This is a genomic window from Streptomyces krungchingensis, assembly GCF_054729265.1.
In genome coordinates this window covers 7,423,718-7,480,742 of record NZ_JBPUKY010000001.1, presented here as the reverse complement: position 1 = coordinate 7,480,742, position 57,025 = coordinate 7,423,718, and the positions used below count along the sequence as shown (strand labels likewise).

Genomic DNA, 57,025 nt, shown 5'->3' with positions numbered 1-57,025 from the left:
CTTCGAGGAGCGGCAGCCCCTGCTCCTCGGCGGCGTCGACGAGTGCCTTCGGGATCTCCTCGTAGTTGACGCCGACGGCGAAGCCGAGTCCGACGACCCCCGCCCCCGCCAGACGCTTCACATAGCGCCGCATGGCCTCCGGGTCCTCCGCGTCCAGCTTGAGCGCGGTGATCAGGAGCAGTTCCCCGCCCTCCATGTACGGCACGGGGTCGGCGAGCTCGCTGACGTGCGCCCAGCGGACGGGCACGTCCAGGCGGTCCTCGCCCGCGCGCACGGTCAGCTTGAGCGCGGAGTGGTGGACGAGCGAGGCGAGCGTGGGGGGCATGGGGCCTTCAGGTCTGTGTGATCTCTGTGATCTTTTGGCCGCGGCGTATGAACGACCTGTGTCGATTCTGCCTCACCGTACGGTCGCCGTGTGACCCGATGCCCCTTCGTCCTGCTCAGCCGCGCAGATCCACCAGGAGGGGCGGCGCGTGCTCCCCCTTCACATTGGTCAGCGACAGCACCGCGTGCCCCGGTGGCACCGCGTGGGCCAGTTCGGACGCGGACCAGCGCTCCCGCTCGACCTGGCGCACGGTGACGGCGCGGGCGGTGGGCGCGTGCCCCGTGATCACCCTGCGCACCATGTGCAGGGCCTTGCCCGCCGGGGTCTCGGCGATGATCTGGCGGTCGGTGACGTCACGGGCCTCGATCCACTCCTTGCCCCAGACCTCGGCGAAGTCCTGCCCGTCCCAAGGGGTGAGCCCCGACAGCGCCATGCGGCAGCCGATGGCACCGAGCAGGGGGCCGCGCAGCGGCCGGGCGACGTCGTCCAGGGTGCGGAGCGTCAGGACGGCCCCGGCGTTGCCGGACCGCAGCCGCTGGACGCCGCGTACGGCTTCCGGGGTCACGACGCCGGTGGCATCGTCGAGCACCAGGCAGGCGAACAGCGACCGGTCCTCCCGGATCGCCACGCTCGCCGTGAACTGGGCGAGCACCAGCCGCGCGAGGATCCGCGAGGCGTCGGCGTGGCCGCGCGCGGGCAGGTCGATCCGCACCCGTACGGGGTGGTCGAGGGCGCGCAGCGAGAAGGGCCGCGACTGCCCGGAGGTGTCGAAGAACCCGGCGAAGGCGGGCCGGTCGAGCAGGGCGACCCGGTCGGCGAGGACGACCCCCACGTCGCCGGGGTGTCCGAGCTGCCGCTCCCGTGCGTCCAGCTCCCGCAGCAGCGACTCCTGTCCGGTGTCCTGGAGCCCCTTGCGCAGGGCGGCGAGGGGGCCCGGGGTGCCGTCGAGGAGCTGGCGCAGTTCCGGCACGGACGGGAAGCGGCCGTGGACGGCCTGGAAGGGCCCGAGCAGCTGGGCGAGCACGGTGGTCGACCGGCGGCTGTCGCTCCCCGGGTGCGGGTCGGCGAGGTCGCCGACGAGTGCCTCGGCGAGGACGGCGGCGGCCTCGTCGGGGTCGGTGGTGCCGCCGTACAGGTCGAGGTCGTACACGGACTCGGGTTTCCCGATCCGTACGACGACGTCGTAGGCATCGGCGGGTCCGAGCCCGGCGCCCGCGGCGCCCACGACGACGACCGCCGCCCGCCCGGCGAGCGCGTGCAGGCACAGCGACTCGGCGAGCGGCCAGACGACGTCACCGGTCTTGCCGGACCCGGCGGGCCCGACGGCGAGGAGTGAGGTGCCGAGCAGCTCGGGGCCGAGGCCGAGTCCGGTGCCCCGGTAGGCGTACGGGTTGCGCGGGTCGTCGGCGGTCGTGCCGAGCCGCACCTGTCCGGTGACGAGGTCGTGCCGGGCGAGCCGTCCGGGCAGGTCACGCTCCCCGGAGGGGTGCAGGCAGGCGGCGGCGCCGTCCTTGAGGACCGCACCGGTGAAGGTGGCGAGGCTGTGCCGTCCGCTGCGTACGCCCTGCCAGGCCCGGGCGATCCGGGCATGGTCGACGTCGCGCATCAGCCCGGCGCCGGCCTCGGTGGCGAGCCGGTCGGCGGCCTCGCCGGCCCCGGCCGCGCGCAGCTGGTTCCACTGGGCGGGGTCCTCCTCGGGGGCCGGCGGGCGCTCGCTCACGGGTGCGGCGCGCTGCCAGGCCGGCAGTCCGTAGCGCCGCCACACCTCACCCCATCGGCCCAGGCGTCCCACGGCGATCATGATGACGAGGGCGATCAGCGTGTAGTAGCCGTACCAGAGGAAGGCGTTGCCGACGCGGTCGTCGCTGTGCCGCCAGGAGTCGGGGGTGAACAGTTCCAGCGGCAGCACCCACCAGCCGCCCAGGTAGCCGTTCCACAGCAGCGACCAGACCAGCCATCCGACCAGGAAGGCGATCACGGCGCCGCTCAGCAGCTGACGGGCCGGGATCTGCTCGGGTTCCTGCTCGGGCCGGGGACGGTGTCCGAAGCGCCAGACTCCCGGTGCGGCCTCCGGGCGCGGCGCCCGCAGCCAGGCCAGGAAGGCGGATCCGTCCGGCGGTGGCGGCATGCCGGGTGCCCGGGCGGGCCGGGGCGGCATCGCGGGCACCTCGGGCGGCCGTGCCGGACGCGGCACGGAATCGGCATGCGTGCCCCGCGCGTCCTGCGTCCCGTCGCTGTTCATCGCCCTTGCCCCCTGACCAGCCGTTCCGTCCACCATCAGCGAGTCAATCTAACGCCCCCGCAAGGGGAGTTCACCGCATACGCGGCCGGGCTCGCGGGGATGCACGGTTGCTCCGCTATGTCCACCGCGGACAAGCGTCCTCCCGGACAACGCCCACATGGAGCATGCCCAGTCCGCACCTACCGTCCTAGCCTGCGAGAAAAGAAGGCAAGCGTCCGAAACACCCCCACGCAAGATCATCAGGGAGCCCCTCATGACCGCACTTCCGCAGGAGCGCCGCGTCGTCACCGCCATCCCCGGCCCGAAGTCGCAGGAGCTTCAGGCCCGCCGTACCGCCGCGGTCGCGGCCGGTGTGGGCTCCGTGCTCCCCGTGTTCACCACGCGCGCGGGCGGCGGCATCATCGAGGACGTCGACGGCAACCGGCTGATCGACTTCGGCTCCGGCATCGCCGTGACCAGCGTCGGCGCCAGCGCGGAGGCCGTCGTACGCCGGGCCTCCGCCCAGCTCCAGGACTTCACCCACACCTGTTTCATGGTCACGCCGTACGAGGGCTACGTCGCCGTCGCCGAGGCGCTGGCCGAGCTGACCCCGGGTGACCACGCCAAGAAGAGCGCCCTGTTCAACTCGGGCGCCGAGGCCGTCGAGAACGCCGTCAAGATCGCCCGCGCGTACACCAAGCGCCAGGCCGTCGTCGTCTTCGACCACGGTTACCACGGCCGCACCAACCTCACGATGGCGCTGACCGCGAAGAACATGCCGTACAAGCACGGCTTCGGTCCCTTCGCGCCCGAGGTCTACCGCGTGCCGGTGGCGTACGGCTACCGCTGGCTGACCGGCCCGGAGAACGCCGGCGCCGAGGCGTCCGCCCAGGCCATCGACATGATCAACAAGCAGATCGGGGCCGAGAACGTCGCCGCGATCATCATCGAGCCGGTCCTCGGCGAGGGCGGCTTCATCGAGCCCGCCAAGGGCTTCCTCCCGGCCGTCAGCAAGTTCGCCAAGGACAACGGCATCGTCTTCGTCGCGGACGAGATCCAGTCCGGCTTCTGCCGCACCGGCCAGTGGTTCGCCTGCGAGGACGAGGGCATCGTCCCGGACCTGATCACCACCGCCAAGGGCATCGCGGGCGGCCTGCCGCTCGCCGCCGTCACCGGCCGCGCCGAGATCATGGACGCCGCGCACGCGGGCGGCCTCGGCGGCACCTACGGCGGCAACCCGGTGGCCTGCGCGGGTGCGCTCGGCGCGATCGAGACGATGAAGGAGCTCGACCTCAACGCCAAGGCGAAGGCGATCGAGGCGACGATGAAGGCGCGCCTGTCCGCCATGCAGGAGAAGTTCGACATCATCGGCGACATCCGCGGCCGTGGCGCCATGATCGCCATCGAGCTGGTCAAGGACCCGTCGACCAAGGAGCCGAACCCCGAGGCGACCGCCGCGCTGGCCAAGGCCTGCCACCAGGAGGGCCTGCTGGTCCTGACCTGTGGCACCTACGGCAACGTCCTCCGCTTCCTGCCCCCGCTGGTCATCGGCGAGGACCTCCTGAACGAGGGCCTCGACATCATCGAGCAGGCCTTCGCCCGCATCTGACGCCCCACCCGCCCCGGCACCGGAACACGGTCCACCGGCCCCGCCGGGATCCGGCCGGTTCCGGTGCCGGGGCACTCGGCGTGAGGGCGTGTGAAGAACGTGTGCGAGGTGCATGACGGGACGCGATTCCGTCTGTCGGAGCCGCACCCCCTGTCGTAGGTTCTACCCAGATGAGAGATACACCCCGCCCACAGGGGACTGTGGGTGACACCGGGTCGGGGCATCCCCAGCTTCCGCCTGGTCGTGCCCTCGCGCACACACCCGGGGCTTCCGGCTCCGGATCTCCTCACCGATCGGACAGTCGCCCGCCCCAAACCCCCCGGGGCGCGCGGCAATCCGATCAGGACGGCCGCCCCGGAACCACCCCCCCTGTTCCGGGGCGGCCGACCTTCCTCCTCGGACTTCCGGTTCTCCTCCTCGCGCTGATCACCTGGCAGGTGGCCGCCCATGGCGCGCTCGCCCGGGCGGACGAGCGCCTCAGCGGCCGGCTGGTCCGTCCGGGCCGCACGGCCGAGCTCCTCGCCGACCTCGGCAACATCGCCGTCGCCGTCCCGGTCCTGGCCGTCGTCCTCGTCGGTGTGGCCGGCCACGCCCGCCGTGCGGGCGCGGACCGCTGGTGGCTCGCACCCACCGCCGCGGCGGTGCTGATGGCGGCCGTACCGGCGCTGATCGTCCCGCTGAAGGAGCTCGTCGCCCGTCCGGGACCCCCGGTCATGGGTCCCGGCACGGGCTTCTTCCCCTCCGGCCACACGGCCACGGCCGCCATCGCCTACGGCGCCGCCACCCTGCTCCTCCTCCCTCGTCTGCGCACCCCGGGCGCCCGTGGCGCCCTGGTCGCCGTCTGTCTCGTCCTCAACGCCCTGGTCGCCTGCGGCCTGGTCCGCCGCGGCTATCACTGGCCGCTGGACGTGGTGGCGAGCTGGTGCCTGTGCACGGCGCTGCTGACGGGGCTGTGGATGTTCCTCAGCCGAAGTAGCGGTCGAAGTTCGTCGAGAACTCCCAGCTCCCGAACCGGTCCCAGTTGACCGACCAGGTCATCAGGCCGCGCAGCCCCGGCCAGGTGCCGTGGGTGGCGTACGAGCCGCAGTTCGTCTTCTTGGTGAGGCAGTCGAGGGCCTTGGTCACCTCCGCCGGGGCGACGTAGCCGTTGCCCGCGTTGGTGGAGGCGGGCATGCCGATGGCGATCTGGTCGGGGCGCAGCGGCGGGAAGACGTTGTTCGCGTCGCCCGCGACCGGGAAGCCGGTGAGGAGCATGTCGGTCATGGCGATGTGGAAGTCCGCGCCGCCCATGGAGTGGTACTGGTTGTCGAGGCCCATGATCGGGCCGGAGTTGTAGTCCTGGACGTGCAGCAGGGTCAGGTCGTCGCGCAGCGCGTGGATGACCGGGAGGTACGCGCCGGCGCGCGGGTCCTGGCCGCCCCACTTGCCCGTGCCGTAGTACTGGTAGCCGAGCTGCACGAAGAAGGTCTCGGGGGCCATGCTCAGGACGAATTTCGAGCCGTACTTGGCCTTCAGGGTCTTCAGCGCCGAGATGAGGTTGACGACCACCGGTGTGGTCGGGTGCTTGAAGTCGGTGTCGCTCGCGTCGAGGGAGAGCGAGTGGCCCTCGAAGTCGATGTCGAGGCCGTCCAGGCCGTAGGTGTCGATGATCTTCGAGACCGAGGAGACGAAGGTGTCGCGGGCGGCCGTGGTGGTGAGCTGGACCTGGCCGTTCTGACCGCCGATCGAGATCAGCACCTTCTTGCCCGCGGCCTGCTTCGCCTTGATCGCCGCCTTGAAGTCGGCGTCGCTCTCGACGGTGGGGCACTCGGTGGCCGGGCAGCGGTTGAAGCGGATGTCTCCGGAGGTGACGGAGGTCGGTTCGCCGAAGGCGAGATCGATGACGTCCCAGCTGTCGGGCACGTCGGCCATGCGGGTGTAGCCGGCGCCGTTGGCGAAGCTGGCGTGCAGGTAGCCGACGAGGGCGTGCGGGGGGAGGTCCGAGGAGCCGCCGCCGGAGCCCGCCGAGGTGGTGGCGGTGACCGTCGAGGACTTGGCGGACTCGCCGGCGTCGTTCGTCGCGGCGACCTGGAAGGAGTACGCGGTGGACGGCGTCAGTCCGCTCACGGTGGCCGAAGTGCCGCCGGCGGTCTGGACCTTGACGCCGTCGCGGTAGACGGCGTACCCGGTCGCGCCGGCCGCCGCGGACCAGGACAGGGCGACGGACGAGGAGGTGACGGTGCCGACGGTCAGGCCGGCGGGCGCGGCGGGCGGCTGCCCCGCGTCGACGCCGGGGCCGACCAGGGAGACGTCGTCGGCGTAGTAGGTGCCGGTGCCGTACCAGCCGTGCGTGTAGATCGTGACCTTGGTGGTGGACGGGCCGGTGCGGAAGGTCGTGGCCAGCTTCTGCCAGTCGGCGGCCGACTGGGTCCAGGTGGAGACGTCGGTGGTGCCGGTGCCGGTGGCGCCGAGGTAGACGTAACTGCCCCGGACGTAGCCGGAGAGGGTGTACTGCGCGTCGGGTTTGACGGTCACGGTCTGCGAGCACTGCGCGTAGTCGCTGCCGGCCGGGGTCGCCTTCAGCGCCGAACTGCCGCTCCTGACGGGTGAGGTGACGGTGCTGCCCGCCGTGCAGGTCCAGCCGTCCAGGCCCGACTCGAACCCGCCGTTGCGGGCGAGGTCGGCGTCGGCCGCACGGGCGGCCGACGAGAGTGCGGCAAGGCCGGGCACGGCCAGGGCGGTCGCCGTGCACACGGCGATGAGTCTGCGACGCGAGAACGGTCCGGCGCGTCCGGTGCGATCCACAACTGCCTCCGGGCATGGGGGAAATGGGAGGGTGGAGCGCGCCCAACTTGGTCCAGACCAATTCGGTTGTCAAGACCTCTGACAGGCGCCGGACCCGCCGGCGCGCCTCCAGGGGGTTTCGTTCGGATCAGGCCGGATCGGGCCGCGGCGTCCGGTGCGGTGCATCGCAAGGCGGAGGATCACCCGCGTACCGGGCGTACTCGGGTGGTCCGACAACGCGGCGAGGTGCCGTGCCGGGGGTCGCGGACCCGGGCTGATCCGAACGAAACCCCCTAGCGACCCTCGTTCCCGGCCGGCCCCGCCGCCGCCTCGTGCATGGCCAGTTCGAGCAGTGCCGGATCGGTGAGCGTGCCCGAGCCGTCCGGCGGGACCAGCCAGCGGACCCCGCCGGTCGACCGGCCCGGGTACGGCACCACGATCCACGTACCGCTGCCCGCCGTGCGCACCCCGGTGCCGAGCCACCGCGCCGCGGTGCCCGCGGGCACGAAGAACCCCATCCGGGCGTCACCGAAGTCGACGAGCACGGGCCCCGGCTGGTCGATCACCCGGGTGAGCACGTCGAGCGTCGGATAGCCGAGTTCGCCCGGCAGGATGAGCACGTCCCAGGCCCGGCCCGCGGGCAGCAGCGCGACCCCCATCGGATTGCGCTCCCACTCCCACCGGCAGGCCTCGGGGTCCGGTGCCACCGACGTCAGCCACTCGACCGCCGCCTTCACCCCTGTCATGACGGAACCTCCCTCTCTGCTGCGACGCCGGTCGCGTCACAGGGGAGAGGGAGGTTCGGGCCGGGCATTACGCGGGTTCCGGCTCCTCGTGGGCAGTGAACCGGGTCACACCGTGCGAGCAGGGCGTACGCCGATGGATCAGGAACGCGTCCACACGCCCCGCCGGTCGGCTCGCCCCGCCCGCCGGTCAGCTGTCGAAGCCGAGCCCCAGCCTGTCCATCGTCCGCAGCCACAGATTGCGCCGGCCGCCGTGCGCGTCCGCCCGCGCCAGCGACCACTTGGTCAGGGCGATCCCGGTCCAGGCGAAGGGCTCGGGCGGGAAGGGCAGCGGCTTCCTGCGGACCATGTCCAGTTCGGTGCGCTCCGTGCGCTCCCCCGCCAGCAGGTCGAGCATCACGTCCGCACCGAACCGCGTCGCCCCCACGCCGAGGCCCGTGTACCCAGCCGCGTATGCGACCTTGCCCTGGTGGGCGGTGCCGAAGAAGGCCGAGAAGCGCGAGCAGGTGTCGATGGCGCCGCCCCAGGCGTGCGTGAAGCGGACGCCCTCCAACTGCGGGAAGCAGGTGAAGAAGTGCTCCGCGAGCTTCGCGTACGTCTCCGGGCGGTCGTCGTACTCGGCGCGCACCCGGCCGCCGTACGGGTAGATCGCGTCGTAGCCGCCCCACAGGATCCGGTTGTCGGCCGACAGCCGGAAGTAGTGGAACTGGTTGGCCGAGTCGCCGAGGCCCTGGCGGTTCTTCCACCCGACGGACGCCAGCTGGTCCGCCGTCAGCGGCTCGGTCATCAGGGCGTAGTCGTAGACCGGGACGGTGTAGGAGCGGACGCGCTTGACCAGGTTCGGGAAGATGTTGGTGCCGAGGGCGACCCGGCGGGCGCGGACCGAGCCGTACGGGGTGCGGACGGCCATCCCCGCGCCGTACGCCTTCAGCTGGAGCGCGGGCGTGTGCTCGTACACCCGCACGCCGAGCCGGAGGCACGCCTCCTTCAGGCCCCAGGCCAGCTTGGCCGGGTGGAGCATGGCGACGCCCCGACGGTCGTACAGACCGGCCAGGAAGGTCGGTGAGTCGACCTGTTCCCGCACCGCGTCGGTGTCCAGGAACTCGACGCCGTCGGCGAGGCCGGCCCGCTCCAGTTTCTCGTGCCAGTCGCGCAGCTCGGACGCCTGGTGCGGCTCGGTGGCGACGTCGATCTCGCCGGTGCGCTCGAAGTCGCAGTCGAGGGAGTAGCGGGCGACCGTCGCCTCGATCTCGTCGAGGTTGCGGGCGCCCAGCTCCTCCAGTGTGCCGATCTCGTCCGGCCAGCGGGTGAGACCGTTGGCCAGGCCGTGCGTGAGGGAAGCGGCGCAGAAGCCGCCGTTGCGGCCGGAGGCGGCCCAGCCCACCTCACGGCCCTCGACGAGGACCACCTCGCGCCCGGGATCGCGCTCCTTGGCGAGCAGCGCGGTCCACAGTCCGCTGTAGCCGCCGCCGACGACGAGCAGATCACACGTCTCGGCGCCGGTGAGCGCGGGCTCGGGGTGGGGCTTGCCGGGGTCGTCCAGCCAGTACGAGACCGGCTGGACGTCGGAAAGAGACTTCGTCCACTGATTACCACGGGTCATGGCGCTAGGGGCCATGATTTCAACTCCCTACGAGCGTTATGCCTTTTGCTTGTTCCGGCGATTTCCTACGACCATGCCGGCCAGGACGAACAGTACGGCGACGAGGAACATGGCCGTACCGATGACATTGATCTGAACGGGTGTTCCGCGCTGCGCCGATCCCCACACGAACATGGGGAAGGTGACAGTCGAACCCGCGTTGAAATTGGTGATGATGAAGTCGTCGAAGGAGAGCGCGAAGGACAGCAGCGCGCCCGCCGCGATACCGGGTGCCGCGATGGGCAGGGTGACCCGGAGGAAGGTCTGCACGGGACCGGCGTACAGGTCCTGCGCCGCCTGTTCCAGGCGCGGGTCCATCGACATCACTCGTGCCTTGACCGCGGTGACGACGAAGCTGAGGCAGAACATGATGTGGGCGATCAGGATCGTCCAGAAGCCCAGCTGGGCACCGAGGTTGAGGAAGAGCGTGAGCAGCGAGGCCGCCATGACGACCTCGGGCATCGCCATCGGCAGGAAGATCAGCGAGTTGATCGCGCCACGCGCGCGGAAGCGGTAGCGGACCAGCGCGAAGGCGATCATCGTGCCGAGGACGGTCGCTCCGACCGTCGCCCACAGGGCGATCTGGAGGCTGATCGAGAGCGAGCCGCACATGTCGGCGACGCCGCACGGATCCTTCCAGGCGTCGGTGGAGAACTGCTGCCATTCGTAGTTGAAGCGCCCCTTCGGTTTGTTGAAGGAGAACACCGTGACGATGACGTTCGGCAGGAGCAGGTATCCGAGTGTCACCAGTCCCGCTATGACGACGAGATGGCGCTTGAGCCAGTTGACGAAGGCCATTTAAACCAGATCCTCCGTCCCGGACCTGCGGATGTAGAGGGTGACCATGAGGAGAATCGCCGCCATGAGGATGAATGAGAGCGCGGCGGCCGTCGGATAGTCGAGCACACGCAGGAACTGCGTCTGGATGACGTTTCCGATCATGCGGGTGTCGGTGGAGCCGAGGAGTTCGGCGTTCACGTAGTCGCCGGAGGCCGGAATGAACGTGAGCAGCGTGCCGGAGACGACACCGGGCATCGACAGCGGGAAGGTGACCTTCCGGAAGGTCGTGAACGGCTTGGCGTACAGGTCGCCCGCCGCCTCGTGCAGCCGGCCGTCGATGCGCTCCAGCGAGGTGTAGAGCGGCAGGATCATGAACGGCAGGAAGTTGTACGTCAGACCGCAGACCACCGCGAGGGGCGTGGCCAGGACGCGGTCCCCCGACGTCATGCCGAGCCAGCTGGTGACGTCCAGGAGGTGCAGCGAGTTGAGGGCGCCGACGACCGGGCCGCCGTCCGCGAGGATGGTCTTCCAGGCCAGCGTGCGGATCAGGAAGCTGGTGAAGAACGGCGCGATCACCAGGATCATGATCAGGTTGCGCCAGCGGCCCGCGCGGAACGCGATGAGATACGCCAGCGGGTACCCCAGCAGCAGGCACAGGATCGTCGCGGAGCCCGCGTAGAGCACCGAGCGCACGAACTGCGGCCAGTACTCGGACAGGGCGTCCCAGTAGGTCGCGAGGTGCCAGGTGACCTTGTAGCCGTCCTCCAGGGAGCCCGTCTGCACGGACGTGGAGGCCTGGTAGATCATCGGCAGCGCGAAGAAGACCAGCAGCCACAGGATGCCGGGCAGGAGCAGCCAGTACGGCGTGAAGCGGCCCCTCTTGCGCGGGGGCTTGCTCTGCGGGGTCTTCGTGACGGTGGGGTCGAGAGGCGGCGGCGCCTCCGTGAGCGTCGACATCAGGCGGCCTCCTCCTCGACGCCCGCGTCGATGTCCTGAGCGGCGTCCAGGCCGAAGGTGTGGGCCGGGTTCCAGTGCAGGACGACTTCGGCGCCGGGCACGAGCCGGGAGTCGCGGTCGATGTTCTGGGCGTAGACCTCGAACTCGGGGCAGACCGGGCTGTCGATCACGTACTGCGTGGACACGCCGATGAAGCTGGAGTCGGCGATGCGGCCCGTGATGCGGTTGCGGCCGGCCGGGATCTCACCGGCGTCCTCGGCGTGCGTGAGGGAGATCTTCTCCGGGCGCACCCCGACCAGCACCTTGCCGCCGGTGGTCGCCGGGGCGGAACATCGCGCCTGAGGCAGGGTGAGCTTGCCGCCGCCCGCCTTGAGGACTATCTCGTCGCCGCTGCGGGAGTCGACCTCGGCCTCGATGAGGTTGGAGGTGCCGAGGAAGTTGGCGACGAAGGTGGTCTGCGGGTTCTCGTACAGGTCGGTGGGCGCGCCGAGCTGCTCGACGCGGCCCGCGTTCATCACGGCGACCGTGTCGGCCATCGTCATGGCCTCCTCCTGGTCGTGCGTGACATGGACGAAGGTGATGCCGACCTCGGTCTGGATCCGCTTGAGCTCAAGCTGCATCTGACGGCGCAGCTTGAGGTCGAGGGCGCCGAGGGGCTCGTCGAGGAGCAGCACCTTGGGGTGGTTGATCAGCGCGCGGGCCACGGCCACGCGCTGCTGCTGGCCACCGGAGAGCTGGTGCGGCTTCTTGCGTGCCTGCTCGCCCAGCTGCACCAGGTCGAGCATCTCCTCCACCTGCTTCTTCACCGACTTGATGCCGCGCCGGCGCAGACCGAAGGCGACGTTCTCGAAGATGTCGAGGTGCGGGAAGAGGGCGTAGGACTGGAACACCGTGTTCACCGGGCGCTTGTACGGCGGCAGGTGGGTGACCTCCTGGTCGCCGAGGAAGACGGTGCCCGAGGTCGGGTCCTCCAGGCCGGCGATCATGCGCAGGGTGGTGGTCTTGCCGCAGCCGGAGGCGCCGAGCAGGGCGAAGAACGAGCCCTGCGGCACGGTCAGATCGAGCGGGTGCACGGCCGTGAAGGAGCCGTACGTCTTGCTGATCCCGGAGAGGCGGACGTCGCCGCTGTTGTCTGTCGTCATCTTCGTCACGCCCCTGTGAGCTTCGCGAACTTCGCTTCGTAGGCCGTCTCTTCCTTCGGCGACAGTGCGCGGAAGGAATGCGATTTCGCGGCCATGACCTTGTCGGGAATGATCAGCGGATTGTCCGCCGCGGATTTGTCGATCTTCGCGAGGTAGGGCTTCACTCCGTCGACGGGCGACACGTAGTTGATGTACGCGGCGAGCCGGGCGGCCGGCTCGGGCTCGTAGTAGTAGTCGATGAGCCGCTCGGCGTTCGTCTTGTGGCGCGCCTTGTTCGGGATCAGCATGTTGTCGGTCGACGTCATGTATCCGCTGTCCGGAATGATGAAGTCGACGTCCGGGCTGTCCGCCTTGAGCTGGACGATGTCACCGCCCCAGGCCACGCAGGCCGCCAGGTCGCCCTTGGTGAGGTCGGACGTGTAGTCGTTGCCCGTGAAGCGCCGGATCTGGCCCTTGTCGACGCCCTTCTGGATGCGGGCGATCGCCGCGTCGTAGTCGTCGGCGGTGAACTTCTCCGGGTCCTTGCCCATGTCGAGCAGCGTCATGCCGATGCTGTCGCGCATCTCCGACAGGAAGCCGACGCGCCCCTTGAGCTTGGGGTTGTCGAGCAGGTCGGAGACCGACTTCACCTCGATGCCGTCGAGCGCCTTCCTGTTGAAGGCGATGACGGTGGAGATGCCCTGCCACGGGTACGAGTAGGCGCGGCCCGGGTCCCAGTCGGGGTTGCGGAACTGCGCCGACAGGTTGGTGTAGGCGTGCGGCAGGTTGGCCGGGTCCAGTTTCTGGACCCAGCCCAGGCGGATCAGGCGGGCCGCCAGCCAGTCGGTGAGGACGATGATGTCGCGTCCGGTGTCCTGGCCCGCGGAGAGCTGTGGCTTGATCTTCCCGAAGAACTCGTTGTTGTCGTTGATGTCCTCGGTGTACTTGACCTTGATGCCGGTACGCCGGGCGAACGCGTCGAGCGTGGGGTGGTGCTTCTCGCTGTCGTCCACGTCCATGTACTCGGTCCAGTTGGAGAAGTTGACGGTCTTCTCCTTGGCCGAGTGGTCCTCGGCGGACGTGCCGCCCTGCGTCTTGCCCGCCGCGGGGATCCCGCAGCCGCTCAATGCCCCGAGACCGCCCACGGCGAGGGCTCCGCCCGCGGAGGCGCGCAGCAGCGAACGGCGGGTGAGGGAGGCCCTGCCGTTCCGGAAGCTGCGCCGTATCGCGGCCAGTTGAACCGGGGACAGGCGTTCGGGCTCGTGGTGCTCCATGCTCTGATGCCCTTTCGGAAGGATCGCGGCCGTGGTCGCGGCCTGGTCTGCCGCTCGGCCGTGGCCGAACGTCGCACCGGCTAGGGCCGGTCCCCGAAGATGGTGCGGTGCCAGTCCTTCTCGGCCACCGCGGTGTTGTCGAACATGACGTGCTTGACCTGTGTGTACTCCTCGAAGGAGTACGCGGACATGTCCTTGCCGAAGCCGGACGCCTTGTAGCCGCCGTGCGGCATCTCACTGATGATCGGAATGTGGTCGTTGACCCAGACGCAGCCCGCCTTGATCTCGCGGGTCGCGCGGTTCGCCCGGTAGACGTCGCGGCTCCAGGCGGAGGCGGCGAGCCCGTACGGGGTGTCGTTGGCGAGGGCGATGCCCTCGTCGTCGCTGTCGAAGGGCAGCACGACGAGCACCGGGCCGAAGATCTCCGCCTGCACGATCTCGCTGTCCTGGGCGGCGTCGGCAACGAGCGTGGGCGCGTAGTACGCACCCCTCTTGAGGTCGCCCTCGGGGACGACCCCGCCGGTCACCACGCGCGCGTAGCCGCGGGCCCGGTCGACGAAACCGGCGACGCGGTCGCGCTGGGCGTGCGAGATCAGCGGGCCGAGGTCGGTGCCGGGGGCGAACGGGTCGCCCAGCCGCACGCTCTCCATCAGGGCGGCGGTCCGGCGCACGAACTCGTCGTGGAGGGGCCGCTGTACGTACGCGCGCGTGGCGGCCGTGCAGTCCTGGCCCGTGTTGATGAGCGACCCGGCGACCGCGCCGTGCACGGCGGCGTCCAGGTCGGCGTCGTCGAAGACCACGAAGGGGGCCTTGCCGCCCAGTTCCAGGTGCAGCCGCTTGACGGTCGAGGTGGCGATCTCGGCGACCCGCTTGCCGACGGCGGTGGACCCGGTGAAGGACGTCATGGCGACGTCGGGGTGCCCGACGAGGTGTTCGCCGGCCTCCTTTCCCAGGCCCGTGACGATGTTGACGACACCGTCCGGGATCCCCGCCTGCGTGGCCGCCTCGGCGAACAGGAGCGAGGTGAGCGGGGTCAGTTCGGCCGGCTTCAGGACGATCGTGTTGCCCGCGGCGATGGCCGGGAGGATCTTCCAGGCGGCCATCTGGAGCGGGTAGTTCCACGGCGCGATGGAGCCGACGACGCCGATCGCCTCACGGCGGACGTACGACGTGTGGTCGCCGGAGTACTCCCCTGCGGACTGGCCCTGGAGGTGCCGGGCCGCGCCCGCGAAGAACGCGGCGTTGTCGATGGTGCCCGGCACGTCGAACTCGCGCGTCAGCTTGAGCGGTTTGCCGCACTGGAGGGACTCGGCCTGGGCGAACTCCTCCGCGCGCTCGGCGAGCACGGCGGCGAAGCGGTGCAGCGCGTCGGAGCGCTCGCCCGGGGTGGCGCCCGACCAGCCGGGGAACGCCTCGCGCGCGGCGGCGACGGCCGCGTCGACGTCGGCGGTGCCCGCCAGTTCGTACGTGTAGACCTCGTCGCCGGTGGCGGGGTCGACGACCGCGTGCGTGCGGCCGGAAGTGCCCTTGGTCAGTCGGCCCGCGATGTACTGCGCGCCGTCCGCGAAGCGGTCCTGCGCCTGGAAGCGATGGCCCGGATTGTGCATGTCGCTCTCCTCCGCCGTCCTCCCCGTCTCCGCGAGGGGTCGGCGTAGCTCCAGCTCGATTTGAGTGCCGATCCTGACAGAGCTAGGGGACGCCAACAAGTGATTCCGTTGTTGCCTTTTGGTTACGCGACGGAATCTGTCGACCAGGTGTCGAGTCCCGCTGATAAAGGCGGGACGGAATGTCAGTGGTGCGTGCCACAGTGGCGTGCATGGGGAAGATCGATTCTTGGGAAGCGCTGGTCAGCGAGGTCGAATCGGGGACGAGGGTCAAGTACCTGCACTTCTGGGGTCACCGTCCACGACCGGACGGGAGGGTGGGCACGAGCTGTCTGAGCCAGTGGTGGCCGTCACCGTTCATGGCCGAAGGCGTCGAATACGCGACGGCGGAGCACTGGATGATGGCCTCGAAGGCGCGGCTGTTCGGTGACGCGGAGGCGGAGCGCCTGGCGCTGGACGCCGCGAACCCCGCGCTCGCCAAGAAGGCCGGACGTCTGGTGCGCGACTTCGACGACGTCATATGGGAGCGCGAGCGGTTCGGGATCGTGGTCGAGGGCAGCGTCCACAAGTTCCGTGCCCACGCCGATCTGCGGGAGTTCCTGCTGGGCACCGGCGAGCGGGTGCTCGTCGAAGCGAGCCCGCTCGACCGGGTGTGGGGCATCGGACTGGCGGCGGACGACGAGCGGGCCGCCGATCCCGCCCGCTGGCGGGGACCCAATCTGCTCGGGTTCGCGCTGATGGAGGCCCGGGACCGGCTCCGCTAGCGCGCCACCCCGCGCCGCACCCGACACGGACGAATCCCTCGTCGCCCTCAAGGACCGACGCGACGCAGCGGTCTTCGTGCGGGGTCCTACCGGGACCACTCGGTCACGAGCGAGGTGGAGAAGCCGCCGTCACCGCCCGGGTCGCCGTCGCCGTCGTCGTCGGGGGTCACGATGAAGAGGACGAGCATCGCGATCCCCAGAGCGATGCCGACGGCTCCGCAGATGATCCCGGCCAGGGCCTGCCCCGGGTTCGTGGCCTCGCCCCGGCGCGCCTTGCGCCGCCCGATCGCTCCGAAGACCACCCCGAGCACGCCGAGGACGATGGCGAGCGGCCACAGACAGAACACGGCCGCCGCGATGATGCCGAGCACCAGACCGGCGGTGCCCATGCCATTGCTCGGCGCGGGTGTCCCCGGCCATCCGTAGCCGGGGAAGCCCTGATAGGGGCCCTGCGGCGGGGCGGGGGCGTAGTACGTGTGGTCGTAGGGGAACCGGCCGGGGCCGTCGGGGGCCATGGGCGGCGGCGGGACCGGCTCGCCCGGGTCGGGCCGGGGGTACGGAGTGTGGGCCGCGGGGGGCGCGAAGGGGTTGCCCGGCGCTCCCGGCACCGGGCCGCCCGGAAAGGCCGACTGCGACGGCGGGGCGAAGGGGTTGTCCCAGACGCCGGGCGTCCCGGGCCCCGGCGCGCCGGGCACGGAGGTGACCGTGGGCCCGTCGTGCACGGGGTGCGGCGCCGGCGCGGAGCCCCACCCGGAGGGCACCGTGTCCGTGGGCTCCGCGGGCGGAGTCCACGGATCGAACGCCTGCGGCGGGGTGCGGTCCGGCTTGCCGAGCGACACCGGGTCCGCTCCCGCACGCTCCGGCCCGGGGCCCGGCTCCCACCCGCGGGGCTCGGTCGACGCGGTGGGCTCCCCTGGCGTGGCGGGCCGGTCCGAGGGGTGGTCCTGTCCCGGCTCGGAAGCCTGAACCGACCCACGGGCGTCCCCCGGTACGGGGTGCTCCCCCGGCGCGGCGGGCCGGTCCGAAGTGACGTGTTGTCCCGGCTCGGGGGCCTGGTCCGGCTCAAAGGCCTGGACCGACGTGTCGTCGTGCCCCGGCTCGAAGGCCTGGCCCGGCGCAGGGGGGCCGTCCGACGTGTGGGGCTGTTCCGGAGAGCGGGTCTCCTGCGGTACCGGCGGCCAATCTTGTCCGGATATAGGGGACTCTTCCGAATCGGCAGCTTCGTCCGCCATGGGGGACCGTTCCGACGCGGGCGGCGCGCTGTCCGGGGACGGGCCGCCCGGTGAGGCCCAGGCGGCGGCGTCGCGGGGCGCTTCCGGCGTCCGGGCGTCGTCGGGCATGCGCGAGTCCCCTCAGTCGTACGTTCCGTCATGCTAAGGCCCGGGACCGGGGCCGGGCCGCTCGGGCGTCCGCCTACGATGATCCCCGAGTCACCGATCAGCCGATCACCCGCGTCCCGCCGACCACGGTCGGGGGACGCCGTTCCGGGGAGGAACCTTGACCGACCACCACATCGCACGCGACGGCGCCCGCGATCTGCACGCCTTCATCGCCGGACTGCCCAAGGCCGAACTGCACGTGCACCACGTCGGCTCCGCCTCCCCGCGCATCGTGTCCGCCCTGGCCGCCCGGCACCCCGACTCCAAGGTGCCCACCGACCCCGAGGCCCTCGCGGACTACTTCACGTTCACGGACTTCGCCCACTTCATCCAGGTGTACCTGTCCGTCGTCGACCTGATCCGCACCCCGGAGGACGTGCGGCTGCTGACGTTCGAGGTCGCGCGGGACATGGCCCGGCAGCAGGTCCGCTACGCCGAGCTGACGATCACTCCCTGGTCCTCCACGCGCCGCGGCATAGACGAGCGGGCCTTCATGGACGCGATCGAGGACGCCCGCAAGGCGGCCGAGGCCGAGCTCGGCGTGGTCCTGCGCTGGTGCTTCGACATCCCGGGCGAGGCCGGGCTGGAGGCCGCGGAGGAGACGGTGCGGCTGGCCACCGACGACCGGCTGCGCCCGGAGGGACTGGTCTCCTTCGGACTCGGCGGCCCCGAGATCGGAGTGCCGCGGCCGCAGTTCAAGCCGTACTTCGACCGGGCCATCGCCGCCGGACTGCGTTCCGTGCCGCACGCCGGCGAGACGACCGGTCCCGAGACGGTCTGGGACGCGCTGAACGACCTGCGCGCGGAGCGCATCGGGCACGGTACGAGCTCCGCCCGGGACCCGAAGCTGCTCGCCCACCTCGCCGAGCACCGCATCGCGCTGGAGGTCTGCCCGACCTCCAACATCGCCACCCGTGCGGTCCGCACCCTCGACGAGCACCCGCTCAGGGAGTTCGTGGAGGCCGGGGTGCCCGTCACCATCAACTCCGACGACCCGCCGATGTTCGGCACCGACCTCAACAACGAGTACGCGGTCGCCGCACGCCTCCTCGCCCTCGACGAGCAGGGTCTCGCCGCCCTCGCCAAGAACGCGGTCGAGGCCTCGTTCCTGGACGCGGGCGGCAAGTCCCGCCTCTCCGCCGAGATCGACACCTACGCCTCGACCTGGCTCACTCCCTGACCCGACACAATGGGCCCATGCGCACCGTGACTGCCGTGGCCCATCGCGGCGCCCCCTACCGCGTCCGCGAGAACACGCTCGACTCCCTGCGTTCCGCGCTCCGACTGGGCGCGGACGCGGTCGAGATCGACGTACGACTCACCCGCGACGACGTACCCGTCCTGCTGCACGACGCGACGCTGAAGCGGCTGTGGGAGCAGGACCGGCCGCTGCGTTCGCTCTCCTGTGACGAGGTGCGCGGGCTCACCGGGGGCGGCGTGCCGACGTTCGCCGACGCCCTGGCCGCGACCGGGGACACCCGGATCATGGTCGATCTGCCCGGCCCGGTCGACGTGAGGGCGGCGCGCACGGTCGTCGACGTGGTCCGGGCGTGCGGCGCGGAGGAGCGGGTGTACTACTGCGCGGGCGCCGAGGCGATGCTCGCGGTGCGGGCCGCCGATCCCGGCGCGGAGATCGCGCTGACCTGGACGACGCTCGCGCCGCCGCGGCCCGGCCTCCTCGCCGCCGTGCGTCCGCGCTGGCTCAACTACCGTTTCGGGCTGGTGACCCGGGAACTCACCGCCCGCGTCCACCGCGGCGGCCACCTGCTCTCCGTGTGGACGCCGGACACCCGCCGCTCCATGCGGCGGCTGCTCGACGTGGGGGTCGACTCCATCACGACGAACCGCATCGACGCGCTCTGCTCCCTGCGCAGGGACTGAACCGGCCTGGGTCCGTGCGGCGACCGGCCGGCCCGCCACCGGAGTTCACGGGCACCATGCAGCACGCGACCCAAGCCGCCCCACGGACCGTGACGGGAGCCGTCTCCCGGACCGCGACCAGCCGTCTCCCGGACCGTGACCGGATCCGTTTCCCGGACCGTGCCCGAGGCAGTCGCACGGTCCGGCGGCCGTCGCGCCGGAAGGCCCCGGCGCGCCCCGGCGTCAGCGCTCGCCCGCGAACTCCCGCGGCGGGGCGATGGCCTGGGCGTCCGCCCCCTCCCCCACCCACAGTCCGATCAGCAGGGCCGCCGTCGCCTCCAGCAGGCCGGCCCTGGCCGTCCCGCCCGCGTCCAGCGGCTCGCACCCCAGGTCCCGCACGAGTCGGCGGACGACGTCGAGCGCCTGCGCGTCGTCGCCGCACAGCGGGACCGCGAGCGGGCGCCCGGAGAACACCGGCGGTGTCAGCCGCCAGACGTCCTCGTGGCAGAGGTTGAACGCCTTGACCACGCGGGCGCCGGGCGCGGCGGCGGCGACGCGTTCCGCGGCCGACGGCCCGCCCGCGGTCCGCAGGACGAATCCCGGTCCCACCGGATTGACGCAGTCGATCAGCACCCTGCCGCGCAGCGGCTCTTCGAGACCCGCGACGACCTCGGTGACGGCCGCGTAGGGCAGCGCGAGCAGCACCGCGCCGGTGCCGAACTCGGCCGCCTCGCGCAGATCTCCGGCGCGCCCGCCGATCCGCCGGGCCAGCCGGGCCGCCCGGCCCGGATCCCGCGCGCCCACGCACACGTCGTGCCCGGCGCGCGCCCACTGCGTGGCGAGCGCGTCCGCCATGTTGCCCGCGCCGAGCGTCCCGATCCTCATCCGCCTCGTGTCCCTTCCGTCGTCGCGCACCGCGCCCGTGCGCGGTCGTCGCCGTCCCGGCATCCGCGCGGCCGCCGGATCCGTGGCTCGGGAACGACAGTAGGAAGCCGCTCGGGCACCATTCGGTAAGTGACCACCGACGCGTTCCTCGCCGACTGCCGGGCCCGGCTCGCCTTCGACCTGCTGGGCAACACCTGGAACTCCGTGGTGCTGTGGGCACTGCGGCACGGGCCGCGGCGCCCGGGGGAACTGCGCGCCGTGATCGGCGGGATCAGCGCGAAGGTGCTGACGCAGACGCTGCGCAGGCTGGAGTTCAACGGCCTGGTGACCCGGTGCGCGTACGGCGGTTCGCCGCCCAGGGTGGAGTACGGCCTCACGCCGCTGGGACGGACGTTGCTCGACCCGATCGAGGCGTTCGGGGCGTGGGCCCATGTCCATGGTGACGAGGTGATGGCCGCGCAGGAGCGCGCCGAGGGGACCGGGGAGTGACGGCACGAGGGTTCTGAGGGATGGGTCGGGTGGGCGGGCGAGCGGGCTGGCTGGCTGGCTGGCTGGCTGGCTGGCTGGCTGGCTGGCTGGCGCGAACGGCCGCTGGAGGAAGGGGTCTTGCGGACGGCGCCGGACACGGCCCTTAGGGGCGACCCTCGGACGGGCGCCAGGGACCGCCCCCTCCCTGGTGAGGATCCGGCGGGCAGCAGACGGCCGGAGGATGAGCGGCATCGACCTCGACCGTCCCACCACCCGCAGGAGTGCCGATGCCCCACCGCCGCACCGCAGTTGTCGTCGCCGCCGCCGTCTGTGTCGGCCTCGCCGCCGGACCGCTGAGCACGCCCGCCTTCGGCTCCCCCACCGCCCGGGGCCCCGTGGCGAGCGCGCAGCGGACGGGCGGACCCGACGCCGGGGCGCTGCGTGCCGCGCTGGCCGGCCTCCCGGACGGGGACGCGACCGCGGCTCTCGTGCGCGTCGGCGGCACCGACGGCGTCTGGCGCGGCAGTGCGGGCGTGCACGATCTGCGGAGCGGGCGGGCGGCCGACCCGGACGCCCGGTTCCGGGCGGGCTCCACCACGAAGGTCGTCACCGCGGCGGTCGTCCTCCAGCTGGCGGCCGAGGGCCGGATCGACCTGGAGGCTCCCGTGCAGCGCTATCTCCCCGGGCTGCTGACGTCCGCCTTCGAGCCCGTCTCCGTACGCCAGTTGCTGAACCACACGAGCGGCATCCAGGCGGGCGACGGTTTCGGCGACTCCTTCGAGGACGTGTACGCGCACCGCTTCGACACGCTCACGCCGCGACAGGTGGTGGCCTCGGCGGTGGCCAAGGGGCCGGAGTTCCGGCCGGGGAGCCGGCAGGACTACCTGAACATCAACTACACCGTCCTCGGCATGCTGATCGAGAAGGTGACCGGCCGCTCGTACGCGCACGAGGCGGAGCGGCGGATCCTGCGGCCCGCCGGGATGCGCCACACGTACTTCCCCGGCACGGATCCGCGTATCCGCGGGCCGCACAACCACGGGTACCAGGCCGTGCGGAAGGCGGACGGCACCACGGAGTTCGTCGATGTCACCGACTGGAACCAGGCGGACCGGTGGGCGGCCGGCGACATGATCTCGACGACCGCCGACCTGGAACGGCTGATCACCCGTCTCTTCCGCGGAGACCTCGTTCCCGGACCGCAGCTGGAGGAGATGTTCACCGTGCCGGCGGGCATCGAGGGCGCCGACATGAGCGCGGGGCTCCAGCGCTTCGAGTACGGCGGCACGGTCTACTGGCTCAAGTCGGGTGCCCGGTACGGCTACAGCACGGCCGTCGCGGCCACCCGGGACCTGTCGCGCACCCTCGTCTACTCGGTGAACTCCACCGACGCGAAAGGCGAGTCCATGAACCCGGTGGCCCAGCGAATCGCGATGGCCGCGCTCAGGCAGCCGGAGCCGGCGGGACGTGCGGACCGGGAGCCGGTGAAGGAGCGGGGTTCGCGGTGAGCGCCTCCAGCCGCTTGATCCTCTTGCGGACGATGTGGAGCGGGATCACGCCGAGCACACCGAAGGACATGTCGATCACGCTCCACCAGAAGGGAATTCCGCGGATCGGTCCGCAGATCAGAGCGAGGGGGACGATGCCAGCGCAGGCGATCATGCCGAACTCGACGACCCAGATGTTGCGGACCGGATCGCGGTAGGGCCCCCAGAACGCGGTGGCGATCACCAGGTGGGCGAAGGCCAGCCAGTCCGTGCCGTAGAGCAGGAAGGGGTAGTCGGAGTCGGCGGTGTCCAGACCCTGCCGCACCCGCTCGATCCAGTCCGTCAGGGCGGGCAGGTGCTCCGGCACGGACAGGGACCTCAACAGGTCCTCGGTCCAGCGCAGTTCGTGCACCAGGGGGAAGGCCGTGGCGCCGCTGAGCACCAGGCAGACGACAAAGAAGACCAGCCATGCGCGGATGCCCTTGAGGAGGGCGGCTCTGTCGCTCATGGCTGCAGCGTACGCCCATTCTTGAACGTGTTCAAAACCGCCCCCGGCCGAGCGACGGACCGGCCGCGCCGGGAACGACGGAGGCCCGGACCGTCATGGTCCGGGCCTCGCGTGCTTCAGCCGAAGTCCTAGGCGCCGCTCGCCTTGAGCATGTCCTCACGCTCGACGATCTTCACGCGGTCGCGGCCCTGCGGTTCGCCCAGCGCCTTCTCCGCGGCGTCGAGCCGGTACCAGCCGTCCCACGTGGTGAAGCGCACCTCCCGCTCCGCGAGGAACGCGTCCACGGCCTCCGGCTCCGGCGACACCGGAGTCTGCAGCCGGCCGTTCGCGTGGTCGTCCAGCAGGCTGGCGACCGTCTCGTTGGCGTCGCCCTTGGTGTGACCGATCAGACCCACCGGACCGCGCCGGATCCAGCCGGTGACGTACGTCGACCGGAGGTGCTCCCCGCTGTCCTCGATCACACGGCCGGCCTCGTCGGGGACCGTGCCCGAGTCGACGTCCCAGGGCAGCTTGGGCAGGCTGTCGGAGAGGTAACCGACGGCGCGGTAGACGGCGGTGACGTCCCAGTCCTTGAACTCGCCGGTGCCCTTCACGTTGCCGGTGCCGTCGAGGGCGGTGCGCTCGGTGCGTAGTCCGGCGACCTTGCCGTCCTCCCCGAGGATCTCGGAGGGGGACTCGAAGAAGTGCAGGAAGAGCTTGTGCGGGCGGTCCCCGGTGTCGCGGATGGCCCAGTTCTCCAGGGTCTTGGCGACCATGTCGGCCTGCTTGTTGCCGCGCCGGGTGGCGATGGAGCCCTCGTCGTAGTCGATGTCCTCGGGGTCGACGACGACCTCGATGTTCGGCGAGTGGTCGAGCTCCCGCAGCTCCATCGGGCTGAACTTCGCCTGGGCGGGGCCACGACGGCCGAAGACGTGGACCTCCAGGGCCTGGTTGGCCTTGAGGCCCTCGTAGACGTTCGGGGGGATCTCGGTCGGCAGCAGTTCGTCCGCGGTCTTGGCCAGCACGCGTGCCACGTCGAGCGCCACGTTGCCGACGCCGAGGACGGCGACCTTGCGCGCTTCGAGGGGCCAGGTCCGCGGCACGTCCGGGTGCCCGTCGTACCAGGAGACGAAGTCCGCCGCGCCGTACGAGCCGTCGAGGCCGATGCCGGGTATGTCGAGCGCCCGGTCGGCGGTGGCGCCCGTGGAGAAGATCACCGCGTCGTAGAACGCGCGCAGGTCGTCCAGGTTGAGGTCCCGCGGGTAGTCGACGTTGCCGAAGAGCCTGATCTGCGGCTTGTCGAGCACCTGATGCAGGGCCGTCACGATGCCCTTGATGCGGGGGTGGTCGGGCGCGACGCCGTAACGGATCAGACCGAACGGGGCCGGCATCCGCTCGAAGAGGTCGATGGACACTCCGGGCTCGGCGGCCACTGCGGATTTCAGCAGCGCATCGGCGGCATAGATCCCGGCCGGGCCGGCTCCGACAATGGCTACCCGCAGAGGGCGAGGCATGATCAGGTTCCCTTCGAGCAGGGGCAGGCGGACTCGACGGGAAGCCTAAGCTAAGGCAAGCCTAAGTCAGTAGTCGGGTCCGGGCTATGACCTCATAAGGCGGCCTTATGGGGTGTGGCCCCGCTCCAGGGCGGCTCCCCTGCGGCCCCGGCGGACCCGTGCCCCGCACATGGCCTGTCCGACCGCTCCCGCCCGCCCGGCGACGCCCCGCACGCACGCTCGACGCACCGGACGCGGTCCCGAGTACATCACCCGGCACGCCGGGTGCACGCCCCGGACGCCGCCGGGCCGTCCATCGGGCGACGCCGGACAGGGTGCCGGGCCACCCGTCGGGCACCGTTCCGACAGGTCCTAGGATGAACCCGATGAAGAGCCGCGAGCAGGCCCCCGCTCCCCGGCCGCCCGTGCGGCGGTGGCGGACGCTGCTCGTCCTCGGCCTGCTCGCCGGACTGCTGGGCATGCACGCGCTCGCCCCCGGCGGCGGCGTCCCGGAGCACCATCACGCCCGGCCCATGGCGGCCACCGCCGCCCCGCACGACGACTGCCCCGACGGCCACTGCGGCGGAAGCCACGTCCGGCACGCCGATTCGACCTGCGCGTCGGGGGCCGTCGGCGGCGGACCGGTGCTGCCCGCGCTCGCGCCCGACCCGGTGGCCGTGCCCGCCCGCGCCGACGCCGCGTGCCCGTCCACGGCCGATGCGCCCGACGGCGCCCGCGCGCCACCCTCACTCGCCGAACTCCAACTCCTGCGGATCTAGAGGCACCCGGCACCGCGCCGACACCGGCGCGGCGCTCACGCACGCCCGGATCAGTACGTCACCTTTCCCTTGCAGGAGTTCACGCATGTCCGACAAGTCCACCCGCGCACGCCGCGCCGTTCTCGTCGCGGTCACCGCGACCGCCGCGCTCGTCCTCACCGCCTGCGGCGGCGACGGCGGTCACTCGGATCACTCCGCGGCGTCCCCGTCCGCGAGCGCCGACCCGGCCGCCGGCCCCCACAACGCGCAGGACGTCTCCTTCGCGCAGGGCATGATCCCGCATCACCGGCAGGCGGTGGAGATGGCGGCGCTCGCCTCCCGGCGGGCCGCCTCCGCCGAGGTCGAGGACCTCGCCGCGCGTATAGAGAAGGCCCAGGACCCGGAGATCACGACCATGACCGGCTGGCTGAGGTCCTGGGGCGCGAAGGTGCCGGCCGCGGGTTCTGCGGCCTCCATGCCCGGCATGGACCACTCCGGCCACTCCGGCATGTCCGGAATGATGTCCACGAAGGACATGGCCGCGCTGAAGGCCGCCTCCGGCAAGGAGTTCGACACCATGTTCCTGACCATGATGGTCGAGCACCACAAGGGCGCGGTCGAGATGGCCGGCACCGAGAAGGCCAAGGGCAGGTCAGGACCTGCCACGTCGATGGCCGACGACATCATCACGGCCCAGAACGCCGAGATCACCGAGATGAACGAGCTCCTCGGCCAGGGCTGACGCCTTCAGGACTCCGCTTCAGGGGGCCGGTGCAGGCGCCGGCCCCCTGTCGTCCCGAAGCGCTCCGGATCCGCCGGTGGCGTCCGGAACGCTCCCGGTCCACCGGCGGCGCCCGGCACCCTCCGCGTACGCGTCCGCCGTGTCCCGTGGGGCGGTGGGGAACCGCGAGGCGTCGCATGTTCACGGTTCGACCATGTTTTGGGCAACGTGCGCCGATATCGCTGTGCGACGGCGGAATACGGGCGACACTGAGCGGCGGAGGGGGGACAGGCGCGACGAGAGCTCTGCGGACGCGCCATCCCGACGTGTCGCGCCGCCTTGGGGAAGGCTGCGCGGGGACCAGCGGGGGGAATGCATGACGCAGTCGCTTCCTGAGCAACGCCCTGCCCGGGAGCGGGCGTTCGCGGGGAGTGGACCGCCTCCGGTCGTCGTGATCGGGGCCGGCCCGTACGGACTGTCGGTGGCGGCGCACCTGCGGGCCACCGGCGTTCCGGTGCTCGTCTTCGGTGTGACGCTGGGCAGTTGGCGGCACGCCATGGCCACCGGGATGTTCCTGAAGTCGACACCGGACGCCGTCGATCTGTCCGCCCCGGTGCCCGGTGCCCGGCTGGCGGACTTCCGCCGCGCACACGGCGAGCCGGAACTGACCGAGCTCACGCCGATCCCGTGCGACGTCTTCGTGCGCTACGGGCAGTGGTTCCAGAAGCAGCACGTCGGCGAGGTGGACCCCGGCCGGGTCGTGAGCGTCGACCGGGCCGCGACGGACTCCGGGTTCACGGTCCGGCTGGACGACGGCCGGGAACTCGTCGCCGCTGCCGTCGTCGTGGCCACCGGCCTGAACGGACTCGCCCATGTTCCCGCGGAGTTGATGCACCTGTGCCCCGACGGAGCGGGGCGCGGGGCTCTGGTGTCCCACACGAGTCATCACACCGACCTGTCGCCGTACGCCGGCCGGCGCGTCGCCGTGATCGGCGGCGGCCAGTCCGCGCTGGAGAGCGCCGCGCTGCTGCACGAGGCAGGCGCCGAGGTGCAGGTACTGGTCCGCGAGGACCATGTGCTGTGGGGCAGGACGCCGGGCCCGGCGCGCGCCCGGTGGCGACGGATGGCCCGGCCCTATTCGCCGCTGGGCACGGGCTGGATCCTGGCGGCGGTGTGCAGGGCTCCGGGCGCGGTGCGGCGGCTGCCCGCCACGGTCCGGATGCTGCTGTTCCGGCGGGCGCTCGGGCCGTCGGGCGGCTGGTGGCTGCGGGACCGCGTGGAGGGCGTCTTCCGGGTGCGTACCTCGTGCCGTGTCACCCGGGCCGAGGCCGACCGGTCCGGGGTGCGCCTGGAGGTCGCCGGGCCACGCGGTGCGTCCGAGGCCCTCACCGTCGACCATGTCCTCGCGGCCACGGGCTACCGGCTCGACCTTGACGCGGTGCCCTTCCTGTCCCCCACGGTGCGCGGTGCCCTGGCGTGCGTCCCGGGTTCGAAGGCACCTCGTCTGAAGGCGGGCTTCGAATCCTCCGTCCCCGGCCTGTACTTCGCCGGCTCGCTCGCCGCCCCGACGTACGGGCCGATGATGCGGTTCGTGGCCGGTACGGAGTACGTCGCCACGCGCATCGCCGCGCACGCCGCCCGACGGGTCACCGCGCCCTGACCGCGGCCCGGCTGCCGCCGGCGGCTACCGCCGGGGGCCGCTCTCGGGTGTGCTCGCCCCGCTCCGGGCCGCCGACGGCGCGACGGTCGGCGTCGCCGAGGCGGCGGGGGTGGGCACGACCCGGCCGTCCGGGGTGCGGGACTCCTCGGTGTGTCGGCTCCGGGTGGGACGGGACGTGACCGAGCCGGTGGGCCGCGAGGGGACGGGGGACGCGGACGGCGTGGGGGTCGGCGACGGGGCGGGAGGCACCGTACGGCCGTCGGCGGGCGGCGGTGCCAGGGGGACCGCCGGGGAGGCGGGGGCCGAGGGCGCCGCCAGGTGGAGGGGCAGCGCGACGAGGGCGGCGACCGCGCAGGACACGCCGAGCCCGGCCGCGGCACGCAGCAGTCTGCGGCGGGCCGCGGCACGGCGGACCGCCTCGTAACGGCCGGCGGGCGGTCCGAGGAATTCGGCGGGCGGCCGCAGGACGACCGCGAGGGGGTCGTCGGGTCCGGGCTCCGGGCCGTCGTCAAAGCGTGTGGTCAAGGCTTCTCCTCAGGTGGACACGGAGCAGTTCCCGGGCCGCGTGGAGGTCGGCCTTGACGGTTCCTTCCTTGCGCCCGGTCAGTTCGGACACCTCCCGGATCGGCATGTCAGCGTAGTAGTGCAGCAGGATCGGGACGCGCAGCCGTTCGGGCAGCGACTGCACCAGCAACCGCACCGACGGATCGGCCTGTTCGGTGTGGGGGCGGACGGCCGCCTCGGTGGTGGCACGGCGTACGGCCCTGCGCTCGCGCTCCAGCTTGCGCCAGTGGTCCCGGACGAGGTTGGCCGCGGTGACGTAGAGGAAACCGCGCGGCTCCTCGACGGACGTCCAGCGGGCCCACAGCCGGGTGAACGCCTCCGAGGCGATCTCGTGGGCCGTCTCGTCGTCGTCGACGAGACGGCGGCACCAGCCGGCGAGGCGCGGGTAGAGGGCGGCGAACAGTTCGGACGCTGCCTTGTCGCGGGACCGTTTCAACGCTCTCCATGGTCGTGATGGCACTCGTACGGCACTCGTGGGGGAGGATGCCGGGCCGACGGCGTACGTTCCGCCGGCCCGGCACGGCTGCCGTCGGGTCAGGGAGTGGTGGAGCTCAGCGCGGCAAAGACGATGACGTTGTCGAGGTATCCGTCGCCGGTCCGGGCGCCGCCGCAGGTGATCAGGCGCAGTTCCGGGCGGTCCACGTCCCCGTACACGTCGTCCGCGGGGAAGTCCGCCTTGGCGACGGTCCGTACGGCGCTGACGGCGAACTCCGCCGCCGTGCCGTTCTCCAGGCGCGCCACGATCCGGTCGCCCCGGCGCAGTCGTGCCAGACGGCGGAAGACCCCGTCGCCGTAGGCCCCGACCGTGACATGGCCGAGGATGACCGACGGGCCGGTCTGACCGGGTGTCGGGGAGTGCCGGTACCAGCCCGCCCGGTCGTGCGCGGTGACGGGGGGCACCTGCACGGTGCCGTCCGCCGCCAGGCCGAGCCGCATGACCGGGGTGTCGACCCCGATCGCCGGGATCCGCAGCCGGACCGGGGCCGAACGCGCGAGGGCGTGCGGGGCCGTGGAGGAGGCCCGCGACGGCGCCGGCGTGCTCCGGGTGTTCCGCGGGTCCGCCGTCCCGTGGGCCGGTCGGCCGCCGCAGCCCGCGAGCAGCGCGGCCGCCGTCGCCGTGCCGAAGGCGCGCCTGGAGAGCGGGGTCATGCCCCGGTCGCCCGGCGGCGGCGTACGGCGAGGACCGTCCCGCCGCCCGCGACGAGCGCCGCGGCGGCGGCTCCGCCGATCAGCCCGCCCCCGGAGCCCGATCCCGAGGACTCGGCAGCCGTCACGCCGGTGTCGGGCGCACCCGACGGCCTGACCGAGACCTGACCCGGGGACGGTGCGCGGGTGGGCGCCGGGCTCGACGCGCGCGTGGGCACCGGGCTCGGCGCGCGGGTGGGCTCGGCGCTGGGCACCGGGGACGGCTCGCTGCTCGCCCGGGTGGGGGCGGCGCTCGGGCTCGGGGACGTGCCGTCGGCGAACGCGGGCACGGTGCCCGCCAGTACGGCGGTGCACGCGAGTGCCGCGGCGCTGAGGACAGTTCGGCGCATGGGATCGCTCTCTCTCGTCGGTCCGCCCGGCCGGTGCCGGGCGGAATCACGGATCGAGCGGAGAGACGAGGCGGCACCGGGGCAGGTTGTAAAGAACGGGCAAAGCCGCCGGCCGTCCGGATTCCCGGGGGGCGGCGGGGAGGGGTACCGGTCATGGGCTGCCCGGGCCTCGGCAGGGGGCGGGATGCCGGCCCCGGCGACCGCGTCGCGGCGCGTCCGGCTCGACGTGCCCCCTCGGTTCCCCAGAATTCCAGGACATCCCAGTACATTTCCAGCTACCGCTGAGAGAGGTCACCGGCAGACGGGGGCAGAGGATGAGCACGGACGACCGCGCCGTGGTGACGACCGGGATCGCGCGACTGCACGCCTCGCCCGGACTCGCCGGACCCGGCCGCATCGGGCTCGTGACCAACCACACCGGCGTCCTCCCCGACCTGCGTCCGGCCGCGCCCGCGCTGCTCGACGCCGGCCTGCGGCTGGTCGCCCTGTTCGGTCCCGAGCACGGACTGCACGGAACCGGCCAGGCGGGCGAGAGCGAGGCCGCGTGGGCCGACCCCGCCACCGGACTGCCGGTCCACGACACCTATCGGTGCGACGGCGAGCGCCTGGACGAACTGCTGCTCGACAGCGGCGTCGACGCCCTGGTGTACGACCTCCAGGACATCGGGGCGAGGTTCTACACCTATGTGTGGACCATGTTCGACCTGCTGGTCTCGGCGGCCCGCACGGGCGTGCGGTTCGTCGTCGCGGACCGTCCGAATCCCCTCGGTGGACTCGTCAGCGAGGGCCCACTGCTCGACCCCGGATGGGCCAGCTTCGTCGGGCGCGCCCCGATGCCCGTCCGGCACGGCCTCACCTGCGGTGAGGTCGCCCGCCTCCTGAACGCCTCGCTCGTCCCCCAAGTGGCGGGCACCGCAGCCGACTTGACGATCGTCGAGGCGACCGGCTGGCAGCGTGCCGCGGACGCGGAGGCCACCGGCCTGCCCTGGGTGGCGCCCTCGCCGAACATCCCGACGCCCGCGACCGCCACCGTCTACCCCGGCACCTGCCTGTTCGAGGGGACGAACCTCTCGGAGGGCCGGGGCACCACGCAGCCCTTCGAGATCGTCGGGGCCCCGTACATCGACGCGCGGTTCGCGCCCGCGCTCGCCGAACTCGCCCTGCCCGGAGTGCACTTCCGTGATCTGCGCTACGTACCGACCTTCCACAAACACGCCGGACGGCCGCTGCGCGGGGTCCAGCTCCACATCATCGACCGTGAGGCGTTCGCCCCCGTACGCACCGCCGTCGCGATGCTCGCCACGCTGCGGCGGCTGTACCCCGACGACTTCGCCTGGCGCAGCACGGACGGCGGCGCGGAGGGGACCGGCCACCGTCATTTCGTCGACCTGCTGTGGGGGTCCGACCGGTTGCGGCGCACCGTCGACGCGGGCGAGGACCCGCTGCCGCTGTGCGATCCGCCGGGGCCGCCCGGCCGGTGGGCCGGGGACGACGTGCTGCTCTACGCCTGAGACCTCCCGCCCCGGCGGTGCCGCCCGGCTCGCCCTCGCGGACCGCGTGCCGAGCGCCGTGGCACCGAGCGCCCCGCACCGGACCGAAGCAGGGCCGCGGTCGGCGCCCGACGCCGTCCGCGACCCGCATATGGAAGGACACCCCCGTCGATGACCGACCGCACGACGACATCCACGACGACCTCACGGACCGGGACGCGTGGCTTTCGCGCGGGCGACGGCCCGGAGTTGGTGGAGGCGTGGCGCCGCAGCGCGCCGGCCGACGCGATCACCCCGGACCGCTTCCGCTCACTGGTGCTGCTCGACGCCAACTTCGATCCGGAGGGTCTGCGGGTCGCCGTCGACGGCGGCCGGATCGTGGGCGCGGCCTACGCGGTGCGCCGTCTGACGCCGATGACCGGCACCGATCTGGAGCCGGACCACGGCTGGATCCCGTTCTTCTTCGTCGACCCGGCCGCCCGCGGACGCGGCCTCGGCCGCCGCCTGCTCACCGACGCCCTGGACTGGCTGCACCGGCACGGCCGCACCCGGGTGGACTTCTCCTCGTACACGCCGAACTACGTCCTCCCCGGCCTGGACGCCGAGGCGTACCCGGAAGCGGCCGGGCTGCTCGAATCCCTGGGCTTCCGCACGCTGTACGAGGCTGCGGCGATGCACCGCGGCCTGGTCGGCTATCGCATCCCGGAGGACGTCGCCCGCCGCCGGGACGAACTGACGGCGTCCGGGTACCGCTTCGCCACACCGCGCGACGACGACCTGGTGGACCTGTTCGCGCTCGCCGGGACCCACTTCGGCCCGGACTGGGCGTGCACGATCCGGGAGTCCCTGGCCGCGGGCACGCCGCTGGACCGGATCGTCGTCGCCCGGGACCCTTCGGACCGGCTGGTCGGCTGGGCGATGCACGGCACCTTCGACAAGGTGGACGAGCGGTTCGGCCCGTTCGGCGTGCTGGAGGACCTGCGCGGCACCGGCCTCGGCAAGGTCCTGCTCCACCTGGTCCTGGAGCGGATGCGGGCGCGCCGCGCGCACTCCGCGTGGTTCCTGTGGACCGGCGAGCAGTCCCCCGCGGGCCACCTGTACCGCAGGACCGGTTTCACCACGACCAGGGTGTTCCGTGTGATGCGCCGGGAGGCCGCCGGATGACGCCGTCGCGCCGCACCGGTGGCCTGAGCCGGCGTCACTTCGCGCTCGCACTCCCCTCGGCGCTGCTCGTCTCCGGATGCGCCGGACCGCACCAGGGCACCGGGCGGCCCGGTGATCCGATCCTCCTCACCCTGCTCTCGCACTACGCGAGCGGGGAGTCGGCACAAGCCCTGCGGGGTCCGGTCGACGAGTGGAACGCGCTGCACGACCGGGTCAAGGTGCGGACGAAGGCGGTCGAGTTCACGGACCTGCTGACGACGTTCATGGTCCGGCAGGCCGCGGGCCAGGGCGCCGACATCCTGCACCCGTACTGCCTGTGGAACGGCCAGCTCGTCCGGGCCGGCGTCCTGCGGCCGGCGCCGCCCGAGCACGCCGAGGAGATCAGGCGTGGCTACGGCCGGGCCGCGGTCGGCTCCTCGTCGGTGGGCGGCACGGTCTACGGCTACCCCACCGAGGTCCAGACGTACGCCCTGTACTACAACAAGCGGCTGCTGCGCGAGGCCGGTGTCGAGCACCCCCCGCGCACCTGGCCGGAACTGGAGGAGACGGCCTACCGCACCGCGAAGCGGGACGGGTACGGCAACACCCTGGTCCAGGGGTTCGGCCTGTCGACCTACGACGACTCCACCACCGTCGGCCAGACGCTCGCCCTGCTCAACGCCGCCGGCGGGGCGTTCGTCGCCGCGGACGGCAGGAGCACCGCCATCGACTCGCCGGCCGGCCGGGCCGTGTTCGACCTGGAGCACCGCCTCGTGACCAAGGGGGCGAGCGCCCCCGGCGTGAACGTCTACAAGGCGTTCCAGTCCGGGCAGGTGGCCATGGTCATCAGCGCCGGCTGGTGGACCGGGAGCCTGAAGGCCCAGATGGGCGAGGGCTACCGTGACGTCGGCGTCGCGCCACTGCCCGTGCCCGCGGCGGACGACACGCGCGCCACGCTCTCCACCGGCTTCATGCTGGGGGTCAACGCGGCCAGTGAACACCCCCGCGAGGCCTGGGAGTTCCTGCGCTGGCTCAACACCGAGAAGGTGGGCGTGAAAGGCGCCGGAAAGGGCGCGACGGCGACCCGGATGAGCACCCTCCAGGTGTCGGTGGGCTCCCTGACGGGCCGCGCCGACGACATGCGGACACTCCTCGGCAAGGGCGGCGATCCGAACCTGCGCCCGTTCCTCGACGCGCTGGGATACGCGGTGCCGGAGCCGAACGTGCCGGGCGCGCAGCAGGCCAAGTCGCTGCTCCGCAAGAACATCGAGGCGCTGTGGACCGGTCAGCAGTCGGTCGACGAGGCACTGCGCACCACCCGCCGTCAGGTCGATCAGGAGGTGTCGCGCTCATGGTGAACACCCTGGCGCCCGAGACCACGGAGCGGGCCCGCGGTGTGCGGTCCGCCTGGCCCCCCGTCGAGGACGGTCGGCGGACCGGGCCCCGGGCCCGGCGCCGTCAGGTGGCCGTCGCCTATCTCTTCCTGGCGCCGACGCTGCTGTTCTTCGCCGTCTTCCTGATCCTGCCGCTCGGCTTCGCGCTGCTGCTGTCGATGTCCCGCTGGGCCGGGTTCGAGCTCGGCGGCATCGATCCGGTCGGCCTGGACAACTTCACCGGCCTGTTCGCGCAGGGGTCGACGTTCCTGGCGCCGATCCTCACCAACACCCTGCTGTTCGCCCTGGGCACCGTGGCGCTCGCGCTCGCCGGATCGGTGCTCGTGGCCACCTGCATCGACAAGCTCCGGTTCCAGGGCCTGTGGCGCACCCTGTACTTCCTGCCGATCGTCACCACCGTCGTCGCCGTCGGCAACGTGTGGAAGTACATGTACGAGCCCGGGGGCCTGGTCAACGGCGTCCTGAACGCCCTCGGGCTCGGCTCGGTGGCGTTCCTTCAGGACCCGGACACCGCGCTGCCCTCGGTCGTGGTCGTCCAGGCCTGGGCGTCGCTCGGCTCGGCGATCCTCGTCCTGACCGCCGGGCTGAAGTCCATTCCCGAGTCGTACTACGAGGCCGCCGCGCTCGACGGCGCCGGACCCGTCACCGTCTTCTGGCGGATCACGCTGCCGCTGCTGCGGCCGTCCCTGCTGTTCGTGTGCATCACCCAGTTCCTCACCGGCCTGCAGTCGTTCGCGCTGATCATCGTGATGACCAAGGGCGGGCCCGGGGACGCGACCAACGTGGCCGCGCTGGAGATGTACCGGCAGGCCTTCAGTTACGGCGACTGGGGCGCCGCGAGTGCCGCCGCCTTCGTGCTGTTCATGGTGGTTCTCGTGGTCACCCTGGTGCAGTTGTGGATCTTCCGGCGCAAGGGGGAGGACGCATGATCCGCCGCCGTTTCCCGTGGCTGTCGTATCTGGTGGTGGTGACCGGCGCCGTGCTCACGGTGGTGCCGTTCCTCGACATGGTGATGACGTCCTTCAAGGGGCCCGGCGAGGCGGGCACGCTGCCGTACCGCTTCCTGCCCGAGGCGTTCGACCTGTCCAACTACCGGGCCGCGGTCGACCAGCTCGATCTGCCGGTGCTCTTCCGCAACAGCGTCGTCGCGACCGCGCTGATCACCGGATCGGTGCTGCTCACGTCGTCCCTGGCCGGCTACGCGCTCGCCAAACTCCGCTTCCCCGGACGGAACTTCATCTTCCGCCTGGTGCTGTCGACGATGATGTTCCCGCCGTTCCTCTTCTTCATCCCGCACTTCCTGATCCTGGTGCACTGGCCGCTGGCGGGCGGCAACGACCTGTTCGGCCGCGGCGGTGCGGGCCTGACCGTCAGCATCGCGGCGCTGGCCATGCCGTTCCTCGTCAACGGCTTCGGGATCTTCCTGACACGCCAGTTCATGCTCTCGGTCCCGGACGAGGTCCTGGAGGCCGCACGCATCGACGGGGCCGGCGAGTTCACCGTGTGGTGGCGGATCGTGGTGCCGCAGACCAAGCCGGTCGTGGTGACGCTCGGGCTGCTGACCTTCGTCGACGCCTGGAACGAGTACATCTGGGCGCTGCTCGTCTCGACCGCCAACCCGGACGTGATGACCCTGCCCGTCGGCATCCAGCTCCTCCAGGACCACGTCGACCCGACCCGCACGATGCCCATCGTCATGGCCGGTCTCGTGCTGAGCGTCCTGCCGGTCCTGATCCTCTTCCTGCTGCTGCAGAAGCACTACATCCGCGGCGTCATGCTCAGCGGCCTCAAGTAGAGGGGACGCGCCGGCGGGCGCGAAGCGTAGCGGGGACGCGCCGGCCGGCTCGGAGGGCGCACGGTGCTCGACGGGCGGCCCGCCCCGTGGCTAGAGCCCGGCGATGGCGTTCCAGCGCTTCGCGAACTCGGCGCGCTCGCCGGACTCGATGTCCCGGGCGATCGCGAGCCGCTTGCGCATGGCCGCGTCCGGGAAGATCAGCGGGTCCTCGGCGAGGGCGGCGGTGTCCTTGTCCTTGGAGGAGGCGAGGACGTCCTGGGCGGCGGGGACCGGACACACGTAGTTGACCCAGGCGGCCAGCTCGGCGGCGACCTCCGGCTCGTAGTAGTAGTCGACGAGCTTCTCCGCGTTGGCCTTGTGACGGGCCAGGTTGGGGATCATCAGCGACTCCGCCCAGAGCTCGGCGCCCTCCTCGGGGACGACGAAACGGATGTCGGGGTTGTCGGCCTGGAGCTGGATCACGTCGCCGGAGTAGGCCTGACAGGCCAGGACATCGCCGCTGGAGAGGTCCTTGATGTAGTCGTTGCCGGTGAAGCGCCGGATCTGACCGCCGTGCACATGCTTCTCGACCTGGTCGCAGACCCGGTGGAAGTCGTCCGCGGTCCACTGGGTGATGTCGACCCCGTTGCCCTGCATGAGCAGCGCGAAGGCCTCGTCCAGGCCGGAGAGCAGGGTGACGCGCCCCTTGAGGTCGTCGGCCCACAGGTCGGAGACGTGCCGGATCTCGCGACCGAGCTTGCGGTGGTTGTACGCGATCCCGGTGATGCCCGACTGCCAGGGCACCGTCGACTTGCGGCCGGGGTCGAAGGCGGGCGAACGCAGCAGCGGGTCGAGGTACTTGGTCACGTTGGGCTGCGCGGCCCGGTCCATCTCCTGGACCCAGCCGAGACGGACGAAGCGGGCGCACATCCAGTCGCTGATGACGATCAGGTCGCGGCCCGTCCGCTGGTGGTTCATCAGCGACGGACTGATCTTGCCGAAGAACTCGTCGTTGTCGTTGATCTCCTCGATGTAGTCGACGGAGATGCCGGTGCGCTTCTCGAAGGCGTCCAGGGTGGGCCGCCTGCTGGTGTCGTCGTCATCGGTGTCGATGTAGAGCGGCCAGTTCGCCCATGTCAGCCGCTTGTCCGTGGCGGAGAGGTCCGCTCCGGTCCGGTCGCCGGGCGCGACGTACGCGGCGGGCACCCCGCAGCCGGCGAGGGCGCCGAGGGCCGCGCCCCCGCCCAGGGCACGCAGCAGGGACCGGCGGGACAGGGCTGAGGTGTTCCGAATCGCTGGCACGCGGGCAGCATGCCGCCGACGGCTGCGCGCCGACAATGGACGCTGCGTCGAGCGGTCGCGCGCCGACCCGACACCCTGTCGATCACCGGCCCGGGCCGGGCGGGCGGACCGTGCACGGCAGTGCGGCCCCGGACGGTCGATTCCCGTCCGGGGCCGCACTGTTCGCTTCACATGCCCGGCCGCCGGACCCGGCCGCCATGGCGGCGGCGCGGGCCGATGCGGCGGGCGGTCAGCCGTCGAGCGAGGTCATCACGTGCTTGATGCGCGTGTAGTCGTCGAAGCCGTACGCCGACAGGTCCTTGCCGTAACCGGACTTCTTGAAGCCGCCGTGCGGCATCTCGGCGACCAGCGGGATGTGGGTGTTGATCCAGACGCAGCCGAAGTCGAGCGACTTCGACAGGCGCATCGCGCGGGCGTGGTCCTTGGTCCACACGGAGGAGGCGAGGGCGTAGTCGACGCCGTTCGCCCACGCGACGGCCTGCGTCTCGTCCGCGAAGGACTGGACGGTGATGACCGGGCCGAAGACCTCGTTCTGGATGATCTCGTCGTCCTGCTTGAGGCCGGAGACGACGGTCGGGGCGTAGAAGTAGCCCTTCTCGCCGACCTGGTGGCCGCCCGCCTCGACCTTGGCGTGCGCGGGCAGGCGCTCGATGAAGCCGGAGACCTGCTTCAGCTGGTTCGGGTTGTTCAGGGGGCCGAAGAGCACGTCCTCGTCGTCCGGCTGACCGGTCTTCGTCTCGGCGGCGGCCTTCGCGAGCGCGGCGACGAACTCGTCGTGGATGGACTCCTGGACGAGTACGCGGGTGGCGGCCGTGCAGTCCTGGCCGGCGTTGAAGAAGCCGGCGACGGAGATGTCCTCGACGGCCTTGGCGATGTCGGTGTCCTCGAAGACGACGACCGGGGCCTTGCCGCCGAGCTCCAGGTGGACGCGCTTGAGGTCCTTGGACGCCGACTCGGCGACCGACATGCCGGCGCGCACGGAGCCGGTGATGGACGCCATCGCCGGGGTCGGGTGCTCGACCATCGCGCGGCCGGTGTCGCGGTCGCCGCAGATGACGTTGAAGACGCCCTTGGGGAGGATGCCGCCGATGATGTCGGCGATCAGGACGGTGGAGGCGGGCGTGGTGTCCGACGGCTTGAGGACGACCGTGTTGCCGGCCGCCAGCGCCGGGGCGAACTTCCACACGGCCATCATCATCGGGTAGTTCCACGGCGCAACCTGCGCGCAGACGCCGACCGGCTCGCGGCGGACGATCGAGGTCATGCCCTCCATGTACTCGCCGGCCGAGCGGCCCTCGAGCATGCGCGCGGCGCCCGCGAAGAAGCGGATCTGGTCCACCATCGGCGGGATTTCCTCGGAGCGGGTCAGCCCGATCGGCTTGCCGGTGTTCTCGACCTCGGCCGCGATGAGCTCCTCGGCCCGCTCCTCGAAGGCGTCCGCGATCTTCAGGAGGGCCTTCTGGCGCTCGGACGGCGTCGTGTCGCGCCAGGCCGGGAAGGCCGTGGCCGCGGCCGCCATCGCGGCGTCGACGTCGGCCTGTCCGGAGAGCGGCGCGGTCGCGTACGCCTCACCGGTCGCGGGGTTGACCACGTCCGTGGTCCGCCCATCGGCGGCATCGCGGAACTCTCCGTCGATGTAATTGCGCAGACGACGCAGCTCGGTGCTCACTGCCCGGCCCTCCTGTCAGATGTGCGTTGACTCAGTTGTCCGGTTACCTGGGACACCCAGGTGTCCACTACCTGAGATACCTGAGGAGCCCACCCTAATCCGTGGATCCACGTTTTCAACACCCCCGGTCCGGCCAGAGCTGCGAAATCCGCAAGACACGTCCTCGAAAACAACGAATTTCATCGCTACGGCCTTGCGGAACTGTCGATACGTCGTGCACAGTGAGGCCGTGGCCAGTCGAAGCGCAGACCCCAGGGACTCCCGCGAGTCCAGGAACGGCACTCCCCAGCTGGATGCCGTCTCCCTCGCCATCATCGAGCAGCTGCAGCAGGACGGACGCCGCCCGTACGCCGCGATCGGCAAGGCCGTGGGCCTGTCCGAGGCGGCCGTGCGCCAGCGCGTCCAGAAGCTGCTCGACCAGGGCGTGATGCAGATCGTCGCCGTCACGGACCCGCTCACCGTGGGCTTCCGCCGGCAGGCGATGGTGGGCATCAATGTCGAGGGCGACCTCGACCCGGTGGCCGACGCGCTGACCGCCATGCCGGAAGTCGAGTACGTGGTGATGACCGCGGGCTCGTTCGACCTCCTCGTAGAAGTCGTCTGCGAGGACGACGACCACCTGCTGGACGTCATCAACAAACGCATCCGGGCCCTGCCCGCGGTGCGCTCCACCGAGAGCTTCGTCTACCTGAAGCTCAAGAAGCAGACCTACATGTGGGGAACCCGATAGCCGTGAGCACCAAGGACCTCAGCAAGACCGCGTACGACCACCTGTGGATGCACTTCACCCGCATGTCCTCGTACGAGAACGCGCCCGTTCCCACCATCGTCCGGGGTGAGGGCACCTACATCTACGACGACAAGGGCAAGAAGTACCTCGACGGTCTCGCGGGCCTGTTCGTGGTCCAGGCGGGCCACGGCCGCCACGAGCTGGCCGAGGTGGCCGCCAAGCAGGCCGCCGAGCTGGCCTTCTTCCCCGTGTGGTCGTACGCCCACCCCAAGGCCGTGGAGCTGGCCGAGCGCCTCGCCCACCACGCGCCCGGCGACCTGAACAAGGTCTTCTTCACCACCGGCGGCGGCGAGGCCGTCGAGACCGCGTGGAAGCTCGCCAAGCAGTACTGGAAGCTGCGCGGCCACCACACCAAGTACAAGGTCATCTCGCGTGCGGTCGCCTACCACGGCACCCCGCAGGGCGCCCTGTCCATCACCGGCCTGCCGGCCCTGAAGGCCCCCTTCGAGCCGCTGGTACCCGGCGCGCACAAGGTCCCCAACACGAACATCTACCGCGCCCCGATCCACGGCGACGACCCGGAGGCCTTCGGCCGCTGGGCCGCCGACCAGATCGAGCAGCAGATCCTCTTCGAGGGCCCGGAGACGGTCGCCGCCGTCTTCCTGGAGCCGGTGCAGAACGCCGGCGGCTGCTTCCCGCCGCCGCCCGGTTACTTCCAGCGCGTGCGGGAGATCTGCGACCAGTACGACGTGCTGCTCGTCTCGGACGAGGTCATCTGCGCCTTCGGCCGCCTCGGCACCACGTTCGCCTGCGACAAGTTCGGCTACGTGCCGGACATGATCACCTGCGCCAAGGGCATGACCTCGGGCTACTCCCCGATCGGCGCGTGCATCGTCTCCGACCGCATCGCCGAGCCGTTCTACAAGGGCGACAACACCTTCCTGCACGGCTACACCTTCGGCGGCCACCCGGTCTCCGCGGCTGTGGGCCTCGCCAACCTCGACCTGTTCGAGCGCGAGGGCCTCAACCAGCACGTGCTGGACAACGAGAGCGCCTTCCTGAGCACCCTCCAGAAGCTGCACGACCTGCCGATCGTCGGCGACGTCCGCGGCAACGGCTTCTTCTACGGCATCGAGCTCGTGAAGGACAAGACCACCAAGGAGACCTTCACGGACGAGGAGTCGGAGCGCGTGCTCTACGGCTTCGTGTCCAAGAAGCTCTTCGAGTACGGCCTGTACTGCCGCGCCGACGACCGCGGTGACCCGGTCATCCAGCTGTCGCCGCCGCTGATCTCCGACCAGTCGACCTTCGACGAGATCGAGGGGATCATCCGTCAGGTGCTGACGGAGGCGTGGGCGAAGCTCTGATCCACGCGCGGGCCGTGCGCCCGAGGCGCGTCCCCGGCGTCGTGACCCCGGGACGCGACCCCGCGGCCACGGCGTCCCGGCGAAGCTCCGATCTTCCTTGTGGTTGATCAACACCGGCCCCGGTGCCCCCCGTTCGAGTGAGAATGGGCGGCCCGGGGCCGCGTGCTGTCCGGCCTCCCGGCCCCGACTCCCTAGCGTGCCCAGTGACCGATCGGCCCTGCCTTCGTTCCCCCGTCCGGGGGACTTGGCCTGGCAAATCAGATCTGAACCGAGGTGTACGCGATGGTGGCCCCGCCGGACAACGACGTGCTCTGGGCACGCGCCCTGCACGTCAATCACAACGGCTCGCCCGCGCTCAGCGGTGTCTCGCTCGGTGTCCGAGAGGGCGAGATCCTCGCCGTCGGCGGCCCGCGCGGCAGCGGCAAGACGACCCTGCTCCAGTGCCTGTCGGGCCAGCTGCTGCCGCAGGAGGGCGAGGTCTGGTTCAACAGCGTGCCCGTGCACACCATGGGCCCGCTCAGCCGCGAACGCCTGCGTCGCGACCGCTTCGGCTGGATCGACCCGGCCCCGGTGCTGATCCCCGAGCTGAACGCCTGGGAGAACGCCGCGCTGCCGCTGATGCTGCGCGGAACCGGACGCAGGGCCGCCAAGACCACCGCCCTGGAGTGGCTGGAACGGCTCGACATCGGGGCCTGCGCCCGCAAGCGCCCCCATACCCTGCTCCAGGCCGAGCGGCAGCGCGTCGCCATCGCGCGGGCCCTCGTCCCCGCCCCCACCGTGCTCTTCGCCGACGAGCCGACCGCCTCGCTGCACCGCGCCGACCGCACCCATGTGCTGCGCACGCTCACCGCGGCCGCCCGCTCGCACGGCATCACGGTCGTCCTCGCCACGCACGACGCGGACACCGCGGCCCTCGCCGACCGCACGGTCTCGCTCCTCGACGGACGGCGCGTGAACACCGTCCACCTGCCCCCGGTCACCGAGACGGAAGGCCGGGCCGCGTGCTCGCTCTCCGTCTAGCCCGCGGCGCGCGGCCCCTCGTCCAGGTCCGCCGGCTGCTGGTGGCCGCCGCCTCGACGGGCACCGGGTTCCTGCTGCTGTGCACGCTGGGGTACGCGATGACGCACCCGGACGGCTCGCCCGGCTCGGCGCTGCGGCTCGCCTGGTGCGCGGTGCCCGTGGCGACGACCGTGTACTTCGCCGTCGCGGTCGCCCGCACCGACCCCGGAACCCGGCCGCGCCCCGGCCTCGCGGCCATCGGGCTCGGCCCGGGGCGCCTGATGGCCATCTCGGCGGCCACCACCGCCCTGTCCACGACACTCGGCTCGCTGCTCGCCCTGCTCCTGTTCCTGCATCTGCGGGGCGACCTCACGGGCATGCCCCTGGACGGCGCGGCGGCGGAGTTCCTCGCCACGGACAGCTCCCTGCCGCTGCCCGCGGCACTGACCCTGCTGGCGCTGGTGCCGCTCGCGGCGTCCGCCGCGGTCGCGGTGGCCCTGCGCCCGCGGGGCGGCAGGCCGCGCCGCGTCGTGGACTCCTACGGCCGCACCTGGATCACGGCACGACAGATCGCGGCGGGCGGCTCCGCGAGCCGCGCCGCCGGCCGGACGGAACGCGCCACGGCGGAGACGGACACCACGGCGGGCTCCGCCGGTGCGGACACCCCCGGACACACCGGCGCGCCTGCCGCCCGGGGCGCCGACGACGACACGGCGGCACGCACCGGCGGGGAGGCCTCCCGCGTCCCGGACGCGCACTTCTACTCCGACATCCTCGACGCCGTCGCCGACGACGACGTGGCCGCCACGGGTCCCGACTTCCACTGGACCGCGGAGGCGTACGGCGACACGGAGCGCGACGGAACCCAGGCGCACGTCGACACGGAGGTCCACGACGAGCGCAGGGGCCGTGCGCGGGCCGGCCACCGGCGGGACTCCCAGGACTCCCTCCCCGACGCGCCGGACGCTCAGGAGGCCGCTCAAGCCCCCGCCCGCCGCCGTCGGCAGATCCGCCCGGCCGTCGAGTTCGACCCGCGCCGTCTGCCGCCCGTCGAGACCACGCCCGGCGGCCTGCCCTGGGGCGCGGCGACGATCGCGGCGGGGCTGGCCGTGGAGACGTACGCGGGCCGTTCCCCGTCCGCCGCCGCACTCACACTGCCCGGCGGATTCGCCGACGGCCCGGCCGGGGTGCTGGTCGGCTGGGTGCTCACCGCGCTCGGCCTGGCCATGGCGGGACCGGCGCTCACCTATCTGTGCGGCCGGCTGCTCCAGGCCGTACGGCCGGGTGCGCTGCGGCTGCTCGCCGGACGCGTCCTCCAGGCGGAGTCCCGGCGCATCGGGCAGCCGCTCGGCGTGGTGTGCGCGGTGGCCTGCGGCGGCTACGCCATGGCCACGCTGTACACCGGCGAACAGCCCGGGTTCGGGCCGCTGACCACCCTCGGAGCCCTGCTGGTCGCGGGGTCCACCCTGCTGACGCTGGCGACGGCCGCCGTCGAGGCGAAGCAGGCGCGCGCGGACACCACGGCCGCGCTGCTGCGGCTCGGGGCGCCCGCCACCGTGCTGCGCGGCGCCGCGGCACTCCGGGTCGCCGCGGTGCTCGCCCTGTTCGTCCCGCTCACCTGGGTGATCGCCGAACTGGCCGCACTGCCCCTGGTGCAGTGAAAGCCCGTACGAAAAAAGTCCGCGCCGGGCGATGAGTTCCGCGCGGACCCGCGGTCTACCTCTCCGAACGCCACATCACCGACGGGAGACCTCGCATGTACCAGCAGATGATCTTCGTGAACCTGCCCGTGGCCGACGTCGACACCTCGAAGAAGTTCTTCACGGAGCTCGGCTACACGATCAACCCGCAGTTCACGACCGACGACTGCGCCTGTGTCGTGATCAGCGACACCATCGTCGCGATGATGCTGAGCAAGCAGCGCTACGCGGACTTCACGAAGAAGCAGATCGCGGACGCGACGAAGACCAGCGAAGTGCTGCTGTGTCTGAGTGCCGAGAGCCGCGAGAAGGTCGACGAACTGGTCGACGGGGCGATCGCGGCGGGCGGCTCGGCCGGCGGCGAGACGCAGGACCACGGCTTCATGTACGGCCGCGCCTTCGACGACCCGGACGGCCACACCTGGGAGGTCATGTGGATGGACCCGGCGGCCGTCCAGGGCTGAGCCGCACGCCCCGCGCACCCCGGCCGGCCGGGGACGGATTTCCGTCCCGGCCCCGGGGTGCGGCCCGTTCAGGCCCTGGGGGCTGTCCTGTAATCCCCGGTGGATCAGTGCGCGGCGTCGGATGCGGTGCATCCCAAGGCGGAGGGCCGTCCTCATACGAGTCGTATTCGGGCGATCCGACAGCGCGGCGAGGTGCCGTAGCTGTCGTCGTGCGCCCGCCGGGGATCACGGACAGCCCTTAGCATGACCGGGTGCAGCCGACACCACCACACACGTCCGACGACCGTGAGATCGAGTCCCTCGCCGAGTTCGACGAGGTCGTCGCGGCCGGCAGTTCGCTCTCCGGGTTCCGGGTCCAGGCCGTCGATCTGACGGACCGTACGAAGACGCTGCTGTCCGTGGACAGCGCGGGAGCCGTCTTCCTCGGCTGCCCCATGGACCCCGAGGCGGCGGCCGCGGTCCGGGCGGCGGGCGCCCTGGTCTTCCCGCCCGTGCCCGGGCTGCCCTTCGACCCGTACCGCGGCGTGCTCTACTCCCCCGACGAGCTCTTCGAGGCGCTCGACGCGGGCTACGAGGCGACGCCGGACGCCCGCGCGTACGCCTGGTTCCAGCAGACCAAGGCCGACGGGGACATATTCGCCTCGATGCTGCGCTCCGTCCACGACGACGCCATCTCGGACGCGCTCGACGAACTCCTCGTCGGCGCACGGGTGGTGGGCGTGATGGGCGGCCACGCGATGGCACGCGGCACCGAGGAGTACGCGGGGGCGGCGCGACTCGGCCGGGAGCTGGCGCGTGCCGGTTACACGGTGGCCACCGGCGGCGGCCCCGGCGCGATGGAGGCCGCGAACCTCGGTGCGTACGCGGCCCCGTTCGACGACCGCATGCTCGGCGAGGCCCTGCAACTGCTCGCCAAGGCACCGTCGTTCGGCCCGTCGGTGGCGGACTGGGCGTGCGCCGCCTTCGACGTCCGGGAGCGGTGGCCCTCCGGCGGCGCGTCGGTCGGCATCCCCACCTGGTTCTACGGCCACGAGCCGCCCAACGCGTTCGCGGCGCACATCGCCAAGTACTTCGCCAACGCGACCCGCGAGGACGGCCTGCTGGCCCGCTCGAACGCCGGCGTCGTCTTCCTGCCGGGCGCGGCCGGAACCGTACAGGAGATCTTCGACAACGCGACCCCGAACTACTACGAGTCGCGCGGCGAGCCGACCCCCATGGTCCTGGTGAACCAGGCGCATTGGACCGAGAAGTACCCCACCTGGCCGCTGCTCCAGGCACTGGCCCGGGACCGCTCGATGGAGTCGCGCATCACGCTCGTGGACCGTATCGAGGACGCTCCGGAGGCGCTCAAACGCCTCGGTGGTTAATGACAAGGCAAAAGCCGACGGCAGGGCAGGGCATATGCATTGACAGCCCTTAGGTGGCGCTTATAAACCAGTGAGACTCCTGGGGGAGCTGTTGCCGCCGCATGATGCACAACAAATCCCCCCTCACCCCCCGCAGTTGCGCAATCTGTGAAGGGCAATCGTGTCCATATCTCGCCGTACCGCACGTTCCGTGCGCATCCTCGGTGTTGCATCCGCCTCGGCCGCGCTCGCGCTCGGTGTCGCGGGCAACGCACTCGCCTGCAACATCCGTGACTTCTCGGCCGTCGCCTCCTGCGACGACAACGGGAAGGGCATCATCACCGTGACCGACACCGACTCCTCGGGCAAGGAGGCGGAGGTCTCGGTCTACCTCGAGTCGAACGGCGCCGACGAGAAGCTGGTCGGCACCAAGACGGTCACCGGCACCCGCGAGGGCGCCACCGTGACGTTCTCGGAGGACTGGTCCCCCAAGGCCGTGTACCGCGTGCACATCAAGGCCGGGAACATCGTCGACGAGGACATCTCCCCGAACCTGACCGCGCCCTCCGAGGCCTGCAAGTCCACGGAGACGCCGTCGCCTTCGGAGACCCCCAAGCCGTCGGAGACTCCCGCTCCCTCGGAGACGCCTTCGGACGAGCCGACCCCGTCGGCCTCCGAGAGCACCACCGCTCCCGCGACGACCGGGGACAACTCCCCGTCGCCCGCGACCGGTGACTCCAACCTCGCCGAGACCGGTGCGAACTCCAACACCGGCATGATCGCCGGTATCGCCGGCGCGCTCGTCGTGGTCGGCGGCGGAGCGGTCTTCTTCGGCATGCGCCGTCGCGCCTCGAAGGCCGGCTGACGCACCACCGTACGCAGGTGTGGCCCGTCCCCTTCCCGGGGGCGGGCCACACGCGTGTCCGCGGGCCGTCTCCGGGGCGGCCGGCGGCGCGGGGGCGTCTGGTCCGAGCAGCGGCGCGGGGCGCACCCTATGCGCCGCCCGGCCCCCCGAGCACGGCGATCTCGGCGGCGTCGAACGCCACTCCGACCACATCACCGGGCGCCGGCGCGTCGCGCAGCGCGCACGCCGCCTCGAGCCGCGGCGCGCCCTCCGGTTGCAGCTGTACGGCGACATGCGTGCCCCGGAAGGTGCGTGCGGCTACGGTGCAGCGCAGCCCGTCGGCCCCGTCCACGAGCCGTACGCCGGCGGGCCGCACGAGGAGCGTGCCGACCCCCTGCCGGGAGCCCTGCGGCACCGGCACCTTGCCCCATGGCGTGTCCGCGGCCTCACCGCTCACCGTCGCCTCCACGACGTTGTCGAAGCCGAGGAAGCGGGCCACGAAGGCGTCCGCGGGGCGCTGCCAGACCTCCAGCGGTGTACCGGACTGGGCGATGCGGCCGTCGCGCATCACCACGACCCGGTCGGCGAGCGCGAAGGCCTCGCCCTGGTCGTGCGTGACGGCCAGCACCGTCGTGCCCAACTCGCCGAAGAGCTGGCGCAGTTCGACGACGAGCCGCTCGCGCAGGGACCGGTCCAGCTGACCGAGGGGCTCGTCCAGCATCAGCAGACGAGGGCGCGGGGCGAGCGCGCGGGCCAGCGCGACCCGCTGCTGCTCGCCGCCGGACAGCTCCCCGACGGGCCTGGACGCGGCCCCCGGAAGCCCCACGAGCTCCAGCAACTCCCTTACCCGTGCGGCCTGTTCGCCCTTCGCTGCACCGTGCATCCGCAGCCCGAAGGCGACGTTGCCGCCCACGTCCCGCTGCGGGAACAGCTGGTGGTCCTGGAACATCAGGCCCACGCCCCGCTTGTGCGCGGGAACACCGCCGAGGTCCCGACCGTCCAGGCACACCCGCCCGGCGTCCAGCGCCTGCAGTCCCGCGACGACACGGAGCAGTGTCGACTTGCCGCTGCCGCTCGGCCCGAGCACGCAGACGATCTCGTGCTCCGCCACGTCGAGACCGACGGCGTCGAGCGCGGCCCGCGCGCCGAAGCGCACGGTCGCGCCTGCGAGTTCGAGCATGGTCAGAACTCCCCCGTCCGGTCCGTCCGTACCCGCTCCAGGAGCAGCAGCGCCACCGCACACACCACCATCAAGATCGTCGAAAGGGCCATCGCCTGGCCGTAGTTGAGGTCGCCCGCCCGCCCGAGCAGACGTGCCACCGCGACCGGCAGCGTCGGGTTGTCGGGCCGCGCGATGAACACGGTCGCCCCGAACTCGCCGAGCGACACCGCGAAGGCGAACCCGGCCGCGACCAGCAGCGCCCGCCGCACCATCGGCAGGTCGACCTCGCGCCACACCCGCCAGGGCGAGGCGCCGAGCACGGCCGCCGCCTCGCGCAGTCGTCCGTCCACCGCCCGCAGCACGGGCAGCATCGTCCGCACCACGAAGGGGACCCCGACCAGCGCCTGCGCGAGCGGCACCAGGATCCAGCTGCTCCGCAGGTCCAACGGCGGTTCGTCCAGCGCGACGAGGAATCCGAAACCGACCGTCACGGCGGAGACGCCGAGCGGCAGCATGAGCAGCGCGTCGAAGCCCCGCACGAGACGGCCCGCGTCACGGCGGGTGAGGGCGGCGGCCGCCAGTCCGCCGATCACGACGGCGATCGCGGTGGCGGCGAGGGCGTACTCCAGCGAGGTGCCGATCGCCGTGACCGGCGCGACGAGGAAGGCACCTCCGTCGTCGGAGGCCAGCGCCCTGTAGTAGGCGAAGCCATGGCCGCCCGGCGTGTCGAGCGAGCGCTGGACGAGCACCCCGAGCGGGAGCACGAGCAGGACGGCGACGCTCACGAGCACTCCCCCGAGCAGCGCCCACTGGCCCGCACCCCGCGGCCGGCGCGCGGTGGTCTCCGGGGCCACCAGGCGCAGCGCGGTCTCCCGGCGGCGCACCGTCCCCGCGTGCACGGCGAGGATCGCGCCCACCGCCACGAACTGGATGAGCGTCAGCACCGCCGCGGTGGCGAGGTCGAAGATCTGCGAGGTCTGCCGGTAGATCTCGACCTCGAGGGTGGAGAAGGTGGGGCCGCCGAGGATCTGCACCACGCCGAAGGAGGTGAAGGTGAAGAGGAACACCATGAGCGCGGCGGCGGCCACGGCCGGGCTCAGCGCCGGAAGCGTCACCTTGCGCCAGGCCGCGAACCGCGAGGCGCCGAGCATCCGCGCGGCCTCCTCCTGGCGGGGGTCGAGCTGCGCCCACAGCCCGCCGACGGTCCGTACGACGACCGCGTAGTTGAAGAAGACGTGCGCGAGCAGAATCGCCCAGACCGTGGTGTCGAGCCGCACGCCCCACAGCTCGTCGAGCAGGCCGCCTCGGCCGACCAGCGCCAGGAACGCCGTGCCGACGACGACGGTCGGCAGCACGAAGGGCACCGTCACCACGGCTCGGAGGACCTGCTTGCCCCTGAAATCGAAGCGTGCGAACACATACGCGCCGGGGAGCGCGATCAGCAGCGTGAGCGCCGTCGAGGCGAGCGCCTGCCAGGTGGTGAACCAGAGCACGTGCCGGATGTCGGACTGCGTGAGCACGTCCGCGATCCGGCCCAGCCGCCACTGCCCGTCGGTCTTGAGGCCGCGGGCCACGATGGCGGCGACGGGGTAGGCGAAGAAGACGGCGAAGAACGCGACGGGCACGGCCATGAGGCCGAGCCGGGCCACGTTCGCGCGCCCGCCCGCTCCGCGCCGTCCGCCGCGTCCCTCGCGTCCGAAGCTGCCGCCTCCGCGCCGCCCGCTCCCGGTCTCCCGGGGCGTCGGCGCCTTGGCGACGGCTTCGGACGCGTCGGCTACTTCAGTACGAGCGAGGTCCACGACTTGACCCACTGGTCACGGTTGGCGGCGATCCTGTCGGGCGCCATGGTCTCGGGGTTCTTGGCCTGCGGGCCGTACTGGTCGAACTCCGCGGGCACCTGGGCGGCTTCGCGCACCGGGTAGACGAACATGTTCAGCGGCATGTCGTCCTGGAACTCCTTGGTGAGCATGAAGTCGATGAGCGCCTTGCCGCCCTTGGCGTTCCCGGCGTTGCTCAGCAGTCCCGCGTACTCGACCTGGCGGAAGCAGGTGCCGGTGGCGACGCCGGTGGGCGCCGTCTTCGGCTTCGGGCTGGCGTAGATCACCTCGGCGGGCGGGGAGGAGGCGTACGAGACGACCAGCGGCCGGTCGCCCTTGGCCTTCTTGCCGCCGGCGGACCCGGAGAACTCCTCGTCGTAGGCCTGCTCCCAGCCGTCGACGACCTTCACGCCGTTGGCCTTGAGCTTCTTCCAGTAGTCCTGCCAGCCTCCCCCGCTCGATCCGGAGGCGTCCCCGTCGCCGTACTTCGCGGCGGTGCCCAGCAGGAAGCCGAGGCCGGGCGAGGACGTGGACGCGTTCTCGGTGACGAGGAGGTTCTTGTACTCGGGCTTGATCAGGTCGTCGAAGGACTGCGGGGGCGTCAGCTTGTGCTCGCTGAAATAGGCCTTGTCGTAGTTGACGCAGATGTCGCCCGAGTCGACGGGCGTGGCCCGGTGCTTGTCCTGATCGACGCGGTACTGCGGAAGCACCAGGTCCGAGCCCTTCGCCTCGTACGGCTGGAAGAGCCCGTTGTCGAGGGCGCGGGAGAGCAGGGTGTTGTCGACGCCGAAGAAGACGTCGCCCTGCGGGTTGTCCTTGGTGAGGATCGCCTTGTTCACGGCCTGCCCGGCGTCACCGTCCTTGAGGACCCTGACCTTGTAGCCGGACTGCTTCTCGAAGTCCTTGAGCACGCTCTTCGACACGGCCCACGAGTCGTGGCTGACGAGCGTGACGGTCTTCGGGTCCGCCGAGCCGCCGCCCGACGATCCGCACGCGGACAGCGCGGCCAGGCCGAGGCCTACGGCCACGGCTGCGAACTTCTTGGTGGTGCTCACTGATTTCCTCCTGGGGGACCAGGAAGAGACGCGGCCCTGCCCGGGACCTCTGACAGTTCCCGGGCAGGGCGCAACAGCTTGAGTGATGACCGAACTTCCTACCCAGAATGACCTGGGCAAGGTTCAGAGGGTCTGCGGTCTGTCCCGCACTCTCAGCGCTGTGGCGCTCCCCTGTCGGAATATGAAGATGTACGTACAGGCCTCAGCGTACCGTCTGGCCCCTGCGGGCCCGGCGGGCGGTGACCGCGGGGCCGACACGCGGCATCCGGGGTCGAGACGCGACCGCCGGTGTGCCGTCCGCCGGCCCGGATCATGGTGCGCCCGGCGGCCCGCGTCGTGGTGCTTCCGCCGGCCCGGCGCACCCGGTGGCCGGGCCGGTGTCGTGCCGGAGGTCTAACGCTCGGTGGCCGCGAGCTGTCCGCACGCCCCGTCGATCTCCTGGCCGCGGGTGTCCCGGACGGTCACCGGCACGCCGTGGGCCGCGATCGCCTCGACGAACGCCTTCTCGTCCTCGGGCCGCGAGGCGGTCCACTTCGACCCCGGGGTCGGGTTCAGCGGGATGAGGTTGACGTGCACCGGCTTGCCCTTGAGCAGCCGCCCGAGCCGGTCACCGCGCCATGCCTGGTCGTTGATGTCGCGGATGAGGGCGTACTCGATGGACAGCCGGCGCCCGGACTTCGCCGCGTACTCCCATCCGGCGTCCAGCACCTCGCGCACCTTCCACCGCGTGTTGACGGGCACGAGCGTGTCGCGCAGCTCGTCGTCGGGTGCGTGCAGCGAGATGGCGAGCCGGCACTTGAAGCCCTCGTCGGCGAACCGGTGGATGGCGGGGACCAGTCCCACCGTCGACACGGTGATGCCGCGCTGCGAGAGTCCGAGCCCGTCCGGCTCGGGGTCGGTGAGGGCGCGGATCGCTCCGACCACCCGCTTGTAGTTGGCGAGCGGCTCACCCATGCCCATGAAGACGATGTTGCTCAGCCGCGCCGGGCCGCCCGGGATCTCGCCGTCCCTGAGGGCGCGCATGCCGTCCACGATCTGGTGCACGATCTCGCCGGTCGACAGGTTCCGGTCGAGGCCGGCCTGGCCGGTCGCACAGAACGGGCAGTTCATCCCGCAGCCGGCCTGGGAGCTGATGCACATGGTCACCCGGTCCGGGTACCGCATCAGCACGGACTCGACGAGCGTGCCGTCGAAGAGGCGCCACAGGGTCTTGCGGGTGGTGTCCTGGTCGGTGGACAGGTGCCGCACGACGGACATCAGCTCGGGAAGCAGCGCTTCCTGGAGCTTGTCGCGCGACGCGGCCGGGATGTCCGTCCACTCCGCGGGGTCGTGCGCGAACCGCGCGAAGTAGTGCTGCGAGAGCTGCTTGGCACGAAACGGCTTCTCGCCGATCGCGGCGACAGCCTCTTTGCGCTCGGCGGGCGTGAGATCGGCAAGGTGCCGCGGCGGCTTCTTGGCTCCGCGCGGGGCGACGAAAGTGAGTTCTCCGGGCTTCGGCATAACCCTTCCAGTGTCGCAGATCAACTCGACCGGCCCAGGCCGGAGCGGGGTGGGGACGGTCACCCACGGGTGCCGTCTGTCAGCTTTGGTCGACCTCGCACAGCCCAGGGACGGCCCAGCTCGGTACTCGGTCGGAGCGTCATGGCGTCGCGTACCGCGCCCACTGGTGGCCGAGAAATTCGAACACGTGCTTGAATTTGGCCATGCGATCGTTCCCCGACGACCTTGCCCAGGCGCAGCAGGAGTGGAGCGCCACCTACCGGCAGCTTGCCGAGCGGCCCGGCCGTACCGAGCTGCGCCGGCACCGACTCACCGCTCCTCTCTCTTGTGGGGATCATCGGAACCTTGATCGGTAGTTCCCCGTGACTCCCCGCCTGATCCGAGATGTACGTGTTTCCGGTGTGATCGGGCTCCACATTGCATGATGCTGTGACATGCCACTTTTAGCGTAATAGGGGGTTATTGGCTGTTTAAGCCGTCATGCTGCGCCTATCGATCACGGCTCGTCGAGAGGATCCGGCGGGCTCCTCCACAATGTGGTTGGGATGGCGAATACATGGCTACTGAAGCGCGGCCGGTGCCGGCCGGAACAGGTGCAGGGGCATCACGACGCCGCGTCCTGACCACGGCTGCGCTGGGATCGGCATTCGCGGCACTGCCGGGACGGGCTGTCGGCGCCGAGCCGGGCGCCTCACGCGAAGGGGCGCATGGCGGCACGGATCACGACCGCGGCGGTGAGCGTGCAGGCGCTGACGGCAGGGCCGGCCGGGATGGCGGCGCGTTGGTGCGTCCGGCCGAGAGCTCGGCGAAGGACTGGGCTCACGTTGCGGCGGAGCTGGGCCGCGAGGGAAGCATGCTGGGCAGGCAGATCTACCGGACGGCTTTCCCTCGCACCGACCTGCATGTCGTCTCCCACGGCGTCACTGTGTCGCCGCAACTCGCCATCGGCTCGCACGTGTCCTTCATCCGCTATGCCGACAACACCATCCTGACCATGGGAGAACTGGCCGTCACCGAGACGGAGTTGCACCGTGTGACCGGCGCACTGCAGTCACACGGCATCGAGCAGACGGCTATTCACAACCACCTGCTCGCTCACACTCCCCGTCTCGTGTGGATCCATACGCACGGGCACGGTCCGGATGCCCTGCCCTTGGCCCGCGGCCTGCGCGCCGCGTTCGCCTGCACAGGCACGCCGCCCGCCAAGTCTTCGACGACCCCCGCAAAGAAGCTGAAGCTGGACACAGCGGGCATCGACGCCGCCCTGGGCACCGCAGGTACCGTCTATGGCAGCGTCTACAAGTCCGTCTTCCGGCGCCGCGAGACGATGACCGACGGCAACTACATCCTGCCGCTCGGTTCCGGGGCGACCACGGCCCTCAGCTTCCAGCCGGTGGGAGGAGGCTGTGCCGCGGTCAGCGGGGATTTCGCCGTGCTGGCCGGGGAGGCGCAGGACGTGCTGGACGCGCTCCAGCGCGGCGGAATCGGGATCGTCGAGTTGCACAACCATGGCCTGGCCGACACGCCCCGCATGTTCTTCATCCACGTCTGGGCCGTCGGAAACGCCGTGAAACTTGCGCGGGCCCTGCGCCGTGCGGTGGCCGCTACCAACGTCGCACCCGCCGGTGGGGCAGAAGGAGGCGAGTAGCGGTTGGCCGAAAGCCCACGTACATCCACTACGAGGACTTCCAGCCGACACGCCCGCCGTGACCACCCGATCGCCGACTACATCGACGTTCAGATCAGGAAGGTGAAGCGGCCTCCGCACGGCCCATCTGGCACGTGAGTGGCACGGCGCCGAAGAGCCGCTGAGAAAGATCAAGGCCCAGGCATCCGGATTCACACCGGTTGACCTGGGCCTTGTTCGTGTCCTGAGACCGGTGGGCGCGGACGGTTTCGAACCGCCGACATCCGCCCTGTAAGTTCGATCGCTGCTCGGCACTGCCGGGGAATCGCCCGGCAAGGCCAGCCGTGCAGGACCGCCTGGGCTCTTGGTACCCCGACTCCCCGTGAGTGACCGCCTGTTCTGGCACGGCTGTGGCACGGCTTCGCCCCTCCGCTTCAGCGTCGACGGTTTGAGCGTCGGCGCCCCAGCAGCCTTGCCTGCTCGCTCTTCAGGTGAGTGAACCGGTCGCGGGTGTACTCCCTCAGCTCCCGGCCAGGGAACGGTATGAGTGACAGGTGTTCTTCGTAATTGCCCTCGGCCCACTGCGCGGCGGTGATCTCGTATCCAGCGACATGCGCGCAGAGCTGGAGCAGTGCCGAAGGCATCTCCTCCTCGATCAGAAGATCGGCCTTCGTGACCACCACGTCACGCATTGCCTGAATGTTGGGGATGAAGACGGTAGTGGCCCATGTGCGCCACCGCGCGAGTTCCTGCTCGGTGGGAGGTATGTCGTGGTGGAAGGGATCGCGCCCGTCGGGGCGGGCGTACATCTCAGAGAAGGTGTCATAGACGCGGCTGTTGGCTTCCATCAGCGCGAACAGAGGACCGTAGAAGTCGCTCAACTGGACATTGACCCGCGTCAGTCGGGCCTCTCTCTGCGCCAGTCGCAGTCCGTTGAGATAGGTCGCCAGGTAGCCGATGAACGCCACCCCGACGGTCAAGATCACTGTGGCCATGAGAGGTGATCGTAAGCCCCTCCGGTCGGATCACCTGATCGCTGGTCCCGTTCTCCTGCATGTCCTCGAACTCAACGTCGCCGGAGTCTCAATGACCCGTGTCAAGCCGGCGAGGCGCCGCCCATCGGTTAACGGTGACGCCCCGCGTGGTCGCCGACCTTTGAAGCGTGGCCTCATCCTTATCAGGTCAAATACCAAGGGCTGTCGACAGCGCTTAACCGGCCTGTCGCTTTGGTCGAGCGTCCGCAGAGATCCGGCGTCGGCCGCCGTTGTTCGCGCACGTTGGTGTCAGCCGCTGATGTCAGCCCAATGCGGCGGTCTCCTGGAAGCGGCTTCCTGTCGGTACGGTGCACCGATTGCGAGAATGAGCCAGGTGGCCCCGGCGCAGAGTAGACCCGTCAGGACGAGCATCATGCGCTGCTCGTCCTCGACTTCGAACTCGTACCGGCTCCGCGAGATCTCCACCTCGACGCGGGGCGAGGCCGTCATATCGGTAGCGAAGTACCGGTCGCCCAAGGCTTGCGGTGTCTCCAAGGCGCCTCCGCCGTCCAATACGTTCACGACAAGCAGCACTACGCCCGAAACGATCAGCAGCCCGAGTGTGGCGCGCACATGGCCAGGCAGGCCTCGTCCAAGGAACCACTTCGGAGACCTGCTCGCCTCGGAATTGATCACGGGCACCGCGGCACACAGACAAAGCACGAAGGACAACATCATCACCGCCATCGTCCAGCCTGTGCCGTCGATCGGAGAGGGCCCCGGCAGCCAGGTGAGTGCCACGAACGACAGGAGGGCGACGCTCAACCCGAACAAGGTTCCGCTGCGCACAGTGAAAGTTCTTCGCACGGCCCGGAGCTTCGCACATCCGTCGCTCCAGGTCATTGCCGGATTCCAGCAGCGTACGCTCCTCAACGATGCGAGATTCGTACCTCGTCGGCACTCCCGAACACACCGGAACGCGACAGACTTCCTCGGCTCCCATCCCGTCTGCCGTCGACCCACACACCGTGGAGCGGGCGTGGTTCAGGGCGTCAACGTGGAGCGCCCTGCTGGACGAACGACCTTGACGCCCTGGGCCGCGCCTGCTCGGCTCTGCCTGGGCCGACGGCAGACGGGATGGGGGCACCCCACACACGCCACACTCGGCCGGCACTCGCGAACGGCGCCCCCGCCATCTCGGAGCCTGAGCGCCCCGCCGGAGGCACGTTCTTGACCGAAACACTTCGTGTCCGGGTCTCTACTCACGGGCCGTCGCTTGCCGCGCCCCCCTCCGCCACGGTGGCGGCGGCCGGCACGACCAGCCGATCGAGACCTGGGGGCCGTAGTGAGCCCTTTTGAGGTGCGCCGAAGCCGGCGACGGTGCACACTTCCTCGCCGTGGAGATCATCACGGGCGAGCTGCGGCGTCTTCAGTCGGGGCTCGGGGCCGATGACGGCCGACAGCGGCCGTTCCTCGTGCGTGTCCGGTTCACCGCCGAGGATCCGGCGCGAGTCATCGCGAACGCCCGTGCCGTGCTGGCGTGTGTGCTCCGGCGGACGAATGACTGGCCGGCGCTCGATCGATGGCCGGAGCTACTGCCGGCGGGGTTCGTTCAGCGCTGCGCGCCTGAGCATGCGGAGCCGGAACCCGGCCGGCCCTTCGATGCCAAAGCCTGGCTGCGAAAGTGGCGGGCGACGACACCCAAGCAGAAATCAGCGTTCGGCCAAGGGCCTTGGACGCTGTCGGGCTGGCTCTACTACTTCGACCCGACCGACGAGGGAATGGGCGACGACCGCAGCTGGTGGTGGTGGGACTCGGGGTCCGATGAGCCGGGCAACGGCTGGGTCGATGTGGCCACCACCGGCTGGCCGTTCGGCAGCGGTTCGCTGTTCTGGCTGATCGCGGCCAGCGGTGGTCGGGATCTGGATTATGGGGTGTGATGGCCATGCGCTCGCCCACCTCCTCGGACGTGAGCCGGGCACCCCCGGTCGATTCGCCGGACTTGGCTGCACTCGCGGGCTGACGGGCCGGCGGTCACGGGCCGAGGTAGGTGCCTGGTGAGAGCCACGTAGGACGGGGCAGGCCGAAGTGCTCCTCGAGCATCAGCTCGGCCTGGGTGAGCGCGCCGTAGACCCATCCCTGTCCGGTCGACCAGGCATCTCCGCAGACGTACAGGTTGGCGTCGGGGAGCGGGTGGCGCATGCGCGGCATGATCTCCCAGCTCTTCGCCCCCACCTGCCAGAAGTGGAAGGCCGCTCCGTACGGGTCCTGCACCCAGTCCTGGAAGTAGGCCGACGTCGGGTCGGGGATACGGGCGTCGGGGCCGTGCAGCTCGCGCAACTGCCGCTGAGCCTCGTCGACCAGCGTCCCCGGCGCCGAAGCGTCCATCGGCCGTGGCGGCCGGGTCACCGCCACCGGGGCGAGGCGGTGCGGCCGCGTCAGCAGCTCGTTCCAGAACTCCACGTCGCTGAGGTCGTTGTAGGAGGCCAGCAGCAGGGCGTTGCGGTCGGCCGGGTCGGCCCCGGGCTGCTTGCCCTCGACGCCCCAGTAGTAGGTCTGGCGCAGCGGCAGGTCGGTCACCGAGCGGCCGGCGCGCAGGCCGAGATCCTCCCACCACGGCCGGTCGTAACCGAGGAAGAGCTTGGAGGCGGGCCTCGGGACGATCGAGCCGAGGTCGGACAGGAACCGGTCGCTGGTGAAGAGGAAGGTGTCCGGGTCCAGCAGCTCGATCGAGCGCTGGGGCATCGCCAGAACGACGTGGCGTGCCCGGACCGTGAGCGGCCGGCCCGTGGGCCAGACGGAGAGAGCAAGGGCCAGCACCTCCTCGCCATGGACGGTCTCCCGGTCGATCCGGCGCACCTGGTGGTGGAGGTGGACGGTCCCGCCTTCCGCCTCGAACCGCCGGACGAGTTCCTCGGGCACCGTCTGGTAGCCGTTGCGCAGCAGCAGGTACTGCGGTGCCGGGGAGCCGACGAAGTCCGCCACCGACGCCTCCATGGCCTCGATGCTGTTGACGTTGGCCACGACCGATCCGTAGCCGAAGCCGTCCCGGAGGAACGACCACCCCTCTTGCCCGACCGCGTCGAGCAGCAGGTTCCAGAACCCGATGTCGTAGAGGTGCCGGCCGTCGGCCGACGCCGTCGGCTTGATCTTGTCCCACGCCTTTTGGTTCATGCCGGCGGCGCCGGGGACGAAACGCTCGATGACCGAGACGAGCGCGTCGTCCGGCGACTTGCCCCGGATCGCGGCCGGCAGGTCGTAGGGCACGACCGCCGGGTCGTTCCACTGGGCCTGGGTGAAGCGGTGCCGGCGCAGGTAGACGAGGTTCTGCGGCTCGTCGACCGGGAAGGGATCCGTCGGCAACCCGAGATGTTCCACCAGGTCGGCCACGACGGGCTGGTTGTCGAGGTAGCGCATCCCGCCCAGCTCGGCGTGCAGGTGCGGCATGCCGGGCGGCGTCACCGAGAAGAGGCGGCCGCCGACGCGCTCGCTGCCCTCGAACAGGTGCACCTTGAGGGGACCGCGGCCACGCCGCCGAAGCTTCTTGAGCGCGCCGCTGCGCTCGGCT

At 71.3% G+C, this 57,025-nt stretch carries 50 protein-coding genes and 1 pseudogene (2 of these 51 cut by a window edge); 24 read left to right on the top strand and 27 right to left on the bottom strand.

The annotated features are described in order from the left end of the window. Both ACSYGO_RS32895 and ACSYGO_RS32890 read right to left on the bottom strand, forming a co-directional pair. Positions 1-325, bottom strand: partial view of a PucR family transcriptional regulator gene (locus ACSYGO_RS32895; RefSeq protein WP_432172430.1) — the start only. 1,334 nt of this gene lie to the left of the window's left edge; 325 of the gene's 1,659 nt are visible here — the first part of the coding sequence; the start codon lies at positions 323-325; the stop codon falls past the left edge of the window. A 115-nt stretch (positions 326-440) separates the two neighbouring features. Further along, positions 441-2,567: an ATP-binding protein gene (locus ACSYGO_RS32890; protein WP_460388675.1), complete on the bottom strand. Its 2,127-nt coding sequence runs from the start codon at positions 2,565-2,567 to the stop codon at positions 441-443. Between the two features lie 253 nt (positions 2,568-2,820). Here ACSYGO_RS32890 and gabT point away from each other — a divergent pair, with 253 nt between their 5' ends. Further along, a complete protein-coding gene (gabT, locus tag ACSYGO_RS32885; protein ID WP_426678034.1) occupies positions 2,821-4,155 on the top strand; it encodes a 4-aminobutyrate--2-oxoglutarate transaminase in 1,335 nt (444 codons plus the stop codon). A 170-nt stretch (positions 4,156-4,325) separates the two neighbouring features. Then, on the top strand, positions 4,326-5,180 hold the full coding sequence (locus ACSYGO_RS32880; RefSeq protein ID WP_460388673.1) for a phosphatase PAP2 family protein: 855 nt from the start codon (positions 4,326-4,328) through the stop codon (positions 5,178-5,180). Here the strand turns inward: ACSYGO_RS32880 and ACSYGO_RS32875 are convergent. The 8 genes from ACSYGO_RS32875 to ACSYGO_RS32840 form a co-directional block, all read right to left on the bottom strand. Continuing rightward, a complete protein-coding gene (locus ACSYGO_RS32875; RefSeq protein WP_460388671.1) occupies positions 5,119-6,939 on the bottom strand; it encodes a chitinase in 1,821 nt (606 codons plus the stop codon). The two genes, ACSYGO_RS32880 and ACSYGO_RS32875, sit on opposite strands and share 62 nt — an antisense overlap. Positions 6,940-7,211: 272 nt before the next feature. Then, complete coding sequence (locus tag ACSYGO_RS32870) at positions 7,212-7,664, bottom strand: bifunctional DNA primase/polymerase (RefSeq protein ID WP_426678031.1); 453 nt, start codon at positions 7,662-7,664, stop codon at positions 7,212-7,214. A 187-nt stretch (positions 7,665-7,851) separates the two neighbouring features. After that, positions 7,852-9,279, bottom strand: a complete 1,428-nt coding sequence (locus ACSYGO_RS32865) for an NAD(P)/FAD-dependent oxidoreductase (RefSeq protein WP_426678030.1) — start codon at positions 9,277-9,279, stop codon at positions 7,852-7,854. Between the two features lie 21 nt (positions 9,280-9,300). Beyond that, positions 9,301-10,101, bottom strand: a complete 801-nt coding sequence (locus ACSYGO_RS32860) for an ABC transporter permease (protein ID WP_095936975.1) — start codon at positions 10,099-10,101, stop codon at positions 9,301-9,303. Further along, the gene (locus ACSYGO_RS32855; protein WP_460388668.1) at positions 10,102-11,040 is read right to left on the bottom strand and encodes an ABC transporter permease; all 939 of its coding nucleotides are present in this window, start codon (positions 11,038-11,040) and stop codon (positions 10,102-10,104) included. Continuing rightward, on the bottom strand, positions 11,040-12,182 hold the full coding sequence (locus tag ACSYGO_RS32850) for an ABC transporter ATP-binding protein (protein ID WP_426678028.1): 1,143 nt from the start codon (positions 12,180-12,182) through the stop codon (positions 11,040-11,042). Before ACSYGO_RS32850 ends, ACSYGO_RS32855 begins: the two co-directional genes overlap by 1 nt. Positions 12,183-12,187: 5 nt before the next feature. Further along, positions 12,188-13,435 (bottom strand): polyamine ABC transporter substrate-binding protein, encoded by a 1,248-nt coding sequence (locus ACSYGO_RS32845; protein ID WP_426678027.1) that lies wholly within the window; start codon positions 13,433-13,435, stop codon positions 12,188-12,190. Positions 13,436-13,515: 80 nt separating this feature from the next. Then, positions 13,516-15,042, bottom strand: coding sequence for a gamma-aminobutyraldehyde dehydrogenase (locus tag ACSYGO_RS32840; RefSeq protein ID WP_460388665.1), 1,527 nt, complete (start codon positions 15,040-15,042; stop codon positions 13,516-13,518). A gap of 179 nt (positions 15,043-15,221) precedes the next feature. Here ACSYGO_RS32840 and ACSYGO_RS32835 point away from each other — a divergent pair, with 179 nt between their 5' ends. Continuing rightward, positions 15,222-15,803: an NADAR family protein gene (locus ACSYGO_RS32835; RefSeq protein WP_460388663.1), complete on the top strand. Its 582-nt coding sequence runs from the start codon at positions 15,222-15,224 to the stop codon at positions 15,801-15,803. Between the two features lie 86 nt (positions 15,804-15,889). Here the strand turns inward: ACSYGO_RS32835 and ACSYGO_RS32830 are convergent, their stop codons facing one another. Beyond that, positions 15,890-16,642 (bottom strand): DUF4190 domain-containing protein, encoded by a 753-nt coding sequence (locus tag ACSYGO_RS32830; protein ID WP_460388661.1) that lies wholly within the window; start codon positions 16,640-16,642, stop codon positions 15,890-15,892. Between the two features lie 605 nt (positions 16,643-17,247). Here ACSYGO_RS32830 and ACSYGO_RS32825 point away from each other — a divergent pair. Both ACSYGO_RS32825 and ACSYGO_RS32820 read left to right on the top strand, forming a co-directional pair. Beyond that, positions 17,248-18,362, top strand: a pseudogene (locus ACSYGO_RS32825) (adenosine deaminase). 17 nt (positions 18,363-18,379) lie between these two features. Next, positions 18,380-19,063, top strand: coding sequence for a glycerophosphodiester phosphodiesterase (locus tag ACSYGO_RS32820; RefSeq protein WP_435221463.1), 684 nt, complete (start codon positions 18,380-18,382; stop codon positions 19,061-19,063). Positions 19,064-19,285: 222 nt separating this feature from the next. On the opposite strand, the gene ACSYGO_RS32815 is transcribed toward ACSYGO_RS32820, so the two are convergent. After that, on the bottom strand, positions 19,286-19,927 hold the full coding sequence (locus tag ACSYGO_RS32815; protein WP_460388659.1) for an NADPH-dependent F420 reductase: 642 nt from the start codon (positions 19,925-19,927) through the stop codon (positions 19,286-19,288). Positions 19,928-20,056: 129 nt separating this feature from the next. On the opposite strand from ACSYGO_RS32815, the gene ACSYGO_RS32810 reads away from it, so the two are divergent. After that, on the top strand, positions 20,057-20,416 hold the full coding sequence (locus tag ACSYGO_RS32810; protein WP_426678020.1) for a winged helix-turn-helix transcriptional regulator: 360 nt from the start codon (positions 20,057-20,059) through the stop codon (positions 20,414-20,416). A 266-nt stretch (positions 20,417-20,682) separates the two neighbouring features. After that, the gene (locus ACSYGO_RS32805; protein ID WP_460388657.1) at positions 20,683-21,903 is read left to right on the top strand and encodes a serine hydrolase domain-containing protein; all 1,221 of its coding nucleotides are present in this window, start codon (positions 20,683-20,685) and stop codon (positions 21,901-21,903) included. On the opposite strand, the gene ACSYGO_RS32800 is transcribed toward ACSYGO_RS32805, so the two are convergent. Then, positions 21,839-22,390 carry a hypothetical protein gene (locus ACSYGO_RS32800; protein WP_460388655.1) on the bottom strand — a complete coding sequence of 184 codons (552 nt, stop codon included), beginning with the start codon at positions 22,388-22,390 and terminating at the stop codon, positions 21,839-21,841. The genes ACSYGO_RS32805 and ACSYGO_RS32800 overlap by 65 nt on opposite strands. 128 nt (positions 22,391-22,518) lie before the next feature. Then, on the bottom strand, positions 22,519-23,883 hold the full coding sequence (locus ACSYGO_RS32795) for an FAD-dependent oxidoreductase (protein ID WP_460388653.1): 1,365 nt from the start codon (positions 23,881-23,883) through the stop codon (positions 22,519-22,521). 365 nt (positions 23,884-24,248) lie between these two features. Between ACSYGO_RS32795 and ACSYGO_RS32790 the strand changes: the two genes are divergently transcribed. From ACSYGO_RS32790 to ACSYGO_RS32780, 3 genes are all read left to right on the top strand, one after another. Beyond that, a complete protein-coding gene (locus ACSYGO_RS32790) occupies positions 24,249-24,641 on the top strand; it encodes a DUF6153 family protein (protein ID WP_426678016.1) in 393 nt (130 codons plus the stop codon). 85 nt (positions 24,642-24,726) lie between these two features. Next, positions 24,727-25,362 (top strand): DUF305 domain-containing protein, encoded by a 636-nt coding sequence (locus ACSYGO_RS32785; protein ID WP_426678015.1) that lies wholly within the window; start codon positions 24,727-24,729, stop codon positions 25,360-25,362. Between the two features lie 355 nt (positions 25,363-25,717). Then, entirely contained in the window at positions 25,718-27,001 is a 1,284-nt protein-coding gene (locus ACSYGO_RS32780) for an FAD-dependent oxidoreductase (protein WP_460388651.1), read from the top strand. A 24-nt stretch (positions 27,002-27,025) separates the two neighbouring features. Here the strand turns inward: ACSYGO_RS32780 and ACSYGO_RS32775 are convergent, their stop codons facing one another. The 4 genes from ACSYGO_RS32775 to ACSYGO_RS32760 all read right to left on the bottom strand — a co-directional run bounded on the left by ACSYGO_RS32775 (position 27,026) and on the right by ACSYGO_RS32760 (position 29,100). Then, the gene (locus tag ACSYGO_RS32775) at positions 27,026-27,526 is read right to left on the bottom strand and encodes a hypothetical protein (protein ID WP_460388649.1); all 501 of its coding nucleotides are present in this window, start codon (positions 27,524-27,526) and stop codon (positions 27,026-27,028) included. Further along, positions 27,510-28,001: an RNA polymerase sigma factor gene (locus ACSYGO_RS32770; RefSeq protein WP_028802489.1), complete on the bottom strand. Its 492-nt coding sequence runs from the start codon at positions 27,999-28,001 to the stop codon at positions 27,510-27,512. The genes ACSYGO_RS32775 and ACSYGO_RS32770 overlap by 17 nt, the downstream gene beginning before the upstream one ends. Positions 28,002-28,099: 98 nt before the next feature. Then, positions 28,100-28,714: a class F sortase gene (locus tag ACSYGO_RS32765; protein ID WP_426678011.1), complete on the bottom strand. Its 615-nt coding sequence runs from the start codon at positions 28,712-28,714 to the stop codon at positions 28,100-28,102. Continuing rightward, a complete protein-coding gene (locus tag ACSYGO_RS32760; RefSeq protein WP_460388647.1) occupies positions 28,711-29,100 on the bottom strand; it encodes a sortase-dependent protein in 390 nt (129 codons plus the stop codon). Before ACSYGO_RS32760 ends, ACSYGO_RS32765 begins: the two co-directional genes overlap by 4 nt. Positions 29,101-29,414: 314 nt before the next feature. Here ACSYGO_RS32760 and ACSYGO_RS32755 point away from each other — a divergent pair, with 314 nt between their 5' ends. The 5 genes from ACSYGO_RS32755 (at position 29,415) to ACSYGO_RS32735 (ending at position 34,922) form a co-directional block, all read left to right on the top strand. Next, a complete protein-coding gene (locus tag ACSYGO_RS32755) occupies positions 29,415-30,611 on the top strand; it encodes an exo-beta-N-acetylmuramidase NamZ family protein (RefSeq protein ID WP_432187128.1) in 1,197 nt (398 codons plus the stop codon). A gap of 150 nt (positions 30,612-30,761) precedes the next feature. Next, positions 30,762-31,754, top strand: a complete 993-nt coding sequence (locus tag ACSYGO_RS32750; protein ID WP_460388645.1) for a GNAT family N-acetyltransferase — start codon at positions 30,762-30,764, stop codon at positions 31,752-31,754. Further along, positions 31,751-33,091 carry an ABC transporter substrate-binding protein gene (locus tag ACSYGO_RS32745; protein ID WP_432172442.1) on the top strand — a complete coding sequence of 447 codons (1,341 nt, stop codon included), beginning with the start codon at positions 31,751-31,753 and terminating at the stop codon, positions 33,089-33,091. Before ACSYGO_RS32750 ends, ACSYGO_RS32745 begins: the two co-directional genes overlap by 4 nt. Beyond that, positions 33,085-34,056: a carbohydrate ABC transporter permease gene (locus ACSYGO_RS32740; protein ID WP_460388643.1), complete on the top strand. Its 972-nt coding sequence runs from the start codon at positions 33,085-33,087 to the stop codon at positions 34,054-34,056. Before ACSYGO_RS32745 ends, ACSYGO_RS32740 begins: the two co-directional genes overlap by 7 nt. Next, a complete protein-coding gene (locus tag ACSYGO_RS32735; RefSeq protein WP_426678005.1) occupies positions 34,053-34,922 on the top strand; it encodes a carbohydrate ABC transporter permease in 870 nt (289 codons plus the stop codon). Before ACSYGO_RS32740 ends, ACSYGO_RS32735 begins: the two co-directional genes overlap by 4 nt. Positions 34,923-35,012: 90 nt before the next feature. Here ACSYGO_RS32735 and ACSYGO_RS32730 read toward each other — a convergent pair whose 3' ends face one another. Next, the gene (locus ACSYGO_RS32730; protein WP_426678004.1) at positions 35,013-36,203 is read right to left on the bottom strand and encodes a polyamine ABC transporter substrate-binding protein; all 1,191 of its coding nucleotides are present in this window, start codon (positions 36,201-36,203) and stop codon (positions 35,013-35,015) included. A gap of 229 nt (positions 36,204-36,432) precedes the next feature. After that, entirely contained in the window at positions 36,433-37,872 is a 1,440-nt protein-coding gene (locus ACSYGO_RS32725; protein WP_435221478.1) for a gamma-aminobutyraldehyde dehydrogenase, read from the bottom strand. Between the two features lie 214 nt (positions 37,873-38,086). Between ACSYGO_RS32725 and ACSYGO_RS32720 the strand changes: the two genes are divergently transcribed. The 7 genes from ACSYGO_RS32720 to ACSYGO_RS32690 all read left to right on the top strand — a co-directional run bounded on the left by ACSYGO_RS32720 (position 38,087) and on the right by ACSYGO_RS32690 (position 45,343). Beyond that, the gene (locus ACSYGO_RS32720) at positions 38,087-38,602 is read left to right on the top strand and encodes an Lrp/AsnC family transcriptional regulator (protein WP_345658590.1); all 516 of its coding nucleotides are present in this window, start codon (positions 38,087-38,089) and stop codon (positions 38,600-38,602) included. Further along, the gene (locus tag ACSYGO_RS32715; protein WP_426678002.1) at positions 38,587-39,969 is read left to right on the top strand and encodes an aspartate aminotransferase family protein; all 1,383 of its coding nucleotides are present in this window, start codon (positions 38,587-38,589) and stop codon (positions 39,967-39,969) included. Before ACSYGO_RS32720 ends, ACSYGO_RS32715 begins: the two co-directional genes overlap by 16 nt. Positions 39,970-40,251: 282 nt before the next feature. Continuing rightward, positions 40,252-40,989, top strand: a complete 738-nt coding sequence (locus ACSYGO_RS32710) for an ABC transporter ATP-binding protein (protein ID WP_426678001.1) — start codon at positions 40,252-40,254, stop codon at positions 40,987-40,989. Next, positions 40,971-42,629 (top strand): hypothetical protein, encoded by a 1,659-nt coding sequence (locus ACSYGO_RS32705; protein ID WP_460388640.1) that lies wholly within the window; start codon positions 40,971-40,973, stop codon positions 42,627-42,629. The genes ACSYGO_RS32710 and ACSYGO_RS32705 overlap by 19 nt, the downstream gene beginning before the upstream one ends. A gap of 95 nt (positions 42,630-42,724) precedes the next feature. Next, positions 42,725-43,132 (top strand): VOC family protein, encoded by a 408-nt coding sequence (locus ACSYGO_RS32700; protein ID WP_426677999.1) that lies wholly within the window; start codon positions 42,725-42,727, stop codon positions 43,130-43,132. A gap of 251 nt (positions 43,133-43,383) precedes the next feature. Beyond that, positions 43,384-44,499: an LOG family protein gene (locus ACSYGO_RS32695; protein ID WP_460388638.1), complete on the top strand. Its 1,116-nt coding sequence runs from the start codon at positions 43,384-43,386 to the stop codon at positions 44,497-44,499. A gap of 160 nt (positions 44,500-44,659) precedes the next feature. Further along, positions 44,660-45,343, top strand: coding sequence for an LAETG motif-containing sortase-dependent surface protein (locus ACSYGO_RS32690; protein WP_426677997.1), 684 nt, complete (start codon positions 44,660-44,662; stop codon positions 45,341-45,343). Between the two features lie 127 nt (positions 45,344-45,470). On the opposite strand, the gene ACSYGO_RS32685 is transcribed toward ACSYGO_RS32690, so the two are convergent. The 4 genes from ACSYGO_RS32685 to rlmN form a co-directional block, all read right to left on the bottom strand. Next, entirely contained in the window at positions 45,471-46,502 is a 1,032-nt protein-coding gene (locus tag ACSYGO_RS32685; protein WP_432187122.1) for an ABC transporter ATP-binding protein, read from the bottom strand. Between the two features lie 2 nt (positions 46,503-46,504). Beyond that, positions 46,505-48,115 carry an ABC transporter permease gene (locus tag ACSYGO_RS32680; protein ID WP_460389790.1) on the bottom strand — a complete coding sequence of 537 codons (1,611 nt, stop codon included), beginning with the start codon at positions 48,113-48,115 and terminating at the stop codon, positions 46,505-46,507. A 143-nt stretch (positions 48,116-48,258) separates the two neighbouring features. After that, entirely contained in the window at positions 48,259-49,356 is a 1,098-nt protein-coding gene (locus ACSYGO_RS32675) for a thiamine ABC transporter substrate-binding protein (RefSeq protein ID WP_426677995.1), read from the bottom strand. A 393-nt stretch (positions 49,357-49,749) separates the two neighbouring features. Beyond that, positions 49,750-50,856 (bottom strand): dual-specificity RNA methyltransferase RlmN, encoded by a 1,107-nt coding sequence (gene rlmN, locus ACSYGO_RS32670; RefSeq protein ID WP_426677994.1) that lies wholly within the window; start codon positions 50,854-50,856, stop codon positions 49,750-49,752. A gap of 556 nt (positions 50,857-51,412) precedes the next feature. Between rlmN and ACSYGO_RS32665 the strand changes: the two genes are divergently transcribed. Beyond that, on the top strand, positions 51,413-52,504 hold the full coding sequence (locus ACSYGO_RS32665; protein ID WP_435221487.1) for an LppY/LpqO family protein: 1,092 nt from the start codon (positions 51,413-51,415) through the stop codon (positions 52,502-52,504). Between the two features lie 413 nt (positions 52,505-52,917). Here the strand turns inward: ACSYGO_RS32665 and ACSYGO_RS32660 are convergent, their stop codons facing one another. Together ACSYGO_RS32660 and ACSYGO_RS32655 are read right to left on the bottom strand one after the other, a co-directional pair. Further along, on the bottom strand, positions 52,918-53,478 hold the full coding sequence (locus ACSYGO_RS32660) for a hypothetical protein (RefSeq protein WP_460388635.1): 561 nt from the start codon (positions 53,476-53,478) through the stop codon (positions 52,918-52,920). Between the two features lie 288 nt (positions 53,479-53,766). Further along, a complete protein-coding gene (locus ACSYGO_RS32655) occupies positions 53,767-54,306 on the bottom strand; it encodes a hypothetical protein (RefSeq protein ID WP_460388633.1) in 540 nt (179 codons plus the stop codon). A gap of 548 nt (positions 54,307-54,854) precedes the next feature. Between ACSYGO_RS32655 and ACSYGO_RS32650 the strand changes: the two genes are divergently transcribed. Further along, positions 54,855-55,397: an HMG-box domain-containing protein gene (locus ACSYGO_RS32650; protein WP_460388631.1), complete on the top strand. Its 543-nt coding sequence runs from the start codon at positions 54,855-54,857 to the stop codon at positions 55,395-55,397. Between the two features lie 94 nt (positions 55,398-55,491). Here the strand turns inward: ACSYGO_RS32650 and ACSYGO_RS32645 are convergent, their stop codons facing one another. Further along, on the bottom strand, positions 55,492-57,025 hold the 3' portion of the coding sequence (locus ACSYGO_RS32645) for a flavin monoamine oxidase family protein (RefSeq protein ID WP_460388629.1). It continues 191 nt past the right edge of the window; only the last 1,534 of its 1,725 coding nucleotides appear in the window; its start codon lies beyond the right edge, outside the window; it ends in the stop codon at positions 55,492-55,494.

Excerpts from the sequence above, each read along its gene's own strand:
- gabT (WP_426678034.1), top strand. The coding sequence starts at position 2,821 with ATGACCGCACTTCCGCAGGAGCGCCGCGTCGTCACCGCCATCCCCGGC.
- ACSYGO_RS32765 (WP_426678011.1), bottom strand. The coding sequence starts at position 28,714 with ATGACCCCGCTCTCCAGGCGCGCCTTCGGCACGGCGACGGCGGCCGCG.
- ACSYGO_RS32785 (WP_426678015.1), top strand. The coding sequence starts at position 24,727 with ATGTCCGACAAGTCCACCCGCGCACGCCGCGCCGTTCTCGTCGCGGTC.
- ACSYGO_RS32870 (WP_426678031.1), bottom strand. The coding sequence starts at position 7,664 with ATGACAGGGGTGAAGGCGGCGGTCGAGTGGCTGACGTCGGTGGCACCG.
- ACSYGO_RS32760 (WP_460388647.1), bottom strand. The coding sequence starts at position 29,100 with ATGCGCCGAACTGTCCTCAGCGCCGCGGCACTCGCGTGCACCGCCGTA.
- ACSYGO_RS32745 (WP_432172442.1), top strand. The coding sequence starts at position 31,751 with ATGACGCCGTCGCGCCGCACCGGTGGCCTGAGCCGGCGTCACTTCGCG.
- ACSYGO_RS32685 (WP_432187122.1), bottom strand. The coding sequence starts at position 46,502 with ATGCTCGAACTCGCAGGCGCGACCGTGCGCTTCGGCGCGCGGGCCGCG.
- ACSYGO_RS32790 (WP_426678016.1), top strand. The coding sequence starts at position 24,249 with ATGAAGAGCCGCGAGCAGGCCCCCGCTCCCCGGCCGCCCGTGCGGCGG.
- ACSYGO_RS32835 (WP_460388663.1), top strand. The coding sequence starts at position 15,222 with ATGTCAGTGGTGCGTGCCACAGTGGCGTGCATGGGGAAGATCGATTCT.
- ACSYGO_RS32840 (WP_460388665.1), bottom strand. The coding sequence starts at position 15,042 with ATGCACAATCCGGGCCATCGCTTCCAGGCGCAGGACCGCTTCGCGGAC.
- ACSYGO_RS32795 (WP_460388653.1), bottom strand. The coding sequence starts at position 23,883 with ATGCCTCGCCCTCTGCGGGTAGCCATTGTCGGAGCCGGCCCGGCCGGG.
- rlmN (WP_426677994.1), bottom strand. The coding sequence starts at position 50,856 with ATGCCGAAGCCCGGAGAACTCACTTTCGTCGCCCCGCGCGGAGCCAAG.
- ACSYGO_RS32740 (WP_460388643.1), top strand. The coding sequence starts at position 33,085 with ATGGTGAACACCCTGGCGCCCGAGACCACGGAGCGGGCCCGCGGTGTG.
- ACSYGO_RS32680 (WP_460389790.1), bottom strand. The coding sequence starts at position 48,115 with ATGGCCGTGCCCGTCGCGTTCTTCGCCGTCTTCTTCGCCTACCCCGTC.
- ACSYGO_RS32820 (WP_435221463.1), top strand. The coding sequence starts at position 18,380 with ATGCGCACCGTGACTGCCGTGGCCCATCGCGGCGCCCCCTACCGCGTC.
- ACSYGO_RS32800 (WP_460388655.1), bottom strand. The coding sequence starts at position 22,390 with ATGAGCGACAGAGCCGCCCTCCTCAAGGGCATCCGCGCATGGCTGGTC.
- ACSYGO_RS32805 (WP_460388657.1), top strand. The coding sequence starts at position 20,683 with ATGCCCCACCGCCGCACCGCAGTTGTCGTCGCCGCCGCCGTCTGTGTC.
- ACSYGO_RS32755 (WP_432187128.1), top strand. The coding sequence starts at position 29,415 with ATGAGCACGGACGACCGCGCCGTGGTGACGACCGGGATCGCGCGACTG.
- ACSYGO_RS32855 (WP_460388668.1), bottom strand. The coding sequence starts at position 11,040 with ATGTCGACGCTCACGGAGGCGCCGCCGCCTCTCGACCCCACCGTCACG.
- ACSYGO_RS32665 (WP_435221487.1), top strand. The coding sequence starts at position 51,413 with ATGGCTACTGAAGCGCGGCCGGTGCCGGCCGGAACAGGTGCAGGGGCA.
- ACSYGO_RS32660 (WP_460388635.1), bottom strand. The coding sequence starts at position 53,478 with ATGGCCACAGTGATCTTGACCGTCGGGGTGGCGTTCATCGGCTACCTG.
- ACSYGO_RS32850 (WP_426678028.1), bottom strand. The coding sequence starts at position 12,182 with ATGACGACAGACAACAGCGGCGACGTCCGCCTCTCCGGGATCAGCAAG.
- ACSYGO_RS32880 (WP_460388673.1), top strand. The coding sequence starts at position 4,326 with ATGAGAGATACACCCCGCCCACAGGGGACTGTGGGTGACACCGGGTCG.
- ACSYGO_RS32860 (WP_095936975.1), bottom strand. The coding sequence starts at position 10,101 with ATGGCCTTCGTCAACTGGCTCAAGCGCCATCTCGTCGTCATAGCGGGA.
- ACSYGO_RS32735 (WP_426678005.1), top strand. The coding sequence starts at position 34,053 with ATGATCCGCCGCCGTTTCCCGTGGCTGTCGTATCTGGTGGTGGTGACC.
- ACSYGO_RS32845 (WP_426678027.1), bottom strand. The coding sequence starts at position 13,435 with ATGGAGCACCACGAGCCCGAACGCCTGTCCCCGGTTCAACTGGCCGCG.
- ACSYGO_RS32815 (WP_460388659.1), bottom strand. The coding sequence starts at position 19,927 with ATGAGGATCGGGACGCTCGGCGCGGGCAACATGGCGGACGCGCTCGCC.
- ACSYGO_RS32865 (WP_426678030.1), bottom strand. The coding sequence starts at position 9,279 with ATGGCCCCTAGCGCCATGACCCGTGGTAATCAGTGGACGAAGTCTCTT.
- ACSYGO_RS32750 (WP_460388645.1), top strand. The coding sequence starts at position 30,762 with ATGACCGACCGCACGACGACATCCACGACGACCTCACGGACCGGGACG.
- ACSYGO_RS32700 (WP_426677999.1), top strand. The coding sequence starts at position 42,725 with ATGTACCAGCAGATGATCTTCGTGAACCTGCCCGTGGCCGACGTCGAC.
- ACSYGO_RS32710 (WP_426678001.1), top strand. The coding sequence starts at position 40,252 with ATGGTGGCCCCGCCGGACAACGACGTGCTCTGGGCACGCGCCCTGCAC.
- ACSYGO_RS32890 (WP_460388675.1), bottom strand. The coding sequence starts at position 2,567 with ATGAACAGCGACGGGACGCAGGACGCGCGGGGCACGCATGCCGATTCC.
- ACSYGO_RS32780 (WP_460388651.1), top strand. The coding sequence starts at position 25,718 with ATGACGCAGTCGCTTCCTGAGCAACGCCCTGCCCGGGAGCGGGCGTTC.